This is a genomic window from Phycisphaeraceae bacterium (assembly GCA_019636655.1).
Lineage (GTDB): Bacteria > Planctomycetota > Phycisphaerae > Phycisphaerales > UBA1924 > JAHBXB01.
This window is the reverse complement of record JAHBXB010000005.1, coordinates 114,460-170,362: the sequence shown is the minus strand read 5'-3', so window position 1 is coordinate 170,362 and position 55,903 is coordinate 114,460. Positions and strand designations below refer to the sequence as shown.

Genomic DNA, 55,903 nt, shown 5'->3' with positions numbered 1-55,903 from the left:
CGCAGCGCTGGCCGCAAAGAGGGCCGCGCGTCCGCGAAGAAGTGGCTGGTAGCGGTGGAACAGGAACGTGCGGTACACAAGTTCCTGCGGATAGGCGCTCAGGAGCGGATAGAGCACCATCACGACCGCCCAGACCCTTGGGTTGCCGCGGATGAACGCGAACGAAAGGTCGGGCCTGGTCAACTGAATCGCTCCGGCGATGGCAGCAGCGGCGATCGCGAACTGGATGCAGATCCGGGGGGCTTCGCGGCGCAGTCCAGTCCGGCCCCAGAGCAAGCGTCGATCGAACGTGCGATCGGTCAGGAGGACTACGAGGACCCCCGCCGCGACAAGGAGCAGAATCGGGATGACCAGGCCGCGGACAGGCATCAGCCACAACGCGGCCGGTCCAATCCCGAAGAGGACCAGTAACTCCGAGGCCAGCCATGCGCGGCGGCCCGGGGACGCCGGCACGAGAGCCTGAGGCGACGGATCAGGGACCGGAGATGGCGAATCGCCTCGCGGCAGGGGCTTCACCTTGTGCGGTTGAGACCTATCCTTGGACTTCGAAGGAGAATCCGAGCATGTCGACCACCCAGCCTGTCATTCTTGCCGCGAAGCGGACCCCTATCGGCCGTTTTTTCGGCGGCCTGTCCAAGGTTCCCTCCCCGATCCTCGGGTCGTACGCGATCCAGGCGCTGCTGTCCGAACAGCCCAAGCTCAAGGACGCGGTGCAGGAGGTGATCATGGGCTGTGTGCTGCAGGCGGGGCTCGGGCAGAACCCGGCTCGGCAGGCGGCGCTCAAGGCCGGGCTCCCGGAGACCATGTCGGCGGTCACGGTGAACAAGGTCTGCGGCAGCGGTCTGCAGGCGGTCATGCAGGCGGCGCAGTCGATCAAGGCGGGCGACAACACAGGGGTGGTGATCGCGGGCGGGTTCGAGAACATGACCGCCGCCCCCCACTTCGCTCGCGTCCGCGAAGGCGTGAAGTTCGGCCCCACGCCGATGGAGGACGTGATGGCGTACGACGGCCTCCGGTGCGCCTTCGAGTGCTGGGCAATGGGGAACGCCGCAGACCACATCGCGAAGAAGCACGAGGTCAGCCGAGCCGACCAGGACCGTTTCAGCGTCCAGAGCCACCAGCGTGCGGCTGAGGCGACCAAGCAGGGATGGTTTAAAGATGAGATCGTGGCGCTGACGGGCGAGCAGTGCATGGACCGAAAGTCGCCCGGCGTGAGCGCGGACGAAGGGATCCGGGCGGATTCGACGATCGACTCGGTCGCGAAACTCCGCCCCGTGTTCGAGAAGGACGGCACCGTCACGGCGGCGAACGCCAGCCAGATCAGCGACGGCGCCGCTGCCCTCGCGGTGGCGTCGAGCGCCACGGCGGAGAGCCTGGGCATCAAGCCTGTCGCGAGGATCGTGGCGTATCACACCAGCGGCGTGGCGCCCAAGGACATCTTCGCGGCGCCGATCAGCGGCATCGAGGGAGTGCTGAAGAAAGCTGGGCTGGGGGTGAAGGACATCGACCTGTTCGAGATCAACGAGGCCTTCGCGGCACAGATCCTGTGCAACACCAAGGCCATTGGGATCGACGAGAAGAAGCTCAACATCTGCGGCGGCGGCATCGCGCTGGGGCACCCGATCGGGGCCAGCGGCGCCCGCGTGCTGACCACGCTGATCCATCAACTCAAGCGGACGGGCGGGAAGCGCGGCGTCGCGGCGCTCTGCCTGGGCGGCGGCAACTCGGTGGCGATGGTGATCGAGATCTGAGACACGCCCGCCACGGAGGCCACCGGAATGGCGTTGGGTGATGCACTGCTCATCAGTCATGGTGACCTCTCCGCCGAGCGATGCCCCTGCTCGGCGGACGAACCGATCGTCGAGGGGGAGTACTTCGTCTGCTACGCCGAGGAAGGGGACCGCTCCTGCTGGGCCCCGGTGAGCCCGAAGCAGGCGTTTCACCAGGCCAGCCGCAAGCCGGTCCGCGTTGACATGAGCGACTACCGCGAGGGCGGACCGGAAGCGTGGCGGGCGGGTTCGTGCTTCCTCATTGATGGAAAGCAGACCTACCGCGGCAACACGGCCGACTTCCTCGCCGCGGCGCGGCCGATGCCCGAATGCGACTCCCCCGCACGCCTGACGCCCGCCGGGGTGGCACGGGTTGCGGACCAGGTGCGGTACCGCCGCGGGTTTACAACGCCTGAGTAAGGTGGGTACGAACTCCCAGGCTGTTTGATCTGATGTACGCTGGCCGCTCGGAAGCCCTCCGGGAGCCTGTTCATGCCCACGAAAAGATTGTTGCTTCGGATCACCCTCGCGCTGCTGGCCGCGGCGGCGTTCTCGGCCGTCCTCGCGGTGTTCACCGGTAGTTCGATGGTGCTGTGGCGCATCGTGCTGACGTGCATCGAGGGGTCGGTAGCGACGGGCATTCTCGTGCAAATGACCCGCCTGCTGGACCGTCGCGAACAGCGGCCCGCCGCAATGGTGGGCCTGGTGACGCTGCTGGCGACGTTCTGGATGGTGCTGATGACGACATGGGCCGACGTGCTGGGGTTCAATCTGTTCATGCAACTCATTGGAACGGCGACCGCGACGGCGGTCCTGGGCGGAGTGGTGACCGGCGCCACGGCAGCAAAGTCGGCGGCGGCATGGCAACGGGCGTGGCCGGTCACTGCGACGCTCGCGGCCGCGATGTGGGTGGGAATCGCGATGGCGATCTGGCTCGATCTGGACCAACTCGGCACCGTGTCGCTGACCGCCGGGACCATCCTTCTGTTCGGTTCGCTCTGCCTTGTCGGCACGAAGCCGGAGGACCGACCCTGGAGGTATCTCGGCGTGCTGTTCGCGATTGCGGGCGCCGCGATCGCGGCCAAAGAAACGTCCATGTACCGGGCGCCGGCGCAGGAGCTCTGGCGCATCTACTCGTCGTTCACAGCGGGCACGATTGGGCTGGCCTTTGCGAACCTGCTGGTGCGGATCAACATGCCCGGCAATTGGGTCTGGCTTCGCCGGGGCACCGTTGCGGCGGCTCTGGTCACGGCAGGCGGCGCGGCCTATCTCGCTGTGGGGTTCGGCGACAGTGGTCGCTGGGACTCCTCCGGGGATGCCTTGGCTCGGCTGACCGCGGCCGCGGGGATCCTGACCGTGTGCGGCACGCTGGCGATAGCTCTGAAACTTCGGCTGGGCCGCCGGGTGAGCGTGGAGACAACGGCCACGACGAAAGAGTTCACGGGCATCGACCTGGCCTGCCCCAGGTGCCGTGTTCGTCAGGTGGCGCCGATCGGCGACTCGTTCTGCGCTGGTTGCCGGCTCGTGCTGAGCGTTCGGACACGGGAGCCGCTGTGCGCTGCGTGCGGGTACAGCCTGCTCGACCTCGCGACGGATGCCTGCCCCGAATGCGGCGAATCGATCCCGAAACGGGGAGTTGCGTTCGAGGGGGTCGCTGCGCCATCCAGTCCCATCTAAGGCGCGGCTACTTCCCCGCTGCGCCCGCAAGGTAGGGGGCGATCATCGGCCAATCGGCGCTCGCATCGTCGCCGCGGCAGCGCACGAGCGGGATCCCAACCGTCGCGAGTACCTCGTCGACCATCCGGTCGACGCCGCCTGCGACCTGCCTGGCGTGCGTGCCGGGCTGATCGATCTCGATCGCCAGAACTGGCCGCCATGTCCGGGCGTCGCAGATCACCAGGTCCACCGCCCGGACTCGTACCCGCTTGCGCCACGTGCGCCAGTCGGCGGGGTCGCGCCCATCGGGTGGCGTCGGCATGACCATGGACTCGAGCCGGACTTTCGGGCAGAGCACGAGCGACTCGGGCAGGCGTTTGCGGATCGCGGCGGCATATTCCGCCTCGCGGTTGCTCAGCAGCGTGGGCCGCTGTGAGAACGGGGGCGTTGTCAGGATCATCTCGCCGTCGGGGGTGGTCACCAGGCGGCCGTGCGTTCCGCCATCCCCCGCGCCGGGTTCGGCCGACGCGATAGACGCAAGATCAGGCTCGATCGAGGCCGCCGGGATCTCATCCCCGGGCCCGCGGGAGAGGTACTGGATGGTTGTCGCCGTATCGGCCTGCGGGTCCGCGGACGTTTCGGTCGCGGATGGAGCAAAGCCGAGCCGCTCGCCGGTATCGCGGATCGCGTAGCGCCGCACTCGCTCGGCCCGCTCCTCAGCCGCGCGTGCCGACAGCTTGGCCACGACGAACCACGCCGCGGCCACGAGAACCAGGACCGCTGCCACGATGAACCACATGACCGCTCCAGACCAACGCGCGTACCGACACAGCGGACTCGAACGACCGTCTCCGCAACGGTTCCTGCCGACTTCTCTCCGGCCCGAGTGGGCCGACCACACACACGAATGACTATCGGCTGATCTGCGCTACGCCCGTGGGAATCCCCCGGTTCCCGAAGCCTGGACCCACAATCACCACGTCAGCCGCTTCATCCGTTCGGCGGCCTCGGTCAGGCGATGGGAGTCCACCGTCAGGGCGACCCGGAAGTACTCCCTGGCGCGGGGGCTGAAGCCCGCGCCCGGCACCACCACGACATCGGCCTTCTCCAGCAGCCGGGCCGCGAACTGCATCGAGTCCATCCCGTGCGGCGTGCGGGCCCAGACGAAGAACCCGGCGTCCGGCGACTCGATCTCGCACCCCGCTGCACGGAACCCGGCTACTGCCGCGTCCCGCCGCTCGCGGTAGAGCCGCCGCATCGCCGCGACCTCCGGACCATCGAATCGCCGGAGCGCCGCCGCCCCGGCCTGCTGGATCGCGTTGAACGTGCCCGAGTCAACATTGCTCTTGACGGCGTTGAGTGCGCCCACCACGTCGGCATGGCCGACGGCGAAGCCGAGCCGCCATCCGGTCATGTTGAACGTCTTGCTCAGCGAGTGGAACTCGATCGCGGGGGTGTCGTTGATGCCCGCGTTGCGGGCCTGCCAGAGGCTCGGCGGCCGGCCGTCGGACATGTAGAGCTCGCTGTACGCGAGGTCCGAGCAGACGATCATCGGGCGAGCCTTGTCCGAGTGCCCAGCGGCCCATTCGATCGCCCGCTCGTAGAAGCCCACATCCGCGGAGGCCGCCGTGGGGTTGCTCGGGTAGTTGAGCCAGAGGAGCCGGGCCGCCGCGTCGGACGGGGCGCCGTTCTCGAGCAGCGGCTTCCAGCCCGATTCCCGGGAGACGGGCATCTTCTCGACAACGCAGCCGGCCATCGTGGCGCCGATCTCGTAGACCGGGTAGGCCGGGTCCGGCACCAGCACGCGGTCGCCGGGGTTGGTCACCGCCCATGGAAGGTGGGCGATTCCATCCTTGCTGCCGAGCAGTGCGATCACGTGCCGCATCGGATCGATCGTGACGCCGAAGCGCCTCTGCATGAATTCCGCCGCGGCCTCGCGAAAAACCCGCATGCCGCCGCCGACGGCGGGGTATTGCTGGTTGACCAGCTCCCGCATAGCGCGGTTCATCTCATCGACGATGAACTCCGGGGTCGGTTGGTCGGGGTCGCCTACACCGAGGTTGATGACGTCCGCGCCCGCGGCGATCCGCTCGCGTTTCTTGCGGTCGATCTCGTCGAACAGGAACGGCGGGAGGGCGAGGAGGCGGTCTGATTTCACGGTTTTCGACATTCGCGCGGATCGTAGCTGTCGGCGTCCGAAAGACAACCGGAACCGGGGCCCGCGCCTCGGAATGGTCGCGCGTCCGGGCCGCTACGCGGCCGCCTTGCGCACCCACGACCCGGCCATGATCCAGAACCAGCCGGTGAAGATCAGTTGGAACCCGACGAGCAGCCCCACGATCCAGAAGTCAATGGGCCACCTCCGCAGCACGATGACGCCCAGCAGGATGTCGATGATCGCCCCGAAGAGCACCCACCCCGCGTGCCCGGTGCCCCTGAGGTGCATGGCCATGGGCAGCCGCATGACGCCGGCGACCAGGAAGTAGATCCCCAGCGCGAGGCTGACTCCCAGCACCGCGGTCACCGGGTCCCAGACCATCAGGAATCCCGCGACGATGCTGACCAGCCCCAGCAGGAGGCCGGCGATGATCCGCACTCCACCCCCCAGCCCCATCGACGCCGCGCACCCGAGCACCCCGCCGACAATCAGCATCCAGCCGATGAACATGGCGGAGGCAATGGAGGTCGCCTGCGGCACCATGACCGCCACCGTCCCCGCGAGCACGAGCAGGATGCCGAAGATCATGGCGGCGCCCGAGGTCTTACGAACTCCCGCGGCCACGTTGCCCGCCGCGACCCCCGCGCCGGGTGTTCCAGTCGTCTGCGTCATGATGAATCTCCCCGAGAGGTTGTACCCGGCCACACCCCAAGCCCGAGTTGGCGTGGGACTAAAACCGGGTGATCCTCGTTGAGGATAACGAACGAGCGGGCCCGCCGCTTGGAACCCGTCAGGCCTTCGCCGGGGCCATGCGCTTCATGGCCGCCGCGGTCAGTTTCTTGCCCACCTCCCACGCCGGGCCGGGGAACGTGTGGCAGGCGCCGATCGTCGCATCGAGCGCGTTGACGACTTGGTCGCAGTCGGCCTTCGAGAGCACCAGCGGCGGGATGAGCTTGATCACATCCTGGCGGTGCCCCGCAACCTGGGCGAGGATCCGGTGCTCGGAGAACAGCGGCATCAGGATCGCCTGGCAGAAGAGGCTGTGGTCGACCGAGTGCAGCAGGTTCCAACCGACCTTGAGCCCGAGCGACTTGGGCGAGGCGAACTCGATGGCGATCATCAGCCCCTTGCCGCGGACATCCTTGACCATCTGGTAGGGAGCGAGCCGCTCGCGGAGCGAGGCAAGGAGGTAGTCCCCCACGTGCGCCGTGTGCTCGACGAGCCGCTCGGTGCGGAGCGCGTGCAGCGTCGCCAGACCGGCGACCATCGCGAGGTCGTTCATCCCGAAGGTGGTCTGCATCCGCGAGCAGCGGTCGAGCGATGAGAACGTCGCAGTATGGATGTCCCGCCGCGTGAGCACCGCACCAACGGGAACCAGGCCGCCCGAGAGGGCCTTGGCGACGACCATCATGTCCGGCACGAAGCCCCAGTGGTCGCACGCGAACATCGCGCCGGTGCGGCCGAAGCCGGTCTGGATCTCATCGGCGATGAGCACCGCGCCATACCGGCGGCAGAGTTCCTGCGCCCCCGCCAGGTAGCCCGCGGCGGGAATATGAACACCTTTCCCTTGGATCGGCTCGACGACAAACGCCGCGACCTGACCGCGTCGAAGCTCCTGCTCGAGGGCAGCCAGATCGTTGAAGGGCACCTCCGATGCGTTGAGCAGCGAGCCGAATCCATCGCGGAAATCCGCGTTGCCATTCACCGAGAGCGAGCCCAGCGTCAGGCCGTGGTACGACTTCGAGCAGTACACGAACCGCTCCCGCCCGGTGAACACCCTGGCGTACTTAAGAGCGACCTCAACGGCCTCCGAACCGGAACTCGTGAAGAACACGGTGTCCAACCCCGCGCCCCCCGGCGGCGCACCGCCGGCATTGCCCGGAGCCACGGCGAGCAACTCCTTCGCGAGCAGCCCGGCCGTGCGGAACGGGCCGACGCCCGGGAGGTTGGGCAGGTCTAGGTCCAGCGCCTGGCGGATCGCATCCTTGATGACCGGATGGTTCCGGCCGAGGGCGAAAACGGCGTAGCCGCCCAGGCAGTCGATGTAGCGGTTGCCCTGGTCGTCGAAGAGGTAGGCCCCCTCGCCGCGGACATAGGTCGGATCAAAGCCGATCGTCCGCAGCACCCGCGCGAACGAGGGGTTGATGTGCTCCTCCATCAGGCCGACCGGATCGGCGCCGGGACCATCGAGGAGGGCACGCAGGTCGAAGGCGGCTCCGCCGCGCGCGGGAGCGTCGGCCGATGCGGGATGCACCCGGTGGTTGTTATTCGACGTCGCCATGGTCAACGAAGGCTGCTCCTGGCCCGGCACGGAATGCCCGACTCTCGCACGCACGACATTCTAGCGACTCCGGTGCGTTCGATGCCGACCGGAAGATCCCGCGACGCGCGATCACAACTCTGGGGCAAACCCCCGCCTCAGCGTGTTCTCACAGCTTGCCCGCGGCTCCACGAACTGCAGCAGATAGTCGGCCCCGCCGGCCTTCGAGCCCACGCCGGACATCCCGAAGCCACCGAACGGCTGCCGGGCCACCAGTGCCCCGGTGATGCCCCGGTTGAGGTACAGGTTGCCGACGCGGAACTCACGCTTGGCCCGCTCCAGGTTGGAGGGCTTGCGCGAGAAGACGCCGCCCGTGAGCTTGTACGGCGATGCGTTCGCGATCTGCAACGCCGCCTCGAACGTCGGCGCGTGCATCACGGCGAGCACCGGGCCGAAGATCTCCTCGCGGGCGATCGTGTGCTCCGGGCGCACCATGGAGAAGATTGTCGGCGGAACATACCGGACGCGGGCCGCCGCGACCGCGGGTTTGTCCAGCGGGAGGGGCATCTCGAGTTCGAGCCGGCACCCCTCCTGCTTTGCCTTCTCCACAAATGATCGAATCCGGTTGGCGGCCTCCTCATCGATCACCGGGCCCACATCCGTGCCCGGCAGCATCGGATCGCCGATGACCAGCGCACGCGTCGCCTCCACCAGCCGGTGCACCAAGTGCCGGATCGCGGGCCCCTCCTCTCCCTCGGGGTCGACCACGATGAGCCGCGAGCACGCCGAGCACTTCTGACCCTGGAACCCGAACGCCGAGTGCCGGACACCCAGCACCGCCTCGTCCAGGTCGGCGGATGTATCGATGATGACGGCGTTCTTGCCCCCCATCTCAGCGATGACCTTCTTGACGTGCGCCGTGCCGGGATCCGACGACCGCATTCCCTCGGCCTGCGACACCGCGGCCCCCGCCGCGTTGATATCCAGCCCCACCGCCTTGGACCCCGTGAACGCCACCAGCGCCACACGGGGATCTCGCACCAGGGCCGCGCCGGTCGTCTCCCCCGGCGCCGGGCAGAACTGCAGCACCTCGGGCGAGCCGCCGCACTCCCGCACCGCCTCGCGGAGGATGTCGAACATCACCTTCGCGATCCCCGGCGTCTGTTCCGCTGGCTTCACGATCACCGTGTTCCCGGTCACCAGCGCCGCCGCCGTCATCCCCGTGCAGATCGCCAGCGGGAAGTTCCATGGAGAGATCACCACCGCGACGCCCCTCGCCTGGTACCACGTCTCGTCCAGTTCGCCGATGAACCTCCCCAGCCGCGACCGCGAGAACAACTGCGGCGCTGTGCGGGCGTAGTACTCGCAGAAGTCGATCGCCTCGCACGTGTCCGCATCCGCCTCCCGCCACGTCTTCCCCGACTCCTTGATCATGATCCCCGACAACTCATCCCGCCGCGCCCTCATCCGTTCCGCGGCGAGCACCAGCACGCGCGACCGCAGCAGCGCATCCGCATCCCGCCACGCGGGGAACGCCGCCGCCGCCCTGGCGACCATCTCACGAGCCTGCTCCGGCGTCCGGTCGTTGGCGACCGTGGGCACCGAGGCCCCGGCGATCGCGCGGCTGTAGGCCTCGCGCTGGTCCCGCCGCGAGAAGTCCCGCATCGACTCGTTGAAGAACGGCTTGGAGTCCCCGACCCCCGGGACCGCCGGTGAGAGGGCGTGGCGAACCGGGCTGATCCCGGCCGAGCGCCCTCCTCCCTCCAGGGAGATCCCGTCGCGGTCGCCGTCGGGCGAGCCCTCCTCGCCGTGCGGCGAGGCCAGCAGCCTCGCCGGATCGGCGTTGTCGAGGAACCCCGCCTTGAGCCACGACTCGTTGCTGGTGTTCTCCAGCAGGCGGCGGACGAGGTACGCCATCCCTGGGATCATCTCCCCGACGGGCACGTACTCGCGGATCCGCAGCCCCATCTCCGCCGCGGCGTACTTGAGCTGGTCTGCCATGCCGTGGAGCATCTGCAGTTCCAGTGCGGGCGCCGGCAGCCCCCGCCGCTCCAGCCCCTCTAGTGCGGCCGCGATGGACCGCACGTTGTGCGAGCCCAGCGCCAGTTTCACCCCGCCCGTGCCCGCGCTCCGCGGCGACGCATCCAGGAACCGGCTCGCCATCCGCTCGAAGCACGCATCCGTTTGCCGCTTGGTCGTCCAGACCGGGCAGGGCCAGCCCATCTGCTCGGCGTGGATCACCTGGTAGTCCCAGTACGCCCCCTTCACCAGCCGCACGGTCACCGTGTGCCCGGTGCGGGCGGCCCACTCGCTGATCCGTTCCGCATCCTCGTCGCCCGATCGCAGGTACGCCTGCATCGCCAACCCCAGGTGCATCCCCCCCGGCTTGCCCGCCCGGAACTGCTCGGCGCACCGCATGAACAGCTCGAGCGTGAGGTCCTTGAGCGAGTACTGCTCCATGTCGAAGTTGACGAACACGCCGTGCTTCGCGGCCGCTTCCAGGATCGGCGTCATCCGCCCCATGAGTTCGCGGATCGAACCCTCGGTATCGATCGGATCGCACCGGGCCGAGAGCGACGAGATCTTCACCGAGACATTCGTCCGCGGGATCGGCCCCAGGTGGTCCGACTCCAGCCGCGGGTTGGGCTTCCACACCGCGACCTGCCCGGGAAGGTTGTTCACCAGGTCCAGGTACTTGCGCTGGTAGGCGTCCGCCTCTTCCTCCGAGACACACGCCTCGCCCAGCAGGTCCACGCTGAACGCGATCCCGTCGCCCCAGAGTTCCTTGAGGTTCGGCAGCGCGCTCGCGGCGTCGGTCCCCGCGATGAACTTCGCCGCCATCCCCGCGATCTGCTTGGAGATCTGCCCCGCCGCCAGCCCTTTGGCAAACGCCCCCGCCTTGATCGCGGCGTCGATCACACCCGGCACTGTGACGCCCGGCTGCGACAGGTAGTCCTTGAGATGGTCGAACACATCGTCCGAGGTCCGCAGCATCGGGAACGCATCGACAAAGCGGAAGAGTTGGACCTTGAAGTTCGGATCCTTCATCGACCAGTTCATCAGCGCATCGGAATAGAACTTGGCGCTGAGCAGGCCGGAGGAGTGCGCCCGGGCGCGCCGCAACTTGTCCGTCCCGATCTCCAGGATCCTCGCCTCGCTCCCCGCCGGATCGGCGCGCGAGCCGGATCCGTTCGCGGCGACCTTCACGGGCGCGGGCTTCGACGGGGTGGCCTTGGACTTTCGGGCAAACAACGCCATGTGGTAACGCTCCGGCGCGGATGTTCGGGTGGCTCGCCCAAGTGTAACCCTGAGCAGCCACCGAGCCTCGCCCGTGACGTCCACGCCGCCGCCCGCGACGCGGCCGATCGACCTACCGTTGCCACTTGGCCTTTTGGGGATCAGCCGTGCCCTCGGTACTCACCATCGGAACCTTTGACGGCGTCCACCTCGGCCACCAGTCGCTCGCGCGCCGGGCCGGCGAACTGGCCCGCCAGGCGGGCGGCGCCGCCCGTGCCACCGCTATCGTCTTCGACCCCAACCCGGTGACCGTGCTCCGGCCCAGCGAGACCAAACCCCGGCTGTGCACATTCAACCAGAAGGCCGCGTGGCTGCACGAGGCCGGTGTCGATGACATCGTCCGCCTCGAGCCCACCCCCGCCCTGCTCGCCTGCTCGGCGGAAGAGTTCCTGCGGCGGACGATCGAGCAGTACGCGCCGATCGCGTTCGTTGAGGGCGAGGACTTCCGATTCGGCAAGGGCCGCGCCGGCGACATGGCCATGCTCCGTGCCGCGGGGACTACCTCCGGCTTCCGCGTCGAGGTCGTTGATCCGGTCGAGGTCGCGCTCTCCGACGACACCGCTGTGGTTGCTTCCAGCACCATGACCCGCTGGCTCGTCCACCACGGCCGAGTCCGCGACGCCGCACGGATGCTCGGCAGGCCCTACAGCATCCAGGGCTCCGTCGTCCACGGCGAGCGCCGCGGCCGCACCATCGGCTTCCCCACAGCCAACATCGACACCGACTGCATGCACCCCGCCGACGGCGTCTACGCGGGACGCGCCCGTCTCCCCGATGGCCGCGCCGTCCCCGCCGCGGTCTCCATCGGCAGCAAGCCGCACTTCGGCGGCGAATCCACCTGCGTCGAAGCCTACCTGATGATCGAGCCATCCGCCGACCGGCGCTGGTCCACGCTCCCCGGCCTGAGCGAATACCAGTGGCCCATCGAGTTGGAGTTCCTCGCCTGGATCCGCGACCAGGCCAAGTTCGAATCGCTCGAGACGCTGGTGGCCCAGATCACGCGAGACTGCGAGCGGGTACGCTCCATTGTGGCGTGCGAAATGGAGACGACCCCGTGACGACCAAGGGCGCACCATGGACCTCAACCACCGACAGCGCCGGCATGGCCTCGATCATCCGGTCGCGGCGCACCTGGGCGGTCGCGGCCCACGCCAAGCCCGACGGTGATGCCGCGGGAACGGTGCTCGCACTCGTACGGGCGATCAACCGCACCGGCGCCTCGGCCCAGGCGTGGCTGGTCGGGCCGCAGCCCCATTGGATCGATGAGATCATCGGATCAACGCCCGCCCGCAAGATCCGCCCGGGCGAGCCCTTCTCGCTCGCCGCCGGAGAGCCCGAGCCGGAAGGAATCGCGGTCGTCGACACCGGCTCCTGGTCGCAGCTCGCGGACCTGAAGGGCTTCCTTCAGCCTCGCGCCGACCGCACGATCTGCATCGACCACCACCTCCGCGGCGACGCCGACGTCGCCGCCGTCCGACTGATCGACACCTCCGCCGCCTCCGCAACCCAGGTCCTCGCCCCGGTCTGCCGCGAACTCCTCGCCGTCCCTTCAACCGCCGCGCTGCCGATCGATGTCGCCGAGGCGCTCTATCTCGGCTTGGCTACCGACACCGGCTGGTTCCGCCACCAGAGCGTCTCGCCCGCGGTGATGAGGCTCGCCGCGGACCTGCTCGAGGCCGGTGTCGACCACTGCCGCCTGTACCGCGTGATCGAGCAGCAGGAGCGCCCATCGCGCCTCCGGCTCCTCGCCCGCTCACTCGCTTCCCTCGATGTGGACGAGACCACCAGGACCGCGGTCATGGTCATTCGGCGAAAAGACTTCATCGATTCCGGCGCCGACCGCAACGATTCCACCGGCTTCGTCGAGATGCCGCTGACCCTCATGGGCGTGATGGTGTCCGTCGTCATCACAGAGGAAGCGCCCGGCGACGACGGCTCGCCCTGCTGCAAGATCAGTTTCCGGAGCAAGGCCGGACCCGGCGAGATTGATGTGAACCTCGTCGCCTCGGAACTCGGCGGCGGCGGGCACGCGCGGGCGTCGGGCGCCAAGGTCTCCATGAACGCCGAACATGCAAAGCGGGCGGTGCTCGCGGCGGTGAAGGGGTGAAGCCGCGCGACGGTCCTCGAGGCAGAACCCCGGGCGATCGCCCCGGTCACGGTCTCCCTATCGGTTCTTCACGCCCCCCCGAGGCCCGCCGCGGCAGGCCCCCGGAAAAGCCCCCGCTCCGCATCCTCACCACCACGCTCTGGGAATACCCGAGCCAGCACTACGACTCGTGGGTCAGTGACGAAGGCAAGATCGTCCGCAGCACATCTGCCGCGCCGAAGGGGCCCGGCGCGATGCAGGGCGACAAGGCCTACGTCGGCGCCACACCGTCGTGGATCATCTGGCAGGTGCTCACCCGCTACACCCGCAAGAACGACCTCGTCGTCGACCCGATGTGCGGCTCGGGCACCACCCTCGATGTGGCCCGCGACCTCAACCGTCGCGCCGTCGGCTACGACCTGGCGCCGAGCCGGCCGGACATCCTCCGCGCCGATGCCCGCTCGCTCCCGCTCGAAGACTCGACCGCCGATTTCCTCTTCGTCGACCCCCCCTACTCCACGCACGTCGACTACTCCGACGACCCCGCCTGCATCGGCAAGCTCGACGCCGCCCCCGATGCCCCCGACAGCGGCGCCGCCTATTACCAGGCCATGGCCGCCGTCATCGGCGAAGCTCACCGCGTGCTCAAGCCCCGGCGCTACATGGCCCTCTACGTCTCCGACTCCTGGCGCAAACGCCGCGGCGCAGCGGGCGAGGGCGGCGGGGTCTTCATGCCCATCGGGTTCGAGCTCTTCTCTCTCCTCCGCCGATTCATGAAGCCCGTCGACCTGATCGCCGTCGTACGCCAGAACGAGAAACTCTCCCGCGGCAACTGGCACAAGGCCGCCAAGGAGCAGAACTTCTTCCTCCGCGGCTTTAACTACCTGATGATCTTTAAGAAGCAGTAAGACACGCCCGAGTCCCGCGGCGCCATGAAGCGCGGCGAAACCAGACCCGTCGATCTCTTGGCGGTTGAGGCACGGCCTCCAACGAAGTACTATGCGTTCGTGACGGCTCCATGCGAGCCGGATTCCCTTGCAAGCCGCGTCCTCCTGGCGATGCGATCCCGATCCGCTCGTCCGTGCTTCATCGTTCGATTGTTTGATTGCTCCAACAAGAAAGGCGGCCCACCATGCCTCGCATGCTGACCATCCTGCCGGCGGCAGTTCTCCTGCTGCTCATGGCCTCGATCGCCAGTGCCCAGAAGACGCCGACCAAGCCCAACATCCTCGTCATTTGGGGCGACGACATCGGCATCTGGAACATCAGTCACAACAGCCGCGGCATGATGGGATACCAGACGCCCAATATCGACCGCGTCGCGAAGGAGGGCCTCGCCTTCACCGACTACTACGGCCAGCAGTCCTGCACCGCCGGCCGCGCTGCCTTCATCAGCGGCTCGGTGCCCGTCCGCAGCGGCATGACCAAGGTCGGGCTCCCCAGCGCCAAGGAGGGATGGCAGAAGACGGACGTCACCATGGCGACCGTCCTCAAGTCCCAGGGCTACGCCACCGGTCAGTTCGGCAAGAACCACCAGGGCGACCGCGATGAGCACCTGCCCACCATGCACGGCTTCGACGAGTTCCTCGGCAACCTCTACCACCTCAACGCCGAGGAGGAGCCGGAGAACGAGGACTACCCCGGCGACATGGTCCTGGCCAACGGCAAGACCTTCAAGGAGGTCTACGGCCCGCGCGGCGTCCTCCACTGCTGGGCCGACGGCAAGGGCGGCCAGAAGATCGAGGACACCGGCCCGCTGACCAGGAAGCGAATGGAAACGATCGACGACGAGACCGTCGCCGCCGCCAAGGACTTCATCACCCGCAAGGTCAAGGCCGGCGAGCCCTTCTTCTGCTGGTGGAACGGCACCCGCATGCACTTCCGCACGCACGTCCGGCCCGAGCACCGCCACAAGGGCAACGACGAGTACACCGACGGCATGATCGAGCACGACCTCAACGTCGGCGAGCTGCTCAAGCTCCTCGACGACCTGGGCATCGCCGACAACACCATCGTGATGTACTCCACCGACAACGGCCCCCACTACAACACCTGGCCCGACGCCGGCATGACTCCCTTCCGCAGCGAGAAGAACAGCAACTGGGAGGGCGCCTACCGCGTCCCCGCCTTCGTCCGCTGGCCGGGGAAGTTCCCCGCCGGCGTCACCCTCACCGGCGTCCTCGCCCACGAGGACTGGCTCCCCACCTTCGCCGCCGCCGCCGGCGCGCCGGACATCAAGGAGAAGCTCGCGGCCGGCGTTGACCTCAACGGCCGCCACTACCGCAACTACATCGACGGCTACAACATGCTCCCCTACCTCACCGGGCAGGCGAAGGAGTCACCCCGCCACGAGTTCATGTACGTCAACGACGACGGCCAGATCGTCGCCATCCGCTACGACGCCTGGAAGGCCGTCTTCCTCGAAAACCGCGGTGTCGGGTTCGGCGTGTGGCGTGAGCCGTTCACCGAGCTGCGCGTCCCCCTGCTCTTCAACCTCCGCCGCGATCCCTTCGAGAAGGCCCAGCACAGCGCCAACGTCTACGACGACTGGTTCCTCAGCCGCGTGTTCGTTCTCGCGCCGATGCAGCAGTTCGCGGGCAAGTTCCTCATGACCATGAAGGACTACCCGCCCAGCCAGACCCCCGGCTCGTTCAACCTCGAGAAGATCCAGAAGCAGATCGAATCGGGAATGGGCGGGCACTGATCCTCGCCCAACCGCCTCACGAATCACACCTCCCGCGTCGCGCCGGCCCCAACGCCGCCGCGACGCCTTTTTCTTGTATCGACCGCTCCCACTCCCGCCCGCGACGCGCCCTACGGCAGGTAATACTCCGTGATCGTCTGCCCCTTGTACGTCGTCGGCCGGTCGCGATACGGCGACACCTGCCGGAAGTTCGTCGGCGGCGAGTCGTACGAATCCAGGTACATCCGGATCAGCGCCGGGGTCGCGGCGACAAACCGCGCATGACCATCCGCGAAACTGACGTTGTAGCCGTCCTTGCCGTGGTTGTTCCACGGGTCCGGCCAGTTGTTGATCCCGTCCGGCCGGCCGATGATCGGCGACAGCGACTGGTCGTTGTCGTTGTCGATCGTCAGCGTGCACCGATCCGGGAACGTGACCGTCGCGTGCGTCTTGAGCACGTTCTGCGTCGCCATCGTCTGGATGTCCGGCGCCTCCCGCGCCGACCACCCCAGTTGCCTCCCCACGCTCCCCCGGTCCGCCCCCCACGTGATCGTCCCGTCCAGCCACTTCCCCGGCGAGAACCACGCCCGCACCTCGTACGAGTGCCCCCCGCCCCCCACCCCACCTCCCGCCCCGCTCCCGCCGTCATCATCCCGATCACGCGCCGACCAGTACGTGTCCCGCAGAAAGTCCCGCCCGTACGTCCCCTCGATGTCCTCGCCCGAATCCGTGCTCAGCATCAGCCCCGGCCGGATCCGGTTCCGCGTCGAGGGGCAGATGAACGACTTGAGGTCCGAGACATACTCCGGGTAGAACCACCCCAGGTTGTCCTCCCAGTCGAAGAACGTCGGGATGAACACCCCCGCCTTGGTGTCGTTCGCGTACGCCGCCCCCGCCATCGCGAACTGCCGCTGGTTGGAGGCGCAGATCGCCCGCCTCCCCGTCTCCCGCGCCGACGACAGCGCCGGTAGCAGCAACCCCACCAGCAAGGCGATGATCACGATCACCACCAGCAGTTCGATGAGCGTAAACCCTCGAAATGGCCGCGGAACTCGTGGAATAGGACGCGCCATGAGGACTGCCCGGAACAACACCCCTCCAGCCTACTTCCCTCGGGGCTGGAGGGCAACGGATCATGTGGTACGCTGGTGGACAAGGAGATCGGCCATGGCCCACGCACGAACCCTTCGACCCGCCGCATCACTCGCCGTCGGCGCCGCCGCCATCGCCGCGGCCGCGGGCCTCGCCGCCGCACAGCCCAGCGTGTCGGTCAACCTCGCCGGCATCAGCGTCCCTTCCACCGGGACCAGCCCTCCCGACGTCGTCCGCACCAGCGGCGCCGCGACCATCTCCGCCGCCCCCGGCTACAAGTACACCTTCAACCCAACGATACAGGGCACCGGCCTCCTGGGTGCGGTCTTCATCCCCAGCCCCAAGCCCCTCGGCGATGTCCTCAACGATTTCAACCCGGGGATGTACCGCGTCGTCTACGGCGCGATGCGCAACCCCCCCGGCACCGTCCCCACCCAGGTCTACTTCGAGCCCGTCGGCGGCACCTTCTCCGGCCTCACGCTGAGCCTCACCCTCGCCCTCGACATCCTCGCCGACCGCACCGGCCGCGCCGGGATCCGCAACATCACCAAGCCCGTCTTCGTCGGCCTCAACGTCACCGCCGGCGCCGCCACCATGGAAGCGTGGACCCCGCCCGCCCCGGTCACCACCGAGTGGCACTTCGACGGCAACCTCTCGAGCGTCAAGGAAACAGGCGAGTTCCCCGCATCCGGCCCCTCCAAGATCCGCTATCTCGACGATCCCGCCTTCGGCCCCATCCTCGGCGGCCCCGGCCAGGAAACCCAGTACCCCAACCCGGCGACCCCCACCGGCGTCACGCAGGCCCAGTCCTCCTTCGGGACCACCGCCACCTTCGGCCTCCCCGCGATCAACGGCCGCACCGCCACCGTCTACAAGACCAGCCCCACCCGCAACCTCGCCGACCCCGGCAACCGCGCCAAATCTCGCGGCCTCGGCCTCGCCATGTGGCCCAACACCCGCGACTTCTGGCCCGACGACAAGCTCGCCTCCTGGACCCTCATCATGGACCTCTACATCCCCGCGGCCGCGTGGTCCGCCGAGTACCCCCTCGCCCTCTTCGACAACAACCACAACAACGACGCCTCCGCCGACGCCTTCATCCGCCAGGTCGCCGGCCAGACCAGCATCGGCTACACCCCCCAGCCCGGCGACTTCATCCAGACCAGCGCCATCGGGCCTGACCAGTGGATGCGCCTCGCCATCTCCGCGGATTCCTACCGAATCGGCACCAGCCGCATCTTCGTCAACGGCCAGTTCATCGGCGAAAGCGACGGCGGCTGGGTCTACAACTCCACCAAGTCCACCGACCCGAGGTACGCCGACGTCTCCAGCACCCAGCCCCTCGGCACCGCCGTCCCCCCGGCAACGTGGTCCAACTGGGGCAGTTTCCCCAACCCTTGGGTCCTCGCCCCCAACGCCGCCAACCCCGCCCCCATGGGCTCCACCGTCTGCCTCTTCGCCGACCTCCAGGGCCGCGGCGAGAGCGTCTACATCGCCAACCTCCTCTTCACCGACGACGCCATGACCGATTCCCAGATCGCCGCCCTCGCCGGCCCCGACGCCCGCGGCATCGCCTTCATCCCCGCCACCACCTGCCCCGCCGACGCCGACGGCAACGGCGCCTTCGAGCCCACCGACATCGCCGTCTTCATCTCCACCTGGCTCGGTAGCCTCAACGCCGGCACCCTCGCCGGCGACTTCGACGGCAACGGCGCGGTGGAGCCCGCCGACATCGCCACCTTCATCGGAGCATGGCTCGCTGGCGTCCAGACCGGCGGGTGCTGATACAGCCACCCCCCCCCTCCCACTCAACAAACCGGGCCTGTCTAGCCCATGATCCGCCCTCTGCGCCGCAGCACAGAATGCTCGCCTACACATATGACTGCTGACGAACGACAGAACGCGACATCACACAACAGAAATGATAGACCAACGACGCGAAACCAGAGCCTGTTTGATTTCTTTGCCGATAGCTTTGGCGACGGCATTCGACACTCTGGCATTATCTTTGGTGCCATAGCATTCTTCGCAACTCGATTTGTATGGTCGAGCATCGGCATTGGCGGCGCGATTGTCGTTGGAATTATCGTGTGGATTCCATTCTGGGCGCTTGGCCGGATGTCGGACAACGCGACAGACAAGGCATCTGATTGGTGGTGGCTTCGTCGGAAGAAGCAAACTGGCGGACGTTGACTTCAGCCACACCCGCGATCATCCCCCAGCCCGCGCCGCCCCAATCCACCCTCCCCCAATCACACACTCCGGCTGATCCGCCTCGTACAGCACGATCGCCTGCCCCGGCGCCACCGCCGACTGCGGCTCATCAAACTCCACCTCGAACGCCCCTACCCGTCCCGACGGCGTCGCCCCCGCCGCATCCTCCACCACCCGGAACCGCGCCGCCACCGGCTCCGCGTTGTACCGGAACTTCGCGAAACACCCGCCCCACGCCCCGTCCCGCGGCAGCCCCTCGCGCGGCGCCAGCCAGTTCGCCTCCAGCGCCGTGCACCCCGCGGCCAGCAGCCGCTCCCGCGGGCCAACCGTAATCGTGTTCGCCGCCGCATCCTTCTCGATCACGTACACCGCCTCGCCCCCCGCCGCGGCCACACCCACCCCGCGCCGCTGCCCGATCGTGTACCGGTGCTGCCCCAGGTGGTACCCGATCTTCCGCCCCGTCTCATCCACAATGTCCCCACGCTTCGCGCTCCCCGGCCGGCGAGTCTCCACCAGGTCGGCGTAACTCGCCGTGCTGACAAAGCAGATCTCCTGCGAGTCCGGCTTGTCGAACACCGGTAGCCCGAACTCCTTCGCAAGATCCCGCACCTGGGGCTTGTAATATCCGCCGATCGGAAGTAAAGTATGCCCCAGTTGGCCGTGCGGCATGCCGAACAACACGTACGACTGGTCCTTGGTGTGGTCGATGGCACGGAGGAGGCGGGGGACATGCGGGGCCTGGGGGAGTGGACCGATCCGCGCGTAGTGGCCCGAGGCGACAAAGTCCGCCCCGATCTGCCTCGCGTACTCGTGCAACTTGCCGAACTTGAGCCAGTCGTTGCACCGCACGCACGGGTTCGGCGTCCGCCCCGCAACGTACTCATCCACGAAGTAGTCGATGATCCGCCCGAAGTCCTTCTTGAAGTTACAGACGTAGAACGGCACGCCCAGTTCCGCGGCGACCAGCCGCGCATCCGCCGCATCATTGATCGAGCAACACCCCTGGTGCCCGATCTTCGGCCCCTTCGCCTCGCACGCGCCGGGCTGATCCTGAACCATCTCGTCGAGCGTCTCCCCCGGCGAGCCCAGCCGCATGAAGCAGCCGACCACGTCGTACCCGTCCCGCTTCAACAGCGCGGCCGCGACCGACGAATCAACGCCGCCGGACATGGCAACCAGCACCTTGGGCTTCGCGGTGGACACGCGGCAAGTGTAGGGTTTCGCCACCGCGCCCAGCAGCCGCCCACACCCGCCAGCTCACCCGCTCATCGGGAACCGCACCGGCGGCTTGTCATCCGGCCGCGTGTACTTCTTGCGGCCCACGCCCGAACGACCGGCGGGCTTGAGCGGACCGCTCGAGAGCGGCGCCGAGTCGTGGTCCGCCGCGCGGGGAAGGGCCGATCCGATGTTGGCGTACGGGTCAGGATCCGGCACCACCGCCGGCCGGTTCCGCTCTGCTTCGGCGAACCGGTCCAGGAACCGCTGCTCCCGCGCCGCGCTCGTATCGTGGTTGGTCACCGCCCACCGGCCGATCTGGTAGAAGCGGAACAGCGTCACCACCAGCACGCCCTGCGGGATCACGACAAAGATCGCAAAGAGCACGATGTAGACCAGCGCCTCAGGAGCCGACGGCGAGCCGATGATGCCCACCAGGCCCGGCAGGCCGTTGCTCACCGTGGCTGGGCCGAGGAAGCACGAGATCGGCCCGGCGATCGACAGCGTCCGCAGCGCATAGAACGACCACGAATCCCTCGCCCAGTAACTGAGGTTGTTCAGTTGCAGGCAGACCGGGAGCATCCCCGCCGCGGCCACCAGCAGCGCGATCGACGCCAGCACCGAGAGGATGTCCACCGAGATCGGAGCCCGCGACCCCAGCGCCGCGATGGCCGCGAGCGCCGCGAAGAGCGGCCAGAACGCCTGCGTGATCCGCGCCGAGAGACGGATCGCCACCCACTCCGTCGCCGGGTTGGCCTCCATGCTCGGCATGACCGGTCGTGGTCGCGTGACCACGACCACCCCCAGCCACCACGCCACCGCCGCGGCGGCCAGCGGGAACGACCCGAGCGGCGACGCCGACTTCCCGGCGATGAACAGCGAGACGATCATCCCCACGTACCCGAAGAACATGAGCGCCCCGCCGAGCCGGAGCAGCGTCAGGTACTCAAGCGGCGCCTCGACCACGTGCTCGTTGAACGCGCCCTTGGACTTCTGGTAGATCGGCCGCCCGCACTCCGGGCACGGCTGGTTGGTGCGCAGCCCGATCAGGTTGTACCCGCAGCCGACACAGGCGCGATCTTCCGTGACGTACACAGCCGGCCGATTCAAGGTGCGGGGATCGATGGGCATGTCACATCCTTGTACGGCTATCCGCCCCCGCCGGCTGCACAACCCACCCCCTCCCCCACCGGCACGCACCCTGCCGCCACGCCCGAGGCCGTTGCGGCAACGCGACTTACGGCCCCTCGACACCCGCCGATGCAAGGAACCCGGCGGACGTTGCCTTGACATCTCTCAGCGCCACCCGGACATGGTTCAGCAGCAGGATGTACATGACAATCCAGACGAGCCACGCGACGATGAGAACGATGGCCGGGCACAAGATCGCCGGACCAAGCAATGCCCCGATGAGCATCGCCGGAATGGCTCCAACGGTGATGATCGAGCCCGACAGCATGATGTTCTCCGCCCGCTTGGCCAGCACGTACGACGGGATGCGGCGGGCGATCGTCCGGATGTGGACCATCGAGGCGAAGAACTTCACGATCCACGCGATCCAGCTCAGGACCGCAGCGCCGATAGCCAGCAGCCCCAGCATCAGGCCGGCGCCAGACCCCGCCGACCCGCCGCGGACAATCGGGGTCACCGCCCCTGTCCATCCGGCGCCGATCGTCGTCAACACCAGCCCGACGCCGATGATGACGACCGTGATGCGGAGCGTCTTCCTCGCGGCCCCGCCGCCGAGCGAATCGCCGTGCCGCGGGTCCGGCGTGCTCAGCTGCCACCAGCCGTAGAGCCCGACGCCGGAAACCACGCATTGGACCATCGCAAAGAGCAGATCCCCGACGCTGAATACAGGTGTGACGATGCCCGCACTGAGCATGGCCGCCGCGAAGCTGAGCACGAGCATTCCGATGTACAGCAGCGGCGCCATGAAGACCAGCACCGCTCCAGCATGGATCCGCGCGAGGAACTCGGGGTTGGCGTAGCACAGCAGCACGCCGCGGCGTGAATAGTCCGCCAGAATGCCGCATTCGGGACAGCGGCCGTTGGAGGGGATCCCGGCCAGGGAGTAGCCGCACTTCACGCAGTCCAGGTTGGCCGGGGGCGACAACGTTGGAGGCTGCGTCGGCGGCGAGATCGGGGGTGTCGTCACGGATCAGACTCGCGCGGGTGCGACGGTTTCGACGGCGGCGCGGAACATCATCAGGCCGGGAGTGTCGCCGCGGCGGTCGGACTCCTCGAGGCGGGTCCAGAAGGGGTGGCGGTTCCAGTCGAGGTACCGCTCGGGGTGCGGCATGAGGCCGAAGATGCGGCCCGAGGCGTCGCAGATGCCCGCGACTCCGCCGGCGCTGCCCGACGAACCGTTGGGGTTGTCGGTGCCGCCCTCCCACGAGGCATATCGGAGGGCGACCTGGTGGTTCGACTCGATCGCATCGAGTTCCGCCGGGGAGTGGGTGACGAACCGCCCCTCGCCGTGGGCGATCGGCAGGCGGAGCAATCGCTCGGCGCGGGCGGGGTCGGCGCGGAAGGCGTCGACGAGCGGGCGGGTCCAGATGCAGGGCGACTTGGGGTTGGGGTCGACGCGGACCCAGCGATCGACAAAGCCGCTGCCACCGGCGGGGAGGACGTTGTGCGCCAGGGCGCAGGTCTGCACGGGCGGGGCCTCGGGCCACGTGGAGGCGGGCGGCATCGGGCCGGGGAGGAGGCCGACCTGGACGAGAACCTGGAAGCCGTTGCACGCGCCGATCATGGGGGCGTGGCGCTCCGCCGCCGCGCGCAGGGCGGGGTAGAGACGCTCGCGGAGACGCACCGCGAAGAGGCGGCCGGAGGCGATGTCGTCGCCGTAGGAGAAGCCGCCGGGAAAGCCGAAGAGGTCGAAGTCGTCGAGGCGCTGGGGCTCGGCGGTGAGGCGGTCGAGGTGGACCAGATCGACGCGGGCGCCGGCGAGTTCGAAGGCGCGGACCATCTCGGAATCGCAGTTGGTGCCGGCGGCGCGGATGACCAGGGCTCGGGGGGAGGAGGGCATGATCGAGGATAGGGGTCGGCCGGGGGGCGGGAGGGGGGGCTGCCGCGGGCGGCCGGGATTCCATATGATGATGACAGCAAGGCGGGGGCGAGGCAGGCGGGGCTGGGGTGCCGGGATTGGCGAACACCGACCAGGAGCAGTGAACATGCGAACGATCCTTCGTACCGCGATCTGTCGTGCCGCGATCTGTGGTGTGGTTGCCGGGGTGTGGTGCAGCGCGGCCGCGGCGCAGCAGCCCACGGTGGATCTCTCGAAGTTGCCGGCGGAGATCAAGACGCTCACCTGGCAGACCGTCGACCTGAGCACGGTGAGCGAACTGGAGCGGATCCGGGCGCTGATGTTCACCAACGACGTGCTCGACGAACTGGGCGCGCAGACCGTGACCGAGGCGGACCTGATGAGCGGGTACATCCAGGCGAGCGGGCTTGGGGAGGCGTTCGCGGGGTTCAAAGCCGTGCCGGATCCGGCGCCGCTGACGATGGACAACGCGCTGCAGATCAGCGTGGCGCTGCTGCGCGGGCCGATGGCGGGGTCGTCGTACGCGACGGCGCTGGCGGATGTCCCGAAGGATGAGCTGGGGGCGTACCTGCAGTTGTACACCTCGAGTTGCCAGCGGCAGTGGGCGACGATGGGGGACAACCGGCTGCGGGTGCGGGCGATGTCGCAGTTCCTGGAGGCGAAGGGGAAGGTGTCGGACTACCAGGCGTGGGTGCCGGGGGAGTTGAAACTGCAGGCCGAGCAGCAGAAGGCGGCCGAGGCTCAGCAGGCGGCGGCGCTGGCGGCCAAAGAGGCGCAGCAGCAGGAGAAGCAGATCCAGGAGCAGAAGCAGCAACTGCAGCAACAGGCCCAGCAGCAGCAGGAAGCGATGCAGCAGATGCAGCAGTCGATGTGCGCAGCGCAGCAGCACCTGACGGCCGCGCAGCAGGCGCAGGCGAACGCGACGGCGATGGCGGAGAACACCGTGTACCCGAACTGGTACTACGGGGGACTGGGGTACGCGGCGCTGCCGTGGTACTACCACAACTGGTACCACAACGGGGCGTATCTCGGGGCGGCCCAGGCGCGTACCGATGCGCGGTTCTCCGGGTGGCACGGGGGCGGCGGGTTCCGGCGGTAGTCGCGGCGGACCGAGCAGACATCACGGCCCGGCTGAGCACGGGGTCGGGGGCGGCAAGCGCCGCCCATCGTGGCCAGTGCGCGCGGCGGGGCTGAGTTGGGGGAGCGAGATTCGGGAGGGCGCGGTGGTGTGGGCTGTGGCGGGATGCGGTGCGCGCGAGGGGGTCGGCGGGGGCGAGAGTGGATCTGGAGGAGCGGTTGGCGGGTAGGGCGCGATGGATTGGGAGGATGGGGCAGGGGTGGGCGTGCGTGTTGGGGATGGTGCGTGAGCTGGGCGCGGGGTGGAGGTGGAGTGTCGCGGGCCTGGGGTGAAGTTGGCGAGGCGAAGCAGGAGGGCGGCGGCGCGGCGGGCGGTTTCGCGGGAGCGGCGGCGGAGTTCTAACCCTCGCTGGTCGCCGGCGCGGACGGGGAAGTGGGCTTCGTCTGAGTTGTGCTCGTCGATGGAGCGGCCCAGCGCGATGGTGGCCGCGGGGAGGAAGTTGGAGGCGACGATGCGGGTGCGGCGGGCGATGGTGGATTCGATCTGGTCCAGCCGTTCAGCGATCTCGGGCTCGGCGAACCAGAGGACGAGGGCCTCGACGGTGGTGTTGTGGAGGTCGGCGACGTCGCGGAGGGTGAGTGTGGGGTCGGTGACGGAATCGAGGATCTTCGCCGCGAGGTCGGGGGAGGGGTTGAAGGAGGAGGGGAGATTGAGCATGACCAGGGCAGGATACGGGTTTTTGACGGTGTGTCAATAGGGTTTTGATAGGAATGCAAAAATTGGCTCAAGTGGTGACGTGGTGGGGAGTTGCGCTCGGGCTTGCGGGGGCGGAGGGTTGCTGGCGCAGAAGGAACCATGCTGGTCCCTTTGGGATGGGCCGAGCGCTACGAACAGATCCGGCTGGTGACGCTGACCGCTTCCTGTTCCATTGCGGATGCGGAGTAGCCGACCGTCATGCACTCCAGAAGGTACTGGCGGAGGAACTCGCGAAACCCGCCCAAGCGCTCGTACTGCAGCGTGTGAACGAGTTCGTGGACCACCAGGCGGCGATCGCCCCATGCATCGCGGTGCACGAAGATCCCGTAGCGCAGGCACAATCCCGTCGTTGCCGGGGTCAGGAACTGGAGAGCGTCAGCCGCGGCGAGCAGCGACGGGTCATCGGGCTGCGGGATGCGGTCGACGTTCAGAAGCCGGATGCGTTCGGGCCGCGCGATACCGATCCTCGCGGCATCAGCCGACTGGCTTGGAGAAAGCGGGACGCCGTGGCAAAGGGCGACTTCCTCCTGGCGTTCTGCCCAGGCACAAGCGAGGGGAAAGAGTACCTCGAACTGTTGGGGCGTGAACATCGGGAGAGACAGTATGAACGACCGAGCATGATGTGTGGACGCGGACAGTCGGCGCGGATGCAGAGGGAACCATGCTGGTTCCCTCTGCGACTCCCTCCGGCGGGGAGAGGCGCGGTGCCTTGGGGGGTGCCGCTGGGCAGACGAACAGGGGGACGTGGCACGGCTGGGGGAAGCTTGGTGCCACCAGGAGGATGCGTCTGGCAGACTATCCGTGACGGGTAGGCGTGCCACCGACTCACTCGCTTTGGAGTTAGTCGGTGCCGGAGGGCAGGACGCACCGACTAAACCGCAGAGCCGGTTGAGTCGGTGGCACGGCGTCAGTGCTACCTGCCGGGTCATACCCACCTACTCTAGTGTGGTGAACTAAAGGAAGGGACTCCGATGAATAAGATTAACTCCTTCGCTGTGGAACTGGATATCGTTCTCAACGATCTGATCCAGCTGCAATCCGATCACGAGCTGTGGTGCGGACTCAACAGCAACCTTCTTGTCAATCCGCACGCTGGAGAGCCCGGAGAGGCGATGGAGTTCATCACGCGATCACACTTCATCGCCTTCGGAATGGGTCTCCGACGCCAAGTCGATCGCGATTCTCGCAGCATTTGCTTGGCATCGCTAATCTCTCGCGTCGCGAGGCGGGACGTCATCTTTCGACGTTCAGATTATGTCCAGAGATACGTCGCAGCCTACCCGGAGCATGCTGCCGAATGGGAGGCGTTGGGCGATGAGGACTTCTCCCGTCTTGCTGCGGACTGCACAGCCCAGATTTATCCGCCTGTTAGGGCATTGCGCCACCTGGAATGGCTTAACGAGCGGGCGGAACCGCTGCGAAACCATATCAACAGCCGGGTCGCGCACAGGAGCCGACGCGACTCGGGACGACCCCACATTCGCTATCACCAGCGTCTCCTCTGGGCGATGCAGCAAATATGGGAGCATTATTGCATGCTCTCGACCGGCGCAGCGCACCACTTCGAGACAGGCTTGCTTGGCGACGATTGGCGCCGCGCGTTCGAACGCGCGTGGATGCCGCGGCCGGTGGCACCAACTGACCGTGCGTTGCCGAACACAGGATGCACCGACTAAACCGCAGAGCCGATTGAGTCGGTGGCACGGCTCATCTGAAGCCCATCCAGCGGGCCCAGGAGTCGGGGCGGCCGGGCGGCGGATCGCATGGGAGTTCGTCGCCGCGATGGCCCATCCACCAGTGGACGCTCGACCAAGTCCAGAGTTCAGGCGCCGTCACGAGGCCACGCTCCACAGGATTGCGATGGATGTAGCGGACTTCCCTGCAGAACTCGGCGGCGTCGCGGACGTTGCGGTCAAAGCCGCCGCCTTTCTGCCAGAAGCGAGGGGTGCCGCGGCCGTCGTCGATATTGGTGAGCAACCTGTTGGCTCCCAGATCACGCCAACGGCGGATCGCCGCTTTGGCGACGGCGAGTTTGATCGACTTGAGTGGGCGGTCCAGCGGGGTGTCTTGGTGCGGCCGGATGAGCAAATGAACATGCTCGGGCATGAGCACCCATGCGAAGAGTTCGAAGCCGTGCGAGGTTCGTGCCTGAGCGATCGAATCGACCATGATGCGGCGGATGGACGGATTGGAGAGCAGCGGGAGCCGTCGCTGACAGGAGAACGTGATGAAGCGGACGCCGCCGGGGAGTTCGAACCGCTTCATCCTCTTTCGAGTTGGTTGAGACGGGTCCACCGGGGGGCAGATTAATAGGGACGGGTAGGGAGTGCCACCGAGTCAGTCGCCATGGAGTCAGTCGGTGGGGATGAAGGGCAGGAGCACCGACTAAACCGCAGAGCCGGTTGAGTCGGTGGCACGACCTTGGTGATCGGTTCGCGGCCTTGGTCCAATCCCCCCTCCCCCGCCTCCCGCGGCAGCGCTAGCCGATCTGGAAGAGTTCCTGCGCGTGCTGGCTGTCGTCCTCGTCGTTGAGCAGGCGGTCCATTACCCGGTACCAATGGAGTTCGCCGCATTGGAGGCAACCGACCACGCCGCCAAGCAGCAGCGATGCGTCGGCAAGCAGTGCGACGTGGTCGGAGTCGTTCAATTCGATGGTCCCTCGAAGGCAGGACGGAAGACCCGGGCCCTCCGCCATTCGGCGATGGCGCCCGGCTCGACAGTACTGGCGGCGCGATCGTCGGTGGCGCTCGATGCCGAGCGGGTTTGATCTGGCCGTCCATGTGGGGAGGGGCGGGGGCTGGGGACGGCCCGGCTCGGAGAGCCGGGCCACCTAGGGGAGGGGGGCTACTTCAGGCGGAGGAGTTTGCCTTTGCGCTTCACGAGGTTCTTGTAGTCCCACTGGATGTCGATCGACTTCGCGAGCCAGCGTTTGAGGTCTTTGGCGGAGATGTCCTTCGCCGCGGTGTAGCGGGCGTCGGCGGATTTGAACTTGGTGTCGGGCGGGGCGGCGGCGAGGCCGGGCTCATCGAAGGACTGGCCGCTCCAGAAGAGCAGGCGCACGCTGTCCTTGAGTTTGCTGTAGCCGACGATCGGGTTGCCGTCGATGAACCAGACGGGGTGGCGGTGCCAGATCTTGCACTCGGCGCCGGCGGGCTTCAGGCCGACGTCGATGGCCTTGGCGAGCGTGTCGCAGATGCGCTTGTCGGCGGCGGATTGGGCGGCGTTGTACGACTTGATGTCCTCTGAGATTGGCATGCGAGGAGGTTAGACGGCCGGCCGCGCCCGAGGCAATGGCTTTCGTGTAGACTGCTCACGGAGAGAGATTGCCCGGCCCCACGCCCGCTCCATGCGGCAGGGGTCAACGCTTTTCGGTGTGTGCCGTGCGCTTGACCGCCGCGGGTGTCGGGCCAAGGAGAGAGAGATGAAGCAGATCAACACCCTGCGGCGGCTGTGCATTGGCGTCTTCGCGGGCTCGGTGGCGGGCCTGCTCGCAGGCGTCCCCGCGAGCGCGGCGGTCGGCGACCTGTACGTGACCGAAGAAGGCCCCGGCAACGTGTGGCAGTTCAACGGCGTCACGGGGGCGTCCATGGGGTTCTTCAACGCCGCGCCGCTCACCGGGAACATCATGGCCATCCACACCGGCGGCGCGGTGGGCGATGTGCTCGTGGGCTCGGCCTTCGGCGGCGCGGGCGTGCGCCGGCTGGATCGCAACACGGGTGCGGTCGTGCAGACGTACAACGCCGGCGGCGGCTGGCAGTGGGCGGGCGTGTGGCGGCCGGGGACGAACACGGTCCTCATCGGCGACATGAGCACCGACGACATCCGCGAGTACGACGCCGACACCGGCGCGTACCTGGGCACGTTCGCCACGGGCGTGAACGAGCCCTCGGACATGGTCTTCGGCCCCAACGGCAATCTCTTCGTGTGCTCGTACGCCGTGGGCGCGGGCGTGTACGAGATCGACGGGGTCACGGGGGCGGTGCTGAACCAGTGGGGCCTGGGGATGGGCCACACCAACGACATCGTGTTCATGCCCGATGGACGCCGCATCGTCACGGCGATGGGCGACAACATGGCCCACGTCTTCGACAGCAGTTGGAACCCGATCACGACATTCGCGGGGACGGGGTGGGGCCGCATCCACGGCATCGCGCTCAGCCCGCACGATGGGCGGATCTACGCGGTGGACGGCCTGACCACGAACGTGCACTCGTTCGACCCGGTGACCTACGCGGAGATCGACGCCAGCTTCAGTTCGACGAACACCAAGCCGGTGGACCTGGAGTTCCGCCCGGCGATCCCCGCGCCGGGCGCGGCGGGGGTGTTGGGGCTTGGGGTGGTGGCGGTGCTTCGGCGGCGGCGGCGCTGATTGTGTGTGGGTGTGAGACGGTGCTGCCGGAGGACACGCGGGCACTGCATCATGGCACCAGACCGGTGAACACCTTCCACTTTGGATCGTGTTGGCACACCGCCTGCACGATCAGGCCCTCGGTGCGCTGCCTCAGGCCTTCGATCGCGGTCATTGCGGCGACGTGATCTCTCGTGTACAGCACGAACTCCCGCATCCTCGGCATGGTGATAACGGCCACCAGGATGGCCAGCCGTCCGTCCGACAGGGATCGCATCAGGTCGTCTTCGAACGCCTCGAGTTGCTCCACGGTCGGCTCACTTGGCGCCCCGTCGTCGATCAGCCGCGGGATCGCGACGCCGACCTGATATTGGTAGTTCGGGTGTCCTATCAGTTTCCGCGTCCACTCGTTGTATCGGAGCAGGGTCCGGCCGGACTCGTCCTCGGCCTCTGCGAGGGCCCATGCGTTGCCAGGATCTTCGGATGGATCGGGAACTCGCTTCTTATTGAATGGCCACATAGGTGGTCAAGGTACCAAACCACACTGCGGGCCGCATGCCCCGGTCGAGGTGTCGATCAGTCGCCGCCGGGAGGGCGCCGCATTCGGGGCATTCGCCGCGGGGGAGGTTGTGCAGGGGGTAACCGCAGGTCTCGCAGCGAGAGCGTCGGCGTCGCCATGCGCGGCGGAGTGCGCCGGGGCCGAAGGTGGCGAGGGCGAAGAACGCGGACCAGAAGCACATGTCGGCGAGGAGGCCGGGCCAGATCGGGCCGAGGGGCAGAGAGACATAAGTGCTGCTCGCCACTCTCAGGATCCACCGGTTGTGTTCGGACGGCCAGTAGTTCCCATCATCACCCCTGCTGTAGAGAACGGCCCAGAATGCGGCTCGCCAGGGCCAGCCGGATGCGGTGGTCGTCGTCCAACCGTCAGACGCTTCTGGTGGCCACAGGACCCATGGCGGCGAGTCATCTCGGACGACGTCCGCCTGATTCAATCTCAAGTTGGGCACGAGCCAGAGGCTCCATTCCTCAATAAAGCACAAACTCATCACCGTGCCCGCGACTCCGCGCCTGGTGTTCCCGACACCCTGCGAGTTGGCGCTGAGTATTCGATCTGCGCGATAGCCAGGCTGATTGCTCTCCCGAATCGCTGTGTACACCTCCGGTCCCCAGGCTGTCGCGAGCGTCGCGAGGGCGCCCGCCGCGAGGGAGGTCAGCGCGGCGATGAGGCGGCGGCGGGGTGAGGGGGAGCGGGGTGGGGGCATTGGCGTCAGAATACCTCCGTCTGGCAAAGACTCGCGCGCGAGACCGGATCATGCTGACACTCTGGGGAGGCCAATCGGGGCGCCGCATTCGGGGCACTCGCCGCGGGGGAGGTCGTGGAGGGGGTAGCCGCAGGTCTCGCAGCGCGAGCGTCGGCGTCGCCATGCGCGGCGGAGCGCGCCGGGGCCGAAGGTGGCGAGGGCGATGATCGCGGACCAGAAGCACACGCCGGCGAGCAGGCCGGGCCAGATCGGGCCGAGCGGCAGGTAGGCGGAGGAGTTGGGGAGGAACTTCAGGTCCCACTGGTACCTCGACTCGTAGTCGAAATAGCCGTCGTTTCCGCCGTTGAGCGTGACGCGGCGAGCGGCGCGGCAGGGCCAGCCGGTTGCCGTCGTCGCCGTGTCGATGCCGTTCAGCGGGCGGAAGCCATCGCGGAATGCCGGCGGGGGCCGGAGGGCCCACGTTGGCACGGCGTTGAGGTTGACCGCGGGAGCGCCGAGGTTCGGCAACACCGGCAGCGTTTCGAGCCGCCACTCTTCGACCAGGGGCATCCATCGCGTCTTCCCAACCCGCATGCCCTGGTCGTCCACGACATGACGCTGCTCCGCGCCGGTCCATTGATCGAGGCGGTAGCCGGGTTGCTTGCTCGCGCGGATCGCGAGATAGACCTCCGGACCCCAGGCCGTGGCGAGCGTCGCGAATGCGCCCGACGCGAGGCAGATCATCGCGGCGATGAGGCGGCGGCGGGGTGATGAGGCGCGGGAGGTGGTGCGGGGTTGGGGCATGCCGGGGGACTTACTCGCGGCGGGTGAGGATCAGGATGGTCGGGATGCCGCCGGCGAGGAGGGAGCCGGCGACGAGGCCGAAGGTGGTGAGTCGCCAGGACCAGCGCTGGTCCTCGGTCTTGGCCATCCACTCCTGGCGGTTGCGGGTGTAGGTCGCGCCGACGCCCAGGGCCTCCTGGCGGAGGCGGAGGGTGGAGTCGGCCGGGCCGCCGAGGACGGACTCGCGGGTCTTCCAGTCCCACCGCGCGGCCTGGCCCGCGCCGAAGACCGCGGCGAGCGCGACCAGCACCCCCACCGCGACGCCGCGGGAGAAGCCGCGCCGGACCTGCACGACGCCGGCGACGATGCCCAGCACGAGGTGGATCGGGATCAGGGCCCAGACCGGGATAAGCGAGAGTGTGTCGAACATGGTGCGGGAGTTCTTCGCGAAGGGGCGGGGGGAGTTTCGCGTTGGCACGATACCAGAGCCCCGAATCGCTGACGGGAGAGTACGATTGTCGCGGTCTTCGCATGTCGCGTGACGGGGTCAGCGGGGTCAGCACTAGGGGAGCAGCATGAGCGCAGGAGCATCGGCGGCGGCGGCGGGGGCCGCGGCGGCCCGGCGCAGGGCCGAGCAGCAGGAGGAAGAACGCATGACCGGGTACAGCGACGCCGACCTGGGCGAGGCGGGGACGGGGGGGACCGGGGGGGCGGGGGGGTGGGAGTTCAAGATCCTTCGCTCGGCCACCGGCGCGTTCCGCAAGCCGGAGGTGCTCCGCCGGGCGCTGGAAGAAGAGGCCAAGGCGGGGTGGGTGCTGCTCGAGAAGTTCGACTCGCAGCGCATCCGGCTGAAGCGTCCCGCGGCCGCGCGATCCGGCGACTCGGCCCTGGGCTTCGACCCCTACCGGACCGACTTCGGCGTCGCCGAAACCAGGCTCGGGCTCCTCATTGCGGGGTGCGCGCTGGGTCTGGTGGCCTTGGTCATCTGGATCATCTTCATCGCGACGCGGCCGTGAGGCGGAGGGGGAGGGGGCGTGCCACCGACTTACTCGCTTTGGAGTCAGTCGGTGCCGAAGGGAAGACGCACCGACTACACCGCAGAGCCGGTTGAGTCGGTGGCACGATGTCCGTGCCACGTGCTGACGGACGACCCCCTATCGTTCTCTCAGCATGGAGGCCATATGGCGACTTCGGACGGGTCATCAGGGGTCAATGAAGCGTGAACGAATCGCTTGTCCACCACTACCCGCCGGAGCTGATGGCGCTCCTCATTAACGCGGTCCCTCGGCTCATCAAGGGAAAGCGTGATGTCCTGACCTTCTTTACGGGCTGCGGCGTCACTGCCAGCGAACTCCTCGAGTTGAGCAATCAGGTTCAGCGGGATAGGGACAGTATCACAAAGTTCGAGATTGTTCGACGTGTCTTGACGCGGCTAAATGAACGCGGCGATGCTGCATTGGCGCAGCGCCGTGAGGTACTGAAGCGAGTGACCCAATGGGACAACTTTTCCACTTGCTACGACAACGATCGCATGGAGGCAAAGGGCTATGTCGCTGAGATCGCCAAGCTGGTGAACATCAAAGACTCATTCACTCGCATGAATCAGGAGCGAGAAAAGGCCGAACAGGACCTCCGCCGGAGGCGAGAGGCCGCGATCGCGGAGCGCCACCGCGTGAAGGTAGAGCGAGAGGAGATCCGGGCCAACCTCAATGCGCTTTTCCTTGAGAGCAACGCTAGCTGGCGCGGAACGGCGCTTGAGGGCGTGCTCAATCGCTTGTTCAAGTCGCATGGGATCCTGATCCGCGATGCCTTCAGGCGCGTGGGCGACGACGGCGAGGGAGTGATCGAACAGATCGACGGCGTAGTCGAACTGGACGGCCACGTCTACCTCGTGGAAATGAAATGGCGAGCGCAACCGCTTGGAGTGGGCGAGGTCTCACATCATCTCGTACGCGTGTTCAATAGGAGCGCAGCGCGAGGGCTTCTAATTTCACAATCCGGTTTCACAGAGCCTGCGATCACGACGTGTCGCGAGTCGCTCGCCAAGAGCGTATTCCTATTGGGGCACCTCTCCGAAATTGTTCTACTGCTCGAACGCGATGGATGCCTCAAAGACCTCATTCGTGCGAAGGTCCGAGCAGCGATCGTCGACAAGAAGCCGCTAGTCTGAACCCTCAATGGGTGCCACCTGCCTGCCCCGCCGGAACTGCTCGTACCACCGGATCGACCGCCCCCCATAAACCTCGTCGGCGGGTTGCGTCGCTCGGTGCTGCTTGGACGGTAAGTGGCACGGGACGCCGGTGCCATCCCGCCGACACCCGAGCATCTACGAAAGTGCCCGTACCCTCTTCGCAATAGCGGCATCAGTGAGATCGAGACTCCGCGTAACCGGTTCCAACCACGCTCGGCGCTCGTCCCGGGGCAGCGCTGAACCGGCCCAGAGAATCGCGCGGCGCTCCCAGGGTCCGGCGTTCATCCACCGTTCTTTCTGATCTCGGACCCAGTCAACCTCGCCATAGCAACCGGCCAAGAGAGCTCGGTATCGGCATCCGACCAAAGTAGGCTTCGAGTCATCTGCCAACTGGATCGCGGTCTTCGACGGAAGGAATTGTCGCTTTGCGGCGAGCCAAAGCGTCCAGTCACGGACAAATGGGAGCCAACCTTGAGAGTCTTTCGACAAGAAATCTGGGAGCGCTGACGACAAGACATCACGGACCTCATCATTCCAGATTCTATCGAAGTAGTGGATGACTTCGCGGAAGACTGGCGTCAATATCGGAAGATGCTCGACAACGGGCCGCAGAAGCGCCCTGATGCGGAGCGAACTGGCCCTTCTTAGCACGTACCGGCCAAGGCCGAGATGGATCGGCGGCTTTCGCACGCACGATTTGAACGTCGATAGAAGTGCCTTCCGAACGATTTCTTGCTCCTTTGCCTCGAGAATCTCGTCCTCGTCAACCTCCAAGCCTGCGTAGGCAGCCGCATCCATCGCTCGCTCAATGAGCCTCTTTCCTTGTGAGATCTTTGCGGCGTTCTCACGCTCCTCCGGTTCGACCAACTCTTGTCGGATGAAGTCCTTTGCAAGGACGATGCGTGTCTTATGTGCCTGGAGGGAGAGGCGGTGTGCCGTGAAGAGGTAATGGGTAATCTCGTGCAGTGCATGGACCGCCTCCGCCTCGCTTTTGCAGAAAATCCGGAAGTCGTCTACATAGCGGGTGTGATTGAACCCGCAATGAATTAGTCGGTGATCGACATCGCTGAGGCATGCTTCGGCGAGCAAGATCGATGTTGACGGGCCGACGGGAATCCCGCGCGACTGCTGCGCCGTGAATCGACCGATGAATGCCTCCACACTGTCGGGCCGAGGGGCAGGCACCATTGCTGCCGCCAGTGAGTTGTTCAGTCGATGGTGGTAAATCTGGTTGTAGAAGTCGCTGATATCCGCCAGGGCAACGAAATCACACGAGCGGTGTTTGGCCAGTTGACCAGAGTGTTCCTGGAAATCCTTCCAGCCGTCAGCGTTCGCGACGAAGAGGTCGCCCGTCGATTGAGGGCTGAGTCGAAACGAACACGCGACCCTCTTGTCAGCCGGAACTCGCGAGTCTTCGATCTTTGCGGCCGCTTCATACCCCATCGCCGCGTAGAGAAGTGCATCGAGGGGGTCGAGTTGCGTGGCGACCCGAAACCCCCCCTGCGACTTCGGCACAAGCATCGTGCGAGTCGCCCGAGGGGCTACCGTCCCAAGGTCTTGGTTGATTAGCGCAGTCTGGACCGCAGACCAATCAGCCCACAAACACTCGAACTCAAAGGGAACCGGAAACACATCCGTGTCACCGTATCGAGAGACGTGTGCCCTGGCCCAGTCAAGGGAGTTGGCGCTTACAGTGTCCTTTGGCGGTACAGGCACGGAAGAAATCCACTCTCACCCCATGTGCTTGATCACCGCATCCCCGAACTCCGAGCACTTGAGCTTGGTCGCGCCCTCCATCATCCGGTGGAAGTCGTAGGTCACCGTCTTGGCGGAGATCGCGCCGTCCATGCCCTTGATGATCAGGTCCGCGGCCTTCGTCCAATCCGCATCCCCACCGCTCCCCATGTACCGCAGCATCATCTCCCCTGAGAGGATGACCGAGCCGGGGTTCACCTGGTCGAGGTTGGCGTACTTGGGGGCCGTGCCGTGCGTCGCCTCGAAGATGGCGTGGCCGGAGATGTAGTTGATGTTCGCCCCCGGGGCGATGCCGATGCCGCCGATCTGCGCGGCAAGGGCGTCGGAGAGGTAGTCGCCGTTGAGGTTCATCGTCGCGATGACGTCGAAATCCTTCGGCCGCGTCAGCACCTGCTGCAGCGTGATGTCCGCGATCGAGTCGCGGATCATCAGCATCGACTTCCACTTCCCCTGGCCGTGGGTGGGCCACAAGGAGGAAAGGACCGTCTCGACCTCGGCCACGATCTTCTTCTGCTGGTCCGGGGTCATCATGTCGTACCCGGGGTCGATCTGCCGGGCGTTGGCCTCGGCGGAGAGGTCGGAGTTGGCCTCCTTGTTGCCCAGGATCCACGATTCACGCTCCGTGACGACCTGGGCGCGGAAGCCCCCCATCGCCGCGGGCCGGACGGCCATCTCGTAGCCCCAGTCCTTGAAGGCCCCTTCCGTGAACTTCATGATGTTGCCCTTGTGGACGAACGTCACGCTCTTGCGCTTGTTCTTGAGGGCGTAGGAGATCGCGGAGTGGACCAGGCGGCCCGTGCCCAAGTGGGAGACGGGCTTGATCCCCACGCCCACCTGCACGGGGATATCCGTCCGCGGCGGGGCGCCGACGGATTCGAGCTGCTTCCACCAGGCCTGGCCCGCCTCCTTGCTGCCGAAGCGGATCTTCTTGAACTCCTTGGGGAACTCCTTTTCCATGAAGGCGAGGAACTTGGCGGCCTCGGGTGTGCCCGCGGCCCACTCGATGCCGGCGTAGATGTCCTCGGTGTTCTCGCGGAAGATGACCATGTCCACGTCGCCGGGCTTCTTGACCGGGCTGGGGACGCCCTGGAACCAGCGGACGGGGCGGAGGCAGACGTAGAGGTCCAGCAGCTGGCGGAGGGCGACGTTGAGCGAGCGGATGCCGCCGCCGACGGGGGTCGTCAGCGGGCCCTTGATGCCGACGAGGTAGGTCTTGAAGTCGGCGATGGTCTGGTCGGGGAGCCAGTTGCCCGTCTTGTTGAAGGCCTTCTCGCCCGCGAGGACCTCGTGCCAGTGGATCTTCTTCTTGCCGCCCGAGGCCTTGGCGACCGCGGCGTCAAAGACGCGGACCGAGGAACGCCAGATGTCCGGCCCGGTGCCGTCGCCCTCGATGAAGGGGATGATGGGGTCGCTGGGGACGCTGAGCTTGCCGGACTGCATCGAGATGGCTGAGGGCATGAGGGGCTCCGGGGGGCGAGAGGGGCTGAGGCGTGTGGGAATGGGACGGATGATATCGAGGGGAGGGGAGATCGGGGGCCGGGGATGAGCGGCCTGAAGGCCCCGAAGGGCTGGGGGAGGGGGGAGGGGGGAGGGGGGGGCTAGCTTTTCATGTTGATGTATTGGAGGGGCTGCTCGAGGCCGGCCTTGTCGAGCATGGCCATGATGGTGCGGAGGTCGTCGATGTTCTTGCCGGTGAGGCGGACCTCGTCGCCCTGGATGCTCGCCTGGACCTTGATCTTGGTCTCCTTGACCATCTTGGCGATCTGCTTGGCGAGCTCGGGGGTGAGGCCCTCCTTGAGCTTGACCTCGCGCTTGGTGTGGCCGGCGGCCCCCTGCTCCATCTCGCCGAACTCGAAGGACTTGAGGTGCAGGCCGCGCTTGATGACGGCCGAGGTGAACATCTCGTGGAGGCCCTTCATCTTGCCGTCGTCGGCGGCGACCATCTTGAGCTTCTTCTCCTTGCGGTCGACAGTGATCTCGACGGGGGAGTTGCGGAAGTCAAAGCGGGTGGCGACGGCCTTGAGGGTGTTGTTGATGGCGTTGTCGAGCTCGGCGAAGTTGATTCGGCTGACGATGTCGAGTGAGGGCATGGGGCGGTGGGGTCCTTGGGGGGGTGCGGGGGACGCCGCGGGGATGGGGAGGCCCGGGCATCCCTCGGGATGGCTGAGGGCTGGGGCGTACGGGGGAGGGTAGTCGGGGGTGGTGGGTTGGTCAGCCGCGGCGGGCGCGCGGGGGGGAGGGGGCTATGGAGCCTCGCCCTTGGCGATGACTTCGATCTCGGCGAGACCCGCCGCGGGGGCGGAGAGGAAGGAGCCGGAGACGGAGAGGAGATCGATGCGGACAGCGCGGATGCGGGAGAGGTCGGGGAAGGGGATGGGTGTGCCGGAGGGGGAGAGGTTGGAGGCGGTGGTGTCGGCGCGGAGGAGGGTGGCGGCGGCGTCCTCGTAGAGGCGGATACGGGCGGAGGCGGTGTGGAGCGTGGAGGCGGCGGAGGGGTTGACGTCGTAGAGGACGATGCGGCGGACGGCGATGGGGACGGGGAAGGTGAGCCGGGCCCACTGGTTGTCCGGCTGGTTGGGGGCGGAGGTCCAGGTGGACTGGGGGTCGGCCTTGAGGGCGCGGCGGTCGATGAGGCCGAGGTGGGCTGTGGGGGTGCGGGAGGAGGAGGTGGTGACGGCGGCGCCGGGGGCGAGATTGGTCCAGACGGCCTCGGAGCCGTCGGCGGGGACGGGGATCATGGAGTGGCCGGTGTGGCAGCCGACGCAGACGGTGGAGGTGCCCGGGGGGGCGAAGTTGGCGGCCCCGCCGTGGGCCGCGCCTTCGGGGGTGGGGCCGCCGGTGAGGGGGACGATGCCTGAGTTGGAGCGGAGTTGTTCAAAGAGCGGCAGACTCCCCGGAGCGGGCGGGAAGGAGAGCGAGGCGCCGCCGCCGGGGAGTGCGGGGAGGCCGTCGGGGCGGATCGGGGTATCGCCGAGGTGGATGGGCCAATCGAGACTGGCGAAGCCGGGGCTGGTGCGCTGGGGATCGGCGAAGAAGCGGATGAAGTCGGCGGAGCCGACGGCGGGGGCGGAGATGATGTCGGTATCGACGTCGGCGTTGGCGTAGATGTTGAAGGAGTAGAAGATGAAAGTGTGGCCTGGGGCGAGGAAGGACTCGGGGTTGGCGGGTGGGAGGAGGGGAGGGGCGGGCTCGGTGGGGAAATCGCGGTATTGATCGCGGATGAGCGGAGCGAGCGGGCGCGAGCGGATGACGCGGGGGCGGAGTTCTGAAGTGTTGGGGAGGTCGAGGAGGAGGCGGAGGTTGGAGCCGTCGGGGGCGCAGAGGTAAAGGCCGTAATCCTGGTGGAGGTCGGGGGCGGCGGAGAGGACCACCCCCCCACCCCCCCCGCTGCCGCCGGGCGCGGGGATGAACTCGGGGTCGGTGGCGTAGAGGGGGGCCGCGCGGATGTGCGGCGCGATCGGATTGAGGGGCGGGGCGGAGGTGTCGGTGACGCCCAGGACCGGAAGCCAGGGGTGCGGGCCTGGGGACCAGTGGCGGATGCCGCCGAAGCCGGCGGTGTGGGTGAGGGAGAGGTCGGGGTAGTACGCCGCGAAGAGCGTGCCGTCGGGGGCGAAGGAGCCGGGATAGGCGTGGTTGAGGTGCTGGTCGCGCCCGCGGCCGGACCAGAGGCGGATGGCGCTGCCGTCAGTGTTGAGGCTGATGAGTTGCCAGAAGTTGCGGTTCATGGAGGGGCCGCCGACGGCGGCGGCGGGGTCGGTGGTGAGGCCGTTGGACTCGAGGAAGCCCTGGCCGGGATCATCGGGATCGACGGGGATCGTGGTGTCGGCGGAGGCGGCGGGGAAGCGGGGGTTGCGGATCCAGCGGGAGTAGACGATGCGGCCGGAGATCGGGTCGACGAGGGGGCGGTCCGCGGCGTTGCGGTCGGCGGTGAGGCGGATGAGGCGCGTGCCGTTGGTGTTGATGACGTAGAGATTGGTGGTGCGCGTCGCCGCGTAGTGCGAGAACGAGGGGAAACGGGTCGAGGAGAAGCAGATGCGACCATCGGGGAGGAAGACGGGGTCGGTGTCGTCGTAGGGGCGCAGGGCCGCGGCCGCGGAACCGAACTGGGAGAGATCGAGGGAGTCCTGGCTGGAGAAGGTGAGTTGGCGGAGGTCGGCGCCGTTGGGGCGGATCAGGAAGAGACGCCAGGCGCCGGGGTTGGAGTTGGGGAGGGAGGGGTAGGTGGTGCCGGGTGGGGGCGCGGGGAGGCCGGCGAAGGCGATCCACTGGGCGTCGTAGGAGACCGCCGGGGCGTTGACGTCGATGAGGTTGAAGGAGGCAGATGTGGGGTTGGCGCCGTTGATGAGGGTGCGGAGTTGGCCGGAGGGTTCGAGGATCATCAGCGACCCCGGCGCTGCGGGGATGAACCTGGTGGCGGGGCCGACGCCGGGGAGGGCGCGGGGCGTGGACCACGCATCAGAGCCGCAGGCCGGGATGCGCCGGGAGACGAAGACGATCGGGGCCGGGGGATTGGCGAGCGGGCAGTGGCCCCCGGTGGTCGCGAGTGAGCCGAGCCACGCGGAGATGAAGGACGATACGTCGGGGGCGGTGACGAGGCCGTCGGAGTTGAAGTCCGCCGCGGGATCGAGGGCGACCCAGGCACGAATGAAGGTGGAGACATCGACAGGGTCAACCGAGCCGTCGCGGGTGAAGTCGCCTGGGCAGTCGGGGCGTGGGCCGGCGAGGGCGGGTGAGAGCGAGAGGGCCGCGGCGAGGATCGCAGCAAGGCGGCCGATCGCGAAAGAGGGGTCGTAGGCCACGAGACGGTTCCAAAGCCGCGACCGTGCGATGCCTTCGTGCGGGGAAGAGCGCGAAGAACCGGCGTGCGCGGAACCGGCTGACTGGCGTCGAGCGCCGGTCAGCCGCGGGGCGAGAGCGGGTTGGAACACACCCACGGGCAGAGCGGTGAGGGCCGCAAGGTCAGGATACCGGCGGCGGTTCGTGGGATGCAATAGGGATGTTACGTGTGTGAAGCGAGATGTGCCCGGGCGACGGAGTTATGGAGCCTGGGAGGGCCTGCGACGTGAGCGGCCGGGGGCGTGCGGTGCCCTGCGATGCTCGAAGGAGGGGCACTTGTTCCAGCGCCTCCTACTTTCCCGCTCACAAGGTTTGAGTGGGACCCGCAGGCGTGTATACCCCCGCGAGGTCCCGCCAGAATGTCGGGTAGGTCTTGCCGACGCAGGCCGGGTTGCGGATGACGACGTTGGGAACGCGCAGGCCGATGAGGGCGAGGGACATGGCCATGCGATGGTCGTCGTAGGTCTCGAAGACGAGAGGCTCGGCTGGGCTGGGGAGGCGCGGCGGCGGGGTGATGCGGAGGGCCTCGTCGTCCCTGGTCGTGAGGATCTCGACCGTGGCGCCGAGCTTGGTGAGTTCGGCCTGGAGCGCGGCGAGCCTGTCGGATTCCTTGACGCGGAGCGTGCGCAGGCCCCGGAGCGTGGAAGTGGCAGCAGGGTCTGCCGGCCAGGGCGTGGCGAAGCAGGCGAGGACAGCGAGGGTCATTGCGGCGTCGGGGATGTTGGAGCAGTCCAGATCGATGGGCCGCAGGGCGGCCGCGGATCGGACGGACATGCCGGCCGGGCGTGGGATACGGCTGCTGTCCGCGCAGGCGGTTTCGACGGCCGCACCCATGGCGCGAAGCGCGTTGAGGAAACCCGCGGCGTCGGCCTGCAGGCTGGCCGGGCCCAGGCCGGGCGTCGTGGTGCGCGAGCCGTTTGCGAGCACGGCGGCGGCCCAGAGATACGTGGCGCTTGTTGCATCAGGCTCGATGTCGAGTTCGAACGCTGCGAGTCCGGAGGCTGAAAGGCTGCGGGACGACGCCGACTGACGGCCGGGGTTGATGCGGATGTCTCGCTGCCGCGGGCCGCCGGGTGGACCGATGTCCGCGGTCTTGATGACAATACCGAGCGACTCCAGCAGGCGCAGCGTCATGTTGACATACGACTCGCTGGTCACAGGCGGCAGGAGGCTGGCCGCGAGCCCGTTGGGGAGAAACGGGGCGATGAGCAGCAGGGCGGAAATGAACTGGCTTGATGCAGTCGAGTTGATCAGCAAGGTGCTCCGGAGGCTTTGCAGGTCGGCCACCGGATGCACGCGGACCGGCGGAAAGCCCGGGTTGCCGGCGTACTCCACGGCGGCGCCGAGCGTGCGCAGCAGGTCGACCAGACCAGCGATCGGGCGCTCTCGCATCCGGGCGTTGCCATCGATGGTGATCGGGCCCGACCCGGGAAGGGCGAGGATGGCGGCGGCTGTGAGGAACCGGACCGCGGTGCCCGCGTTCTCAAGATCGAGAGTCTCCCCCCCACTGCCGGACGCGGGCCGCCAGCGGCCGGCGACGCCGCGGATGTGGAGCGTGGCGCCCTCGGCGCGGATTTCAGCGCCGAGTTGGCGCAGGGCCGTGATCATGACTCGTGTGTCGTCCGCGTCGACAAGGGCATTGGTGAGTGTCGACGTGCCGTCGGCGAGCGCGGCCAGGAGAAGGGCCCTGTTGGTCAGACTCTTCGACCCTGGCGGCGTGATGGCGGCATCGAACGGCTGGGCCAGCGGCGGAACGTGGACCGCATTGGGGAACTCCGCCAGCGGGAGATCAGCGACAGCGAAAAAGCTGGGAGTCGGTGCGTTCAAGCGGCGAAGGGTACCTCATGGCGGGCGGTCGTGCGGTCTGGTTGCAGGTGTGCGAGTTCGGCAAACGCGCTGCGAACGGACTCGGTGGAGGTTGCGGAGAAGCCTCGTGGAGCCGCGGAAACGGCGTCGCCGCGGCGGGCGCTCGCCGCTAGCGTTTCGGGTAGCGCGCACGACCGGAAGGAACCGGTCGCTCCCGGCGTGCGGGCGAGACGACTACTCGAAAGGAGTCTCCCACCATGGCACCTCCCACCACAGCCCGGCAGTCACCGACGGCCCACCCCGCGGCGGAGCAGCAGTACACGCATGTCGGCGAGACGAAGGGGTGCGAAGACCACGACCGCGACCTGATTCACTTCCTCAGCCATCGGCTGGATTTCCTGTGGCGCTGCGACCAGTACATCGCCAACGCCGAGGCCGACCCCGACCTGCAGACCTTCTGGCGGGACGTCAAGCGGCAGGAGACGGAGAACGTAAAGCGGGCCAGGGAGATCGTCACAGCGCACGTGCGGAAGAACTGCTTCTAACGGGCGTCGTGCCCGGAAGCCCCGCGCCGACAGACTCGCATTCTCGCGGCGCGTCGGGCTTCCGGCATTTCTGCTGAGGCGTTCTGCCAAGCGGTGGAGCAGTTCGGTTGCCGCGGATACCGCGCCGGCTGCGTGCTGCGAACCGATGCGGGCGATCTGTCAATCCGCCGTTGACTTCCGGAACACCGCCACGATGTCCTCGATGGGGATGACGAACAGACGGTTGTCGCCCTCAAACTCCACGGGAATGGCGTGCTTGGGGTTGAAGAGGACGCGGTCGTACTGCTTGATGGGGTAGTTCTCATCGCGGCCGACCTTCGCGGAGATCGCGACGACCCGACCCGTGATCGTGGGGATCTCGATCTTGTCGGGGAGGTGTATCCCCGCCTTGGTCTGCTTCTTGTCCTCGTCCTTGCGGATCAGCACACGGTCGCCGATGGGTTCGACGACCTCGAGTTTGGCGGACTGGGCGCGTTGGTCCTTACGCATATAGCGGGAGTGTAGGGAAGGCGGCGCACCCGGGGTGAAGGCTTGCCGGGGCGGGGGCCGGACGCGGGAGGCGCGGGGGACGTACGCTGTGCGCCTATGAACGAGGTGCAGCAACTCAAGCAGATGATCCGAGATGTGCCGGACTTCCCCAGGCCGGGGATCGTGTTCAAGGACTTCACGCCGCTGCTGCGCGATCCGGCAGGGCTGGCGCTCGCCGTGGAACTGATGGCAAACCCGTTCCGCGGCAGGGGCGTGGAGCTGGTGATCGGGGCGGAGTCGCGCGGGTTCATCTTCGGGATCGCGCTGGCGCAGGCCTTGTCGGCGGGGTTCGTGCCCGTGCGCAAGCCGGGGAAACTGCCGTCGAAGACGGCGCGGACGTCGTACGAACTGGAATACGGGAGTGACTCGCTGGAGATCCACGTCGATGCGGTGCAGCCGGGGCAGTCGGTATTGATGGTGGACGACCTGCTGGCCACGGGCGGGACGATGCAGGCGTGCTGCGACCTCGTGTCGAGGATGCAGGCGAAGATCGTCGGGATCACTGTGCTGATCGAGCTGGTGTTCCTGAAGGGTGCGGCGAGGATGTCGAAGTACGGGCCGGTGCACTCGGTGCTGAAGTACGAGTAGACGGCAGAGGATTGGGGCGGGCCTGACGGAGGCCGGGCGGCGCATGCGGCAAGTCACACTGATCACCACCGGCGGGACCATTGAGAAGACATACGACGAGCGGTCGGGGTCGCTGGAGAACCGGCGATCGATCGTGGGACGGATGCTGCAGCGGCTTCGGCTGGAGGGGACCAGCGTCCGCATCATCGAGCTGATGAGCAAGGACAGCCTGGTGATGACGGAGGCGGATCGCGAGGCGATCGTCGAAGCGGCCCGCGGAGCTGGGGCGATGGACGGCAACGCCATGGGCGCAGGGGGAATCGTGATCCTGCACGGAACCGACACCCTGTGCCTCACCGGCGAACGGCTGGCGGCGGCGTTCCCGCGGCCGCGGGTGCCGATCGTGCTGACCGGGGCAATGCGGCCGTACGAGATGAAGCGGAGCGATGCGCTGCAGAACCTGACCGAGGCGCTGTTCGGGGCGGGGGTGATGGAGCCGGGGGTGTACGTAGCGGCACACGGGCGGGCGCTGCGGTTCCCCGGGGTGGTGAAGGATCGGGACAGGGGGACGTTCGTGGCGGGCGGTCATGGATCGGCCGGCGGGAGCCAATGAAAAACGGCGACCCGGGTGAGGGTCGCCGTCTGGCTGGAGTAGGTCGAATGACTGTCGCGGAACCGATCGTTACCCGTTGATCCCGGTGATCTTGACGCGGGTGTAGCGCTGGCGGTGACCGGTCTTGCGCTTGTAGGTCTTCTTGGGGCGGTGCTTGTGGATGTAGATCTTCTCGCCCTTGAACTCGGGCTCAAGGACCTGAGCGGTGACCGTGGCTCCCGCGACGTAGGGGGCGCCGATCTTCGTGGCGCCGTTGCCGCCGACCAGGAGAACCTTGTCGAAGGTGATCGACTTGCCCTGCTCGACCGCGCCGGACTCGACCAGATCGATGAGGATCTCAAGGTCCTGGGTGACCTTGAGCTGGCCGCCGGAGGCCTCGATGACTGCGTAGGTGGACGACATGGGTGCAAACCCTTGGTACAGCCGCACTTGCCGGGGGGGCGTGCCGTGGCCTCGCGTGAGGCCGGCCGCCCGGCTTGGAGCCCGGTTCGCTGCGGGGGCGGGATGGTAGGCGGATGGGGACCGGGGGGCGAGGCGGGGCCGTGCCTGGTCGATCAGGCCTCGTCGCGATCGCGCTGGGCCCGTTCGGAGCGTTTGCGCATCGACTCATCGAGGATCCGCTTGCGGACCCGGATCGAAGCCGGGGTGATCTCGACCAGTTCGTCGTCCTCGATGTACTCCAGGGCGTACTCGAGGGTGACCTTGCGGGGGGCCTTGAGGACGACGGTCTTGTCCTTGCTGGCGGCGCGCATGTTGTCGAGGTGCTTGAGGCGGGTGATGTTGATCACCAGGTCGTTGTCGCGGGTGTGCTCGCCGACCACCTGCCCGGCATAGACCTTGTCGCCCGGCGAGACGAACAGGACCCCGCGCTCGGCAAGGAGTTCGCAGGCGTAGGTCGTGACCGCGCCAGCCTCGATGGAGACGAGAACGCCCTGCTGACGGGTCGGGGGCGGGCCGGAGACGGGGGCGAAACGTTCGAAGGTGTGGTGCATGATCGCCTCGCCTTGGGTCGCCGTGAGCAGGCGGGAGCGGAGGCCGATGAGGCCACGGGCGGGGATCTCGAACTCCATGTGCGTGATGGCGTCGCCGCGGGGCTCCATGGACTTCACCTCGCCCTTGCGAGCGCCGACGAGTTCCATGACCGGCCCTACGGCGTCGTTGGGAGCATCGACGACCAGCCACTCGATCGGTTCGTGCTCGACGCCGTCGACCTCCTTGATGACGACCTCGGGCTTGCCGACCGAGAGTTCGTAGCCCTCCCGGCGCATCGTCTCGAGCAGGATGCCCAGGTGCAGCAGGCCGCGGCCGGAGACGATGAACTCGTCGGTGGTCGCCCCTGGCTCGACGCGGAGGGCGACGTTGTGCTGCAGTTCCTTCTCGAGCCGGGTCCGGATTTGCCGGCTGGTGACGTAGTCGCCGTCCTGGCCTGCGAACGGGGAGTCGTTGATGCGGAAGACCATCGTGAGCGTGGGCTCGTCGACGGTGACGGGGGGGAGGGCAACCGGGTTCTCGATGTCGGCGATGGTGTCGCCGATATCGACACTCTGCAGGCCGACGAGGGCGCAGATGTCACCGGCGACGACTTCGTCGGTCTCGGCACGCCCGAGACCCTCGAAGCGGAGGATCTTGGCGGGCTTGTCCTGCTGGAACGTCCCGTCCCGCTTGATGACCGCGACGGGGCGGCCCGGGGAGATCCGGCCGTTGTAGACGCGGCCGATGCCGATGCGGCCGACGTAGTCGTTGTAGTCCAGCGTGGTGATGAGCAGCTGCAGGGACGCTTCGGCGTCGTCCTTCGGAGCGGGGACGAAGTCGACGATGGCGTCGTAGAGCACGCGCATGTCGGCGGTCTTCACGCCGAGGTCGGAGGAGGCCCAGCCGTCGCGGCCGGAGGCGTAGATGATCGGGAAGTCGAGGGCTGTGTCGTCAGCGCCGAGTTCCACCAGCAGGTCGAAGACCTCGCTGACGACCTCGTGGGGCCGGGCCTCGGGGCGGTCGCACTTGTTGATGACGACGATGGGCTTCAGGCCGTTCTCGATGGCCTTGGAGAGAACGAATCGGGTCTGGGGCATCGGGCCGTCAAAGGCGTCGACCACCAGCAGGCACCCGTCGGCCATGCGGAGGACTCGTTCCACCTCGCCGCCGAAATCGGCGTGACCGGGGGTGTCGATGATGTTGACGTGGTAGGTCTCTTCGCCGCCGTCGGGGCCGGGGCGGTGGTAGGTGACGGCGCAGTTCTTGGAGAGGATAGTGATCCCCCGCTCTCGCTCGAGCGGGTTGGAATCCATGATGAGGTCGTGCTGGCCCCCCATGAGTTTCTCGAGTTCGCCGGCGCGGAACATGCCCGACTGCTTAAGCAGCTGGTCGACCAGGGTGGTCTTGCCGTGGTCCACGTGAGCGATGATGGCGACGTTGCGGATGGTGGAGGCGGTCTTGGTGTCGGTCGGGGGCATGTGCGGTGGTCTCGGAAACGAGGCAGGCGCGGGGGTCTGCGGCGCGGGGTTTCGTGTCGGGTGTATGGACCGGCGGGATCGGCAACCGGGGACGGGGGTGGACGCGGCGGCGGCCGGGGCAGGTCGGGCTTCCGCGAACGATAGGGCTGCGAGAGGATGGTTTTCTTGGGCCTGCCGGGTTATCGGTGCCCGTGGCACCCCCTACAGCCCATGCTCCTTGCCGCGGCGGCATAGGCGGATCGAGTGGACGCGGATCGTCCGTCGTGACATGGCACTGCCGCAGCGGCCTTTGCATGTTGAGTGCCGACGGCGGTGTCGGCCGTTCGGCTCAGGACGACCGGACATCGGGCGCCCGCCGTGTTTATGGGAGGCGCCGAAACGGCCAAACGACGCGGCTGCCGGCGTCAAGATCGGAGCGATGCCATGCGTTCACCCATGCTGATGATCACGGCGGCTTTGGGGCTGATCGGCACGATAGTGACGACAGCGTCGGCCCAGCACATCACGCAGAGCGTGTACTACCGGGACTTTGAGACCCCCGGCTACATGCCTGAGTGGTCGAATAACCAGATCTTTACCACCGAGACCAACTTCACCCGCTTCCTCGGCAGGTTCGATACCCACACACCTTCGCTGACCTGGAATCTGCCGGAACTGCCGCCCCCGACGAGCGGTGAGGCCGGAGCTGGAGTGGGCACAAGCTTCACCTACATGGTGACCTTCGACTTCTACTGCATCGATTCGTGGGACGGATACGGAACGATCTATGGCCCGGACACGTTCCACGTCCTGGTCAACGGCGTGCCGGTCTTCAGCGAGACGTTCGCAAACCAGCACTCCACGCAGTCTTATACGGGTCCCGCCAAGGTCCTTCGGCAGCCGTTGGGATTCGATTCCAGGTACACCGACTCGATCTACCGGATCGAGATCCCGTTCACCGCCCCCGCCGGAACGACCCGATTCTCGTGGTACCAGAGCAACTCCCAAGGCATGTCCGATGAGTCCTGGGGCATTGACAATGTCAATGTTGGGTTCGCACCGATCCCATCAATCCCGGGACCGGCTTCGGCCTCGCTGGTCGCCCTCGCGGCGTATGCCGGCGTATGGCGCCGGCGGCGGTAACCCGCTACGGGCTCACCTTCAGTTCCAGCGTGCCCGCGATGGTCCCCTCGGGTGTTGCCCAGAAGGCCCACTCGCAGGACTGGAACCGGCGGCAGATCTCTCGCCACGAACCCAGGTTCGGGATCGTCGGGCCGGTCGACTCCGCAATCTCGCCCGGGCGAACAATGCCGAGAGAAATCCATGGCATCGCCGGACCGTCGTGCTGGCCGCGGGCGAGGGCATCGGTGACGCATGCCACCGCGGTCGGAGCCGCCTGATCCGTTGAGCGCTCGGCCGGTGCAACAGCAACCGTCCACCAGCCCGGCACGGCCTTGGCATCGGCCTGCGACGCCTCCGAGGTGGAAACCGTACCCCAGGCGACAATCGGGAACGCCGTGCCCATCAGCGGAGAGACCGCGGGAAGGTCGATCGCCATCGAGCGGATCGCGCACGGGGCGAGGGCGTGGAAATCCGGGGCCGGCTGCTGGGCGCGACCGAACTGCGTCTCGACCGAAGAGATCGTGCGGGCCATGACTTCATCCGCCCGCTTGATCATCCGGACGACATCCGTCGTGTCCACGCTAAGCGACACGGCGATGCCCGGCGGGCATGGCGCCGACCTGACGACGAGCGCCTGGTGCGAGCCCAGCAGCGCCTGCAGGTCATCCGGAATCCCGATCCCGGTGAGCACCGAGAAGATGGGGTTCGGCTCGCCGGTTTCCGCCGCGGGCGCCCGCGTCTCGACGATGGCGATCAGGCAATCGGACTTGAGCGACTTGAACCCGGTGGCGGACGTGGCGGGGATGCGCCGGAGTTCCGGCGTGGCAGAGGCGACACGGATCCGGAGGTCCGCGGTCCACCCGTCCGCGGCCCTGCGGGCGGCGGTCACGAGATAGTCCCCCCACTGCGGATCGGGCGGCCCATCATTCTGCGGCAGGCGGACCATGAGCAGGACGTCGCCGGGAAGCCCCAACGCGGCGGCGAAGGCCCGGGTCTGAGCAATCGGCTGGACGGCGGCCGCGGTGGCGACCCGCACCATCTCGTCAAAGAGATCCGAATCCCCCGACGGACCGAGAATGAGGGCGACGCGGCCGGGCTCGCGGTCGTCGCTCGCCGGGAATCGGTGGGTGGTGAGTTCGTACGGGCCGTTCTCGACCGAGAGGATCTGGTGCCCCTCGACCACGCCGCGGGGAGCCACGCGGAGTTTCTCGCGGATGCGGCGGTCGCACGATTCAGAGACTTCGGAAACGATGGCCCACTGCACCCCGCTCACAGGAAACACGGCCGGCGGCGCAGGCGGCCTGGCCCGCCACACGAAGATAACCCGCGTGCCGAGCAAGCGGTCAAACGCGTCGTCCCGGTTCCACCCCAGGCGGTCGGCGAGACTGGACCATGCCTTCTCGGGATCGCCGGAAGCGCCCTGAAGCGGCGCGGCGTCGTTGATGGTATCTCGCAGCGCCTGAAACGCGGCGCTCTTGCGCATCGCGGCGGCGTTGTCGATGACCAGCACGCCATCGAGGCTGGACGGCATAGCCCCAGCAGCCTCGACCGGCGCGGGGCGCGGAGGGCCTGCGAGCAGCGAGGCCGAAGCGATCCAGTGAAAGACCGCCGCCACGGCGAGGATCGCGATCTTCGCCGGCGGGAACGCCGGGCTACGGGCACGAAGCGTGATCATCGGGGAACCGCGGCGGGCGAGCCGTAGCCGATCACCGCCGAAGCGTCGTGGTCGTCATCGCGGTCATCGGCGAGGTAAAGAACCGGGTACGAGGCACGCCCGCTCATGTACGTCACAGGGCGGGTAGAGGTCGGGCGTACGGCTATCGCGGAGGAGACCGACATCGAGTCGCCGAGTCGATTCACCGGGACGACGCGGATACCCGGCGGGGCCGACGCCACGGCCACCTCGGCAGGAGCTTCGGGACAGGTCAGGCAGCGCTGAACCGCCGGTCCGACTTCGGCGACGGTCTGGATTCTGGCACGGATCGTCTCAAACTGCGTCGCCGTGGCGTCCTGCGTCACCTCAACCAGGTCCGAGAGCGGCTTGGGGGCCGCGGCGAGCGAGGTGTACTCGGGGGCAAAGCGGAAGATCAGAGCGATCGACGTCGCCACGACAAGCACGGCCAGGGCCATCGCCGCGCGACCGGCGACCACAAACTGCCGCGTCGCCGGATCGAGGAACGGCTTCTGCTGGTTCACGCGGCTGAGGATCGAATCGGTCAGGTCCGGGGCCGTGGCGGCATCGGCCTGCAGAGAACGGACCACATCGCTGATATCCGAGAGGCGGTCGCGCCGGAGCTCGAACCGGGAGTACGGGTCACGAAACTGGTCGCCCGGCCCCAATGGACTACCGTCTGAATCACGATGGCCGGAACGCGGGGGGATCACAACCAGGCCTCCTCGACGTGGGCGGCGTGATCGTGGTGAAGTGCGAGCGCATCGCGCATGCGACGGCGGCTTCGGTGCAGGTGACTCTTAACCGTGCCCTCGGGCATGCCGAGGTACTCGGCGATCTGGCTAATGGGCCACTCGAGTTGGTAGAAGAGGACGACAACCTCCCGCTGCTCCTCGGGGAGGGCGGCGAGCGCGTGCCGCACAGCGGCGGAGACGTTGTCGCTCACCTCGTCGTCGATCGTGTTGGCTTCGGGCCTGCGGCCAGCGCCCTGGAAGACCTCGACCGCATCGGAGTCGTAGCAGGGGCGGTGCTTCTGGCAGGCGTTGACGTACAGCCGCTTGGCGATCGTGAACAGCCAGGTGGAGAACCGGAACCGGAAGTCAAAGCGATCGAGGTTGGTCAGAGCCCTGACAAACGCGTCCTGCACGATGTCCTCGGCAACATCGGGACGGCCCGAGATCCTGAGCATGTAGGCAAAGAGCGAGGCCTGATGGGCCCGGACGCACGACTCGGCGGCGGAACGGTCCCCCGCTATCGCACGCTCAATCAGGTCTCGTTCCTCGGCGCGCGTCATTGGTGAAGTATACAGGCCGCCACGGCCTCCAGATGCAGCGAAAACGGGCCGCATCCGGTGTGGACGCGGCCCGCGCGAGGGAGGGACTTGTTTGGGAAACAGCGGACTAGGCGACGTTCCGGACGCGGCGGTTCCGACCGACGGTGCGCTGCGAGACCGAGGCGCGGCGGGCCGGAGCGCTGGCAAGCACCTCCACCATCGAGATCGGGTCGGAGGCCCAGAGGTCCGCCCCGATCTCCTCCGCGAGCCCGTCAGCCCGGTTGAACACGCCGCCGCCAACGGCGATCTGCATGTTCGGGCAGGCCCCGATCTCGTGCAGCGTGTCGATCAGGGTGCGGATGTTCGGCAGGTCCTGGGCCGCCGAGGAGAACATCAGCAGCACATCCGGGCGGTCCTCGTTGATGCGGCCCAGGAGTTCGTCGTTGGCGATGCCACCGCCCGAGAACATGATGTCAAATCCATTGGATTCGATCAGATCGACAGCCATCTGGGCCCCGAGCTCATCGGCGTCGCTGGGGCCGCACGCGCAGAAGACCGACCGGCCGCGGCGGGGCTGCTGGACCAGGCGGGCGGCGTTCTGGTCGACCAGAACCCGCAGAAGGCGGGACGCCAGGTGGTGGCTCAGCGTGGGGAGCTGGTCGGCACGGTGCAGGCGATCCACAGTCTGGTAGGTGGGCCAGAACAGGTCGGAGATCAGGTCGGTGGGTGTGAGCCCGTCGGAGACGGCGCTGCTGATGACCTCGCGAGCCGCGGGGCGGCTGCCGGTAATCAGAGTTTCGAAGAAACGTTCCTGGAGGACCTCGCGATTCATGATGATTGACTCCGGTATGCACGCTCGATGCCGCTGCTCCGCCGCGGGGATCGAGGACCCTCATAGTGCTCACCGGCTCGCGTCCCGCAGGGCCGGCTGCCGCGACTGCGGCTTTCGGTGTATCGAGGGCCGGACGGGGGAGTCGTGAAGATTGGGGGTTTGCGTGATCGGCGCAGAATCGCGTCTGATAAGGCGCGGATCGTGCGAGTACGTCCGGAAACTACGGACGCAATGAACCGTCCTAGGGACGGAGAGCCCGATAACACACGCACACGCCGAACGTGAGGCGGCGGATCCTGACGTCGGTGAACCCTGTGGCGCGGACCTGGTCGCACACCTTGTCTGGCGACAGGAACGTCGAGACCGAGGCGGGGAGGTAGCGATAGGCCCCGGATCGATCCCCGGAGATCAGGGTTGCCGTCAGGGGCATGACGTGCTTGCAGTAAATGGTGTTGCCCCAGCGGACGACTGGGTTCGGGGGATCGGCAAACTCGAGAATGATCAGCCGGCCGCCGGGCCGGAGGACTCGATGAAACTCGCGCAAGGCTTGCGCAGGGTCAGCGACATTTCGGAGGCCGAATGCGATCGAGACAATGTCCGCGGACGCGTCGGCTTTCGGTAAGTCTTGCGCATCGGCCCACTCGTAGGAGACTCTTGCCGCGGTCTCAGGGTTGAGGCGGTTCTGCTTGGCAACCGCGATGTCGAGCATCTCGCGGGTGAAATCAAGGCCAGTAACCTGGGCCGCGCCCGCCTTGGCGAAGGCCTGCGTGAGGTCGCCGGTGCCGCAAGCGATGTCAAGGACCATATCTGCCGGCTGGACCCCGGCGTCCCGAACCGCGGTGCGGCGCCAGTGCTGATCAAGCCAGAATGAGTGCAGCCGGTTGTTCAGGTCGTAGTATCTGGAGATAGATCCAAACATCGACCGCACTTTGTCGGGTTTGAGTTCGTTGGAGTGCGGATTGGCCAACTCGGCCTGCGTCCACGCCGGGGCAGCGGGCTCTGGGGTTGTCGACGGGGTCGAGGGCATATCCGGATGCTAGTCTGACGTTGGTACCGCAGTGGAATCGCCCGCGGGTAAGCGGGAGCATTCGAGAGGGGCGGCGTACTTCGGAGATGTGCAGATGAACTCACGGCTTGTGCTGGCCATCGTGGTGTGTGCGGGTGTTGCGGCGTGCTCGAAGAATGTGACGACAGGCCGGACGCAGTTCAGCACCCTGACGCCCGAGCAGGAGCGTCAGATTGGGAACGAGGCGGCGCCGGAACTCACCAAGGAGTACGGGGGCGCCGTGCAGGACCCTGAACTGCGCGCGTACATCACCGAGGTGGGGCAGAAGATCGTCGTGCACACTGAAGTGGACGGCCCGCAACGGCAGTGGGAGTTCACGCTGCTGGACTCGGACGTGATCAACGCTTTCGCGCTGCCGGGGGAGAAGGTGTTCATGTCGCGCGGGCTGGCCGATCAGATGACCAATGAGGCGCAGCTGGCCGGGGTGCTCGGGCACGAGGTGGGGCACGTCATGGCGCGGCACACGAGCGAGCGGATCGCACAATCCACGCTGTTCGGCACCGGCCTGGCCGCGGCGGGCGCGGTGGTCGGCGCGGTGGTGAAGGATCCGACGGTGGGCGCGGCGGCGCCGGCGATCGGCGCCGCGGGCGGCTCGCTGATCGTGCTCAAGTTCAGCCGTGATCAGGAGAGCGAGGCCGACAGCCTGGGCATGCGGTACATGACGAAGGCGGGGTACAACCCGGAGGGGCAGCTGCAGGTGATGCAGATCCTCGATCGGGAGAGCAAGGGCGGGAGCGCGATCGAGTGGCTCGCCACTCACCCGCTACCGCAGACCCGGATCGACCGAATCAAGGCGAGCCTGCAGAAGGACTACGCGTACACCGAAGGAAACTCGCAGTACCAGTTCTACGAGGTGCGGTTCCAGGATCGCTACCTGAGCCGGCGGGGACTTCCAAAGTCCGCCGCGAGCGAGGCCGGGTCATCACGCCTGCTCGCGCGGGTGGTGCTCGAGGACCCGACGACGTGGTGCGGCGTGTGTGCCGCGCGGGCAGCCGCGGCCGGCGAGACGAGGTAGATCACGCGGTTGAGGCGAAGAACTCGGCCCAGTTTCGCCATGCGAACCGGGCGAGGTCGCCGTCCGCCCAGCCGCGGGCAGCGAGCGCCTCAAGAAGCCGCGGCAGGTCCTTTGGCGAATCTACGCCCTGTGGCAGACGATCGGCGCCGAACCCGCCGTCCATGTCGGAACCCAGGCCAACGGCGCGGGTGTGACCGGCAATGGCGCAGATGTGTTCGATATGCCGCACGCAGTCGGCGATGCGGGCTCGCGGCGGTGACCCCGGCGCGAGGAATGTGCTGAACAGGTTGAGGCCGATCACCCCTCCACGGCGAGTGATCTCGCGGATGGACTCATCGGAGAGGTGCCGTTGATTCTCGCCGAAGCCGCCGCCACCGACCAGGGCGCGGCAGTTGGAGTGCGACGCGATGAGGGCGCGGTCGGTCAACTCGAATAACTCGGCAAGGGACCGGTCGCTCAGGTGCGAGGCGTCGTGGATGACTCGTAGGCGGTCGATCTCCTTGACGAGTTCGCGGCCCATAGGGGAAATCGGCAGGTCCGTCGAGTTGCCGCCGGCGTAGCGGGACGGCTTGGCCCAGGCCATCCCCACGACCCGCACGCCGTGCTCGACCCACCACTGCAGGTCGCCGGGTGATCGGATCGGGTCCGCGTTCTCCATCAGGATGGCAAGGCGGAGCGGCGAGTGGTGCGGGAGCCGGGCAAGGCGCCGGTCGAGCGAGAGCGCGTGGGTCTCGGCGACGCCCATCCCGCCGCGGATCTCGCCCACCCCGGGCTCGGGCCGGAGCAGCTCGACAAGGTCAAGGGAAACAGCGCTCTGGTCTCGCCACGTGAGGTACACCTCGAGCTGCGCCCGTCCGACAAGGAAGGCCCGCTCGGAGTTCCCCGCGGGGTACATCTGGGGCTCGGTCTGCTGGGATTCGGAATCGACGGGCTCGGTGAAGATCGTGGCGAGCGCGAACCGCACCGGCGCCTCGGCAAGCGACGGCAGCGTGATCGCGCCGGGCGGCCACGGCCCCTGAGCGGGATCGAGCGGCGCGAGCAGGTCACGCGCGTGCACCGCCAGGCAGGCCAGGTCCAGGTGGGCGTCGAACCAGGGAACCAGCGACGTCATCGCGGTAGCGTAACGAAAAAGCCCGGCTCGTTGGCCGGGCGTTTCGGGCGATCGGTTTGTGGTCGCTGCCGGCTGTCGCCGCTCGATCAACTGGCGGACTTGCGGGCCAGTTCCAGGGCCTTCTTGGGGTTGATCAGGAGACGGTCGGGGTTGCCGTCCATCGGGTCGCCGCTCTTGGTCATGATCTCGATGAGCTGCACAGTGGTGAGCGAGGGGTTCACCGCAAGCATCTTGCCGGCAAGGTTGGCCACCTGGGGCGCCGCCATCGACGTACCGCTGAACTTGAGCCGCTGCCCGCCCGGGATATAGGAATCAACCTCGAAGCCGTTGGCATAGAGGTGAACATTCTCGCCGAACGACGTGAACCCGGTCGGCTTGCCCGACTGGTCCACCGCGCCGACGGTGATGAGGTTGGGGAGGTTGAGGCCGGAGGGGATGAACTCCTCGAACTGGTTGTTGCTGTCCGCGTTGCCGGCGGCTGCGATGAAGAGAATCTCAGGGGCTGACTTGAACGCCTCGGCGAGCGCATCGCGCTGGATCGCAAAGAGCGTGCGGGCGAGCTCGGCACGCTCGGCGGAGTCCTTGCCCCAGCCCTTCTTCTCGAGTTCCGCCTCAACGTCGCCGCGGGAGCCGCCCCACGACATGTTGACGACGCGAACGCCGGCCTTCTTGAAATAGGCCACCGTATCACGGGCGGCCTTTGCTTCGGCCTTGGCCCGCTCGATGGTCGGCGTGTGCGTGGGGATGGAGCGGAAATCGAAGGTAATCCGGGCCGGAAGGATGCGGACAAACGGATTCCCGTCGGACGCAATGCCGGCAACGTGCGTGCCGTGGCTGTACCCACCGAAGAGATTGAG

The 55,903-nt window shown here is 67.3% G+C and carries 54 protein-coding genes (2 of these 54 running past the window's edge); 19 read left to right on the top strand and 35 right to left on the bottom strand.

Annotated elements, in window-relative coordinates:
- On the bottom strand, positions 1-453 hold the 5' portion of the coding sequence (locus KF745_13720; protein MBX3359473.1) for a CPBP family intramembrane metalloprotease. The gene continues 201 nt to the left of window position 1, outside the view; only the first 453 of its 654 coding nucleotides appear in the window; it begins with the start codon at positions 451-453; its stop codon lies off the left edge, out of view.
- Between the two features lie 110 nt (positions 454-563).
- On the opposite strand from KF745_13720, the gene KF745_13715 reads away from it, so the two are divergent.
- The 3 genes from KF745_13715 to KF745_13705 all read left to right on the top strand — a co-directional run bounded on the left by KF745_13715 (position 564) and on the right by KF745_13705 (position 3,446).
- Positions 564-1,751, top strand: a complete 1,188-nt coding sequence (locus KF745_13715) for a thiolase family protein (GenBank protein MBX3359472.1) — start codon at positions 564-566, stop codon at positions 1,749-1,751.
- Between the two features lie 27 nt (positions 1,752-1,778).
- Positions 1,779-2,189 (top strand): hypothetical protein, encoded by a 411-nt coding sequence (locus KF745_13710; GenBank protein MBX3359471.1) that lies wholly within the window; start codon positions 1,779-1,781, stop codon positions 2,187-2,189.
- Between the two features lie 72 nt (positions 2,190-2,261).
- Positions 2,262-3,446: a hypothetical protein gene (locus KF745_13705; protein MBX3359470.1), complete on the top strand. Its 1,185-nt coding sequence runs from the start codon at positions 2,262-2,264 to the stop codon at positions 3,444-3,446.
- A gap of 7 nt (positions 3,447-3,453) precedes the next feature.
- Here KF745_13705 and KF745_13700 read toward each other — a convergent pair whose 3' ends face one another.
- The 5 genes from KF745_13700 to KF745_13680 all read right to left on the bottom strand — a co-directional run bounded on the left by KF745_13700 (position 3,454) and on the right by KF745_13680 (position 11,101).
- Positions 3,454-4,224 (bottom strand): DUF2726 domain-containing protein, encoded by a 771-nt coding sequence (locus KF745_13700; GenBank protein ID MBX3359469.1) that lies wholly within the window; start codon positions 4,222-4,224, stop codon positions 3,454-3,456.
- Positions 4,225-4,398: 174 nt separating this feature from the next.
- On the bottom strand, positions 4,399-5,595 hold the full coding sequence (locus KF745_13695) for an aminotransferase class I/II-fold pyridoxal phosphate-dependent enzyme (protein ID MBX3359468.1): 1,197 nt from the start codon (positions 5,593-5,595) through the stop codon (positions 4,399-4,401).
- Between the two features lie 81 nt (positions 5,596-5,676).
- Positions 5,677-6,255 (bottom strand): DUF308 domain-containing protein, encoded by a 579-nt coding sequence (locus KF745_13690; protein MBX3359467.1) that lies wholly within the window; start codon positions 6,253-6,255, stop codon positions 5,677-5,679.
- A gap of 118 nt (positions 6,256-6,373) precedes the next feature.
- Positions 6,374-7,864 carry an aspartate aminotransferase family protein gene (locus KF745_13685; GenBank protein MBX3359466.1) on the bottom strand — a complete coding sequence of 497 codons (1,491 nt, stop codon included), beginning with the start codon at positions 7,862-7,864 and terminating at the stop codon, positions 6,374-6,376.
- Positions 7,865-7,975: 111 nt separating this feature from the next.
- Positions 7,976-11,101 (bottom strand): proline dehydrogenase family protein, encoded by a 3,126-nt coding sequence (locus KF745_13680; GenBank protein MBX3359465.1) that lies wholly within the window; start codon positions 11,099-11,101, stop codon positions 7,976-7,978.
- 146 nt (positions 11,102-11,247) lie between these two features.
- On the opposite strand from KF745_13680, the gene KF745_13675 reads away from it, so the two are divergent.
- The 4 genes from KF745_13675 (at position 11,248) to KF745_13660 (ending at position 15,930) form a co-directional block, all read left to right on the top strand.
- The gene (locus KF745_13675) at positions 11,248-12,198 is read left to right on the top strand and encodes a bifunctional riboflavin kinase/FMN adenylyltransferase (GenBank protein MBX3359464.1); all 951 of its coding nucleotides are present in this window, start codon (positions 11,248-11,250) and stop codon (positions 12,196-12,198) included.
- Positions 12,195-13,247 (top strand): DHH family phosphoesterase, encoded by a 1,053-nt coding sequence (locus KF745_13670; protein MBX3359463.1) that lies wholly within the window; start codon positions 12,195-12,197, stop codon positions 13,245-13,247. The genes KF745_13675 and KF745_13670 overlap by 4 nt, the downstream gene beginning before the upstream one ends.
- Complete coding sequence (locus KF745_13665) at positions 13,244-14,134, top strand: hypothetical protein (GenBank protein ID MBX3359462.1); 891 nt, start codon at positions 13,244-13,246, stop codon at positions 14,132-14,134. Before KF745_13670 ends, KF745_13665 begins: the two co-directional genes overlap by 4 nt.
- Before the next feature lie 233 nt (positions 14,135-14,367).
- The gene (locus tag KF745_13660) at positions 14,368-15,930 is read left to right on the top strand and encodes an arylsulfatase (GenBank protein ID MBX3359461.1); all 1,563 of its coding nucleotides are present in this window, start codon (positions 14,368-14,370) and stop codon (positions 15,928-15,930) included.
- Positions 15,931-16,040: 110 nt separating this feature from the next.
- Here KF745_13660 and KF745_13655 read toward each other — a convergent pair whose 3' ends face one another.
- Positions 16,041-16,982 (bottom strand): prepilin-type N-terminal cleavage/methylation domain-containing protein, encoded by a 942-nt coding sequence (locus tag KF745_13655; GenBank protein MBX3359460.1) that lies wholly within the window; start codon positions 16,980-16,982, stop codon positions 16,041-16,043.
- A gap of 94 nt (positions 16,983-17,076) precedes the next feature.
- Between KF745_13655 and KF745_13650 the strand changes: the two genes are divergently transcribed.
- Positions 17,077-18,786 carry a hypothetical protein gene (locus KF745_13650; GenBank protein MBX3359459.1) on the top strand — a complete coding sequence of 570 codons (1,710 nt, stop codon included), beginning with the start codon at positions 17,077-17,079 and terminating at the stop codon, positions 18,784-18,786.
- A 93-nt stretch (positions 18,787-18,879) separates the two neighbouring features.
- Entirely contained in the window at positions 18,880-19,194 is a 315-nt protein-coding gene (locus KF745_13645; GenBank protein MBX3359458.1) for a hypothetical protein, read from the top strand.
- An 18-nt stretch (positions 19,195-19,212) separates the two neighbouring features.
- On the opposite strand, the gene mnmA is transcribed toward KF745_13645, so the two are convergent.
- The 4 genes from mnmA to KF745_13625 form a co-directional block, all read right to left on the bottom strand.
- Positions 19,213-20,418 carry a tRNA 2-thiouridine(34) synthase MnmA gene (gene mnmA / locus KF745_13640; GenBank protein ID MBX3359457.1) on the bottom strand — a complete coding sequence of 402 codons (1,206 nt, stop codon included), beginning with the start codon at positions 20,416-20,418 and terminating at the stop codon, positions 19,213-19,215.
- Positions 20,419-20,472: 54 nt separating this feature from the next.
- Positions 20,473-21,561 (bottom strand): hypothetical protein, encoded by a 1,089-nt coding sequence (locus tag KF745_13635; protein ID MBX3359456.1) that lies wholly within the window; start codon positions 21,559-21,561, stop codon positions 20,473-20,475.
- Between the two features lie 106 nt (positions 21,562-21,667).
- Entirely contained in the window at positions 21,668-22,588 is a 921-nt protein-coding gene (locus KF745_13630; GenBank protein ID MBX3359455.1) for a hypothetical protein, read from the bottom strand.
- 3 nt (positions 22,589-22,591) lie between these two features.
- Positions 22,592-23,461, bottom strand: coding sequence for a phosphoribosylformylglycinamidine synthase subunit PurQ (locus KF745_13625; protein ID MBX3359454.1), 870 nt, complete (start codon positions 23,459-23,461; stop codon positions 22,592-22,594).
- A gap of 145 nt (positions 23,462-23,606) precedes the next feature.
- Here KF745_13625 and KF745_13620 point away from each other — a divergent pair, with 145 nt between their 5' ends.
- The gene (locus tag KF745_13620; protein MBX3359453.1) at positions 23,607-24,578 is read left to right on the top strand and encodes a hypothetical protein; all 972 of its coding nucleotides are present in this window, start codon (positions 23,607-23,609) and stop codon (positions 24,576-24,578) included.
- A 21-nt stretch (positions 24,579-24,599) separates the two neighbouring features.
- Here the strand turns inward: KF745_13620 and KF745_13615 are convergent, their stop codons facing one another.
- Positions 24,600-25,274 carry a hypothetical protein gene (locus tag KF745_13615; protein MBX3359452.1) on the bottom strand — a complete coding sequence of 225 codons (675 nt, stop codon included), beginning with the start codon at positions 25,272-25,274 and terminating at the stop codon, positions 24,600-24,602.
- Between the two features lie 167 nt (positions 25,275-25,441).
- A complete protein-coding gene (locus tag KF745_13610) occupies positions 25,442-25,903 on the bottom strand; it encodes a hypothetical protein (GenBank protein ID MBX3359451.1) in 462 nt (153 codons plus the stop codon).
- Between the two features lie 381 nt (positions 25,904-26,284).
- On the opposite strand from KF745_13610, the gene KF745_13605 reads away from it, so the two are divergent.
- Positions 26,285-26,989, top strand: a complete 705-nt coding sequence (locus KF745_13605; protein MBX3359450.1) for a hypothetical protein — start codon at positions 26,285-26,287, stop codon at positions 26,987-26,989.
- A 31-nt stretch (positions 26,990-27,020) separates the two neighbouring features.
- Here the strand turns inward: KF745_13605 and KF745_13600 are convergent, their stop codons facing one another.
- The 3 genes from KF745_13600 to KF745_13590 form a co-directional block, all read right to left on the bottom strand.
- Entirely contained in the window at positions 27,021-27,578 is a 558-nt protein-coding gene (locus KF745_13600) for a transposase (GenBank protein ID MBX3359449.1), read from the bottom strand.
- A 214-nt stretch (positions 27,579-27,792) separates the two neighbouring features.
- Positions 27,793-27,960 (bottom strand): hypothetical protein, encoded by a 168-nt coding sequence (locus KF745_13595; GenBank protein ID MBX3359448.1) that lies wholly within the window; start codon positions 27,958-27,960, stop codon positions 27,793-27,795.
- Positions 27,961-28,157: 197 nt separating this feature from the next.
- Positions 28,158-28,568, bottom strand: coding sequence for a hypothetical protein (locus KF745_13590; protein MBX3359447.1), 411 nt, complete (start codon positions 28,566-28,568; stop codon positions 28,158-28,160).
- A gap of 166 nt (positions 28,569-28,734) precedes the next feature.
- Between KF745_13590 and KF745_13585 the strand changes: the two genes are divergently transcribed.
- Positions 28,735-29,682: a WD40 repeat domain-containing protein gene (locus KF745_13585; protein MBX3359446.1), complete on the top strand. Its 948-nt coding sequence runs from the start codon at positions 28,735-28,737 to the stop codon at positions 29,680-29,682.
- 49 nt (positions 29,683-29,731) lie between these two features.
- Here the strand turns inward: KF745_13585 and KF745_13580 are convergent, their stop codons facing one another.
- Genes KF745_13580 through KF745_13565 form a run of 4 tightly spaced genes read right to left on the bottom strand, consistent with a single transcriptional unit; the run spans position 29,732 to position 32,163 of the window.
- Entirely contained in the window at positions 29,732-30,181 is a 450-nt protein-coding gene (locus KF745_13580) for a DUF695 domain-containing protein (GenBank protein MBX3359445.1), read from the bottom strand.
- The gene (locus tag KF745_13575) at positions 30,165-30,923 is read right to left on the bottom strand and encodes a hypothetical protein (GenBank protein MBX3359444.1); all 759 of its coding nucleotides are present in this window, start codon (positions 30,921-30,923) and stop codon (positions 30,165-30,167) included. Before KF745_13575 ends, KF745_13580 begins: the two co-directional genes overlap by 17 nt.
- 48 nt (positions 30,924-30,971) lie before the next feature.
- Positions 30,972-31,706: a hypothetical protein gene (locus tag KF745_13570; protein ID MBX3359443.1), complete on the bottom strand. Its 735-nt coding sequence runs from the start codon at positions 31,704-31,706 to the stop codon at positions 30,972-30,974.
- Between the two features lie 10 nt (positions 31,707-31,716).
- The gene (locus tag KF745_13565; protein ID MBX3359442.1) at positions 31,717-32,163 is read right to left on the bottom strand and encodes a hypothetical protein; all 447 of its coding nucleotides are present in this window, start codon (positions 32,161-32,163) and stop codon (positions 31,717-31,719) included.
- Positions 32,164-32,260: 97 nt separating this feature from the next.
- Here KF745_13565 and KF745_13560 point away from each other — a divergent pair, with 97 nt between their 5' ends.
- Positions 32,261-32,701 (top strand): hypothetical protein, encoded by a 441-nt coding sequence (locus KF745_13560; GenBank protein MBX3359441.1) that lies wholly within the window; start codon positions 32,261-32,263, stop codon positions 32,699-32,701.
- 203 nt (positions 32,702-32,904) lie between these two features.
- Positions 32,905-33,855 carry a restriction endonuclease gene (locus KF745_13555; protein ID MBX3359440.1) on the top strand — a complete coding sequence of 317 codons (951 nt, stop codon included), beginning with the start codon at positions 32,905-32,907 and terminating at the stop codon, positions 33,853-33,855.
- A 156-nt stretch (positions 33,856-34,011) separates the two neighbouring features.
- Here KF745_13555 and KF745_13550 read toward each other — a convergent pair whose 3' ends face one another.
- The 5 genes from KF745_13550 to aroA all read right to left on the bottom strand — a co-directional run bounded on the left by KF745_13550 (position 34,012) and on the right by aroA (position 42,294).
- On the bottom strand, positions 34,012-35,397 hold the full coding sequence (locus tag KF745_13550; protein ID MBX3359439.1) for an RNA-directed DNA polymerase: 1,386 nt from the start codon (positions 35,395-35,397) through the stop codon (positions 34,012-34,014).
- Positions 35,398-35,607: 210 nt separating this feature from the next.
- Entirely contained in the window at positions 35,608-37,089 is a 1,482-nt protein-coding gene (icd, locus tag KF745_13545; protein ID MBX3359438.1) for an isocitrate dehydrogenase (NADP(+)), read from the bottom strand.
- A 140-nt stretch (positions 37,090-37,229) separates the two neighbouring features.
- Entirely contained in the window at positions 37,230-37,721 is a 492-nt protein-coding gene (locus KF745_13540; protein ID MBX3359437.1) for a YajQ family cyclic di-GMP-binding protein, read from the bottom strand.
- Positions 37,722-37,874: 153 nt separating this feature from the next.
- Complete coding sequence (locus KF745_13535; GenBank protein MBX3359436.1) at positions 37,875-40,430, bottom strand: hypothetical protein; 2,556 nt, start codon at positions 40,428-40,430, stop codon at positions 37,875-37,877.
- 340 nt (positions 40,431-40,770) lie between these two features.
- Complete coding sequence (gene aroA / locus KF745_13530) at positions 40,771-42,294, bottom strand: 3-phosphoshikimate 1-carboxyvinyltransferase (protein ID MBX3359435.1); 1,524 nt, start codon at positions 42,292-42,294, stop codon at positions 40,771-40,773.
- 236 nt (positions 42,295-42,530) lie between these two features.
- On the opposite strand from aroA, the gene KF745_13525 reads away from it, so the two are divergent.
- A complete protein-coding gene (locus tag KF745_13525) occupies positions 42,531-42,818 on the top strand; it encodes a hypothetical protein (protein ID MBX3359434.1) in 288 nt (95 codons plus the stop codon).
- A 159-nt stretch (positions 42,819-42,977) separates the two neighbouring features.
- Here the strand turns inward: KF745_13525 and KF745_13520 are convergent, their stop codons facing one another.
- Complete coding sequence (locus KF745_13520; GenBank protein ID MBX3359433.1) at positions 42,978-43,307, bottom strand: co-chaperone GroES; 330 nt, start codon at positions 43,305-43,307, stop codon at positions 42,978-42,980.
- A gap of 96 nt (positions 43,308-43,403) precedes the next feature.
- On the opposite strand from KF745_13520, the gene KF745_13515 reads away from it, so the two are divergent.
- A complete protein-coding gene (locus KF745_13515) occupies positions 43,404-43,934 on the top strand; it encodes an adenine phosphoribosyltransferase (GenBank protein ID MBX3359432.1) in 531 nt (176 codons plus the stop codon).
- Positions 43,935-43,977: 43 nt separating this feature from the next.
- On the top strand, positions 43,978-44,526 hold the full coding sequence (locus KF745_13510) for an asparaginase (protein MBX3359431.1): 549 nt from the start codon (positions 43,978-43,980) through the stop codon (positions 44,524-44,526).
- 69 nt (positions 44,527-44,595) lie between these two features.
- On the opposite strand, the gene rplU is transcribed toward KF745_13510, so the two are convergent.
- Together rplU and typA are read right to left on the bottom strand one after the other, a co-directional pair.
- A complete protein-coding gene (rplU, locus tag KF745_13505; protein ID MBX3359430.1) occupies positions 44,596-44,928 on the bottom strand; it encodes a 50S ribosomal protein L21 in 333 nt (110 codons plus the stop codon).
- 152 nt (positions 44,929-45,080) lie between these two features.
- Complete coding sequence (typA, locus tag KF745_13500) at positions 45,081-46,976, bottom strand: translational GTPase TypA (GenBank protein MBX3359429.1); 1,896 nt, start codon at positions 46,974-46,976, stop codon at positions 45,081-45,083.
- Between the two features lie 423 nt (positions 46,977-47,399).
- Between typA and KF745_13495 the strand changes: the two genes are divergently transcribed.
- Positions 47,400-48,098: a hypothetical protein gene (locus KF745_13495; protein ID MBX3359428.1), complete on the top strand. Its 699-nt coding sequence runs from the start codon at positions 47,400-47,402 to the stop codon at positions 48,096-48,098.
- Between the two features lie 4 nt (positions 48,099-48,102).
- Here the strand turns inward: KF745_13495 and KF745_13490 are convergent, their stop codons facing one another.
- The 5 genes from KF745_13490 to ubiE form a co-directional block, all read right to left on the bottom strand.
- Complete coding sequence (locus tag KF745_13490) at positions 48,103-49,752, bottom strand: hypothetical protein (protein ID MBX3359427.1); 1,650 nt, start codon at positions 49,750-49,752, stop codon at positions 48,103-48,105.
- The gene (locus KF745_13485) at positions 49,749-50,462 is read right to left on the bottom strand and encodes a hypothetical protein (protein ID MBX3359426.1); all 714 of its coding nucleotides are present in this window, start codon (positions 50,460-50,462) and stop codon (positions 49,749-49,751) included. The genes KF745_13490 and KF745_13485 overlap by 4 nt, the downstream gene beginning before the upstream one ends.
- Positions 50,459-51,043: a sigma-70 family RNA polymerase sigma factor gene (locus KF745_13480; protein MBX3359425.1), complete on the bottom strand. Its 585-nt coding sequence runs from the start codon at positions 51,041-51,043 to the stop codon at positions 50,459-50,461. Before KF745_13480 ends, KF745_13485 begins: the two co-directional genes overlap by 4 nt.
- Before the next feature lie 106 nt (positions 51,044-51,149).
- Positions 51,150-51,854, bottom strand: coding sequence for a cobalamin-dependent protein (locus tag KF745_13475; GenBank protein ID MBX3359424.1), 705 nt, complete (start codon positions 51,852-51,854; stop codon positions 51,150-51,152).
- Positions 51,855-52,095: 241 nt separating this feature from the next.
- Positions 52,096-52,881 carry a bifunctional demethylmenaquinone methyltransferase/2-methoxy-6-polyprenyl-1,4-benzoquinol methylase UbiE gene (gene ubiE, locus KF745_13470; protein ID MBX3359423.1) on the bottom strand — a complete coding sequence of 262 codons (786 nt, stop codon included), beginning with the start codon at positions 52,879-52,881 and terminating at the stop codon, positions 52,096-52,098.
- A 94-nt stretch (positions 52,882-52,975) separates the two neighbouring features.
- Here ubiE and KF745_13465 point away from each other — a divergent pair, with 94 nt between their 5' ends.
- Positions 52,976-53,935: a M48 family metalloprotease gene (locus KF745_13465; GenBank protein MBX3359422.1), complete on the top strand. Its 960-nt coding sequence runs from the start codon at positions 52,976-52,978 to the stop codon at positions 53,933-53,935.
- Between the two features lies 1 nt (position 53,936).
- On the opposite strand, the gene KF745_13460 is transcribed toward KF745_13465, so the two are convergent.
- Together KF745_13460 and KF745_13455 are read right to left on the bottom strand one after the other, a co-directional pair.
- Positions 53,937-55,046 carry a dipeptidase gene (locus KF745_13460; GenBank protein ID MBX3359421.1) on the bottom strand — a complete coding sequence of 370 codons (1,110 nt, stop codon included), beginning with the start codon at positions 55,044-55,046 and terminating at the stop codon, positions 53,937-53,939.
- An 86-nt stretch (positions 55,047-55,132) separates the two neighbouring features.
- Positions 55,133-55,903, bottom strand: the end of a protein-coding gene (locus KF745_13455; GenBank protein MBX3359420.1) for a S8 family serine peptidase. Its footprint extends 1,152 nt past the window's final position; 771 of the gene's 1,923 nt are visible here — the last part of the coding sequence; the start codon falls outside the window, past its right edge; it ends in the stop codon at positions 55,133-55,135.

What these genes read in the sequence shown, in the direction of transcription:
- KF745_13605 (MBX3359450.1), top strand. Translation starts at nt 26,285, where the DNA reads ATGAATAAGATTAACTCCTTCGCTGTGGAACTGGATATCGTTCTCAAC.
- ubiE (MBX3359423.1), bottom strand. Translation starts at nt 52,881, where the DNA reads ATGCCCTCGACCCCGTCGACAACCCCAGAGCCCGCTGCCCCGGCGTGG.
- KF745_13710 (MBX3359471.1), top strand. Translation starts at nt 1,779, where the DNA reads ATGGCGTTGGGTGATGCACTGCTCATCAGTCATGGTGACCTCTCCGCC.
- KF745_13615 (MBX3359452.1), bottom strand. Translation starts at nt 25,274, where the DNA reads ATGCTCAATCTCCCCTCCTCCTTCAACCCCTCCCCCGACCTCGCGGCG.
- KF745_13610 (MBX3359451.1), bottom strand. Translation starts at nt 25,903, where the DNA reads ATGTTCACGCCCCAACAGTTCGAGGTACTCTTTCCCCTCGCTTGTGCC.
- KF745_13515 (MBX3359432.1), top strand. Translation starts at nt 43,404, where the DNA reads ATGAACGAGGTGCAGCAACTCAAGCAGATGATCCGAGATGTGCCGGAC.
- KF745_13550 (MBX3359439.1), bottom strand. Translation starts at nt 35,397, where the DNA reads ATGCTTGTGCCGAAGTCGCAGGGGGGGTTTCGGGTCGCCACGCAACTC.
- KF745_13585 (MBX3359446.1), top strand. Translation starts at nt 28,735, where the DNA reads ATGAAGCAGATCAACACCCTGCGGCGGCTGTGCATTGGCGTCTTCGCG.
- KF745_13620 (MBX3359453.1), top strand. Translation starts at nt 23,607, where the DNA reads ATGCGAACGATCCTTCGTACCGCGATCTGTCGTGCCGCGATCTGTGGT.
- KF745_13570 (MBX3359443.1), bottom strand. Translation starts at nt 31,706, where the DNA reads ATGCCCCAACCCCGCACCACCTCCCGCGCCTCATCACCCCGCCGCCGC.
- icd (MBX3359438.1), bottom strand. Translation starts at nt 37,089, where the DNA reads ATGCCCTCAGCCATCTCGATGCAGTCCGGCAAGCTCAGCGTCCCCAGC.
- KF745_13680 (MBX3359465.1), bottom strand. Translation starts at nt 11,101, where the DNA reads ATGGCGTTGTTTGCCCGAAAGTCCAAGGCCACCCCGTCGAAGCCCGCG.
- KF745_13645 (MBX3359458.1), top strand. Translation starts at nt 18,880, where the DNA reads ATGACTGCTGACGAACGACAGAACGCGACATCACACAACAGAAATGAT.
- typA (MBX3359429.1), bottom strand. Translation starts at nt 46,976, where the DNA reads ATGCCCCCGACCGACACCAAGACCGCCTCCACCATCCGCAACGTCGCC.
- KF745_13590 (MBX3359447.1), bottom strand. Translation starts at nt 28,568, where the DNA reads ATGCCAATCTCAGAGGACATCAAGTCGTACAACGCCGCCCAATCCGCC.
- rplU (MBX3359430.1), bottom strand. Translation starts at nt 44,928, where the DNA reads ATGTCGTCCACCTACGCAGTCATCGAGGCCTCCGGCGGCCAGCTCAAG.
- KF745_13660 (MBX3359461.1), top strand. Translation starts at nt 14,368, where the DNA reads ATGCTGACCATCCTGCCGGCGGCAGTTCTCCTGCTGCTCATGGCCTCG.
- KF745_13575 (MBX3359444.1), bottom strand. Translation starts at nt 30,923, where the DNA reads ATGCCCCCACCCCGCTCCCCCTCACCCCGCCGCCGCCTCATCGCCGCG.
- KF745_13475 (MBX3359424.1), bottom strand. Translation starts at nt 51,854, where the DNA reads ATGAATCGCGAGGTCCTCCAGGAACGTTTCTTCGAAACTCTGATTACC.
- KF745_13695 (MBX3359468.1), bottom strand. Translation starts at nt 5,595, where the DNA reads ATGTCGAAAACCGTGAAATCAGACCGCCTCCTCGCCCTCCCGCCGTTC.
- KF745_13650 (MBX3359459.1), top strand. Translation starts at nt 17,077, where the DNA reads ATGGCCCACGCACGAACCCTTCGACCCGCCGCATCACTCGCCGTCGGC.
- KF745_13715 (MBX3359472.1), top strand. Translation starts at nt 564, where the DNA reads ATGTCGACCACCCAGCCTGTCATTCTTGCCGCGAAGCGGACCCCTATC.
- KF745_13700 (MBX3359469.1), bottom strand. Translation starts at nt 4,224, where the DNA reads ATGTGGTTCATCGTGGCAGCGGTCCTGGTTCTCGTGGCCGCGGCGTGG.
- KF745_13465 (MBX3359422.1), top strand. Translation starts at nt 52,976, where the DNA reads ATGAACTCACGGCTTGTGCTGGCCATCGTGGTGTGTGCGGGTGTTGCG.
- KF745_13625 (MBX3359454.1), bottom strand. Translation starts at nt 23,461, where the DNA reads ATGCCCTCCTCCCCCCGAGCCCTGGTCATCCGCGCCGCCGGCACCAAC.
- KF745_13525 (MBX3359434.1), top strand. Translation starts at nt 42,531, where the DNA reads ATGGCACCTCCCACCACAGCCCGGCAGTCACCGACGGCCCACCCCGCG.
- KF745_13705 (MBX3359470.1), top strand. Translation starts at nt 2,262, where the DNA reads ATGCCCACGAAAAGATTGTTGCTTCGGATCACCCTCGCGCTGCTGGCC.
- KF745_13480 (MBX3359425.1), bottom strand. Translation starts at nt 51,043, where the DNA reads ATGACGCGCGCCGAGGAACGAGACCTGATTGAGCGTGCGATAGCGGGG.
- KF745_13635 (MBX3359456.1), bottom strand. Translation starts at nt 21,561, where the DNA reads ATGCCCATCGATCCCCGCACCTTGAATCGGCCGGCTGTGTACGTCACG.
- KF745_13540 (MBX3359437.1), bottom strand. Translation starts at nt 37,721, where the DNA reads ATGCCCTCACTCGACATCGTCAGCCGAATCAACTTCGCCGAGCTCGAC.
- KF745_13520 (MBX3359433.1), bottom strand. Translation starts at nt 43,307, where the DNA reads ATGCGTAAGGACCAACGCGCCCAGTCCGCCAAACTCGAGGTCGTCGAA.
- KF745_13655 (MBX3359460.1), bottom strand. Translation starts at nt 16,982, where the DNA reads ATGGCGCGTCCTATTCCACGAGTTCCGCGGCCATTTCGAGGGTTTACG.
- KF745_13600 (MBX3359449.1), bottom strand. Translation starts at nt 27,578, where the DNA reads ATGAAGCGGTTCGAACTCCCCGGCGGCGTCCGCTTCATCACGTTCTCC.
- KF745_13685 (MBX3359466.1), bottom strand. Translation starts at nt 7,864, where the DNA reads ATGGCGACGTCGAATAACAACCACCGGGTGCATCCCGCATCGGCCGAC.
- KF745_13495 (MBX3359428.1), top strand. Translation starts at nt 47,400, where the DNA reads ATGCGTTCACCCATGCTGATGATCACGGCGGCTTTGGGGCTGATCGGC.
- KF745_13690 (MBX3359467.1), bottom strand. Translation starts at nt 6,255, where the DNA reads ATGACGCAGACGACTGGAACACCCGGCGCGGGGGTCGCGGCGGGCAAC.
- KF745_13460 (MBX3359421.1), bottom strand. Translation starts at nt 55,046, where the DNA reads ATGACGTCGCTGGTTCCCTGGTTCGACGCCCACCTGGACCTGGCCTGC.
- KF745_13490 (MBX3359427.1), bottom strand. Translation starts at nt 49,752, where the DNA reads ATGATCACGCTTCGTGCCCGTAGCCCGGCGTTCCCGCCGGCGAAGATC.
- KF745_13580 (MBX3359445.1), bottom strand. Translation starts at nt 30,181, where the DNA reads ATGTGGCCATTCAATAAGAAGCGAGTTCCCGATCCATCCGAAGATCCT.
- KF745_13560 (MBX3359441.1), top strand. Translation starts at nt 32,261, where the DNA reads ATGAGCGCAGGAGCATCGGCGGCGGCGGCGGGGGCCGCGGCGGCCCGG.
- KF745_13510 (MBX3359431.1), top strand. Translation starts at nt 43,978, where the DNA reads ATGCGGCAAGTCACACTGATCACCACCGGCGGGACCATTGAGAAGACA.